Here is a 57671-nt window from a genome sequence, read left to right as displayed (position 1 = left end):
TTTAGTCAGTCCTCACGATAGCTGCCTGTTCCGTCTGAGGGCGAGCAACCCGCCGCCCACGAGCAGGGCCGCCATGCCGATCTGGGCCCACTCGGACAGGGTGGGGATGCCGGCCGCCGCCGTTTGGACCTCATACGCCCCGATGTCGCAGGCGGGACCCTGAGGGCGCGTGATGCCGCGCTGGTCGGTGGCAGGCGGCGGGCAGCCGCTCGTCACGGCGTCGATGGCGGGGCTCCCGGTGAGGAGCGCGTGGGTGTTGGTCGGCCCCCCGTTGTTTTGGAGGGGCCCGAGAAGGGGGTTTACCACCCCCGACTGATCCCCAGTCCCGGACAGGCCGCAAGTGGTGTCGCTGTCAAGATTGAAGCCGTTCGAGGTGCTGGCGTCGCCGTCGCAGTCCGCCCCCGCGAGCTGGAGCGCGACAATCGTGGCCCCGAGGCTCAGGACCGATGTTCCTTCTCCATCGCTGAAAGTGCCGCCGCCGCCGGTGCTGCAGGAGGCGCCCGCGCTGGTGGTGCAGCTCGCCGTGTTCGCGGTCACGGTGCTGTTCGCAAGGGTCGTGGCGCTGTTGAGGTAGAGGCCGCCGCCTTCGGCGCGGCATCCGTTGCCGCTGCCGCTGGCCGAGCAGCTTGCTGTATTCCCGCTCACGGTGCTGTTGGTGAGGGTGAGCGTGCCGGCGTTGTTGTAGATGCCTCCACCTTGGGCGAAGCAGGAGAGTGTCGTTGCCGCGCAGCTTGCCGTATTCCCGCTCACGGTGCTGTTCGTCAGGGTGAGCGTGCCGAAGTTGGAGAGACCACCACCTTGGGCGAAATCGCCGCCCGTGATCGTCACCCCCGAGATGGTCACGGTCGCGAAGTTGTTCTGGACTACCTGGTTCGTCCCTCCGGCATCAATGATCGTACCAGGCGCACCCGCGCCGGTGAGGGTCAGGTTGACGGCGATCACGAGGGGGAAGGTCTCGCCCAGGGCGGGATTGTAGGTCCCGGCCGCGACCGAGATCGTGTCGTTGGCCACGGCCTGGGTGATGAGGGCGTAGGTGATCGTTTTGCAGGGTGACCCGGATGCGAGGCAAGTATTTGGCCCGGCGTTACTACCTGTGGTGGCGACGAAGCGAGTGGCGGCTTCAGCGGCAAAGGCCGGGGCGAGCGCGCAGGCAAGGAGCAGGGCGGTGGCACACACGTAAAAGCGGGCGAGACGGGTCACCGTTGGGGTCTCCTTATCTCTACTGTGTACTGCAAATCCCGTAGTATTTCACGGATAGGGACGGCAACTTATCACATGCTCCGAATGTCAAGCATGAAAACAACTCGTGCAAGGATAGCCCCCCCCCAGAGATGTCAAGCGTTTTCTGCGCCATTAGTCGCCGGGTTCCACTAAGGTTCCCTTACATCCTCCTCCTCGGATCGGAGGAGCGTACATTAGATCACTAATCTGCACCAGCATCGGACGGCCTGGGAGATTGCAGTCCAAATGGATCCGGGATTCATTCGACTATTTCCACAGATCAATCCGGATAGCCAAAAAATCAAAAATAGGGACAGACACTATTTTTTGAGATCCTTTCTTGGTCTTCCCCTCTGCACCACGTGTCTTACTCGTCCAGTGTCCTGCGCACCTCCCAGATGAACCCGTCTCTTCGCAGTGGCCGCTCTGTCATCGTGTGCCTCCGATTCGCTGTCGTTTTGAAAGACCGTCTGGTGCTAATTCCCTCGTTGTCTCACATGCTACGGGTGGCTGGCTGCAACGGTTCGAGTAATCCGTGGCATGCCGATCATGACCGCGAACACCACGAATCGTCACGATAATAGTGTCTGTCCCTATTTTCCCTATTTAGCCAGGCACGAATACCGCTGGGCTGGTGTTGAAGAACTTGGCCAGCTTCCCCGCCAGGGTTGCGCTGATCTTTCGCTTGCCGGAAAGAATCGCTGAAAGGTTGCTCTGTGGGACGATCTCCGCCAGATCACCTTGCTTCAGACCGCGTAATTCGATCAGGTAGCGCAAAACCTCATTGGGTTCGGAAGCTTCGATGGCGAAGTGGTTGGTGTCATAGTCCGCCACCAGTTCGCTGACGAGATCAAGAAGCCCTGACAAGGCGTGATTCTCCCGGTCGCCGACCATGTCCAACAGATAGTTCATAAGCGAAACAGTACGGTCATACTCTTCCTCGGTACGGATCGGACGCAAATGGGCGACGCGATCAAACGCGGCCCAAGTCTTTTGCAGCGCCTTGATGTCCAGAGTCGCAGTAGCGGTTGTCATGTTTACACCTTGCCTTTCCTGTAAAGCTTGCACCAGTTGTCGTATTCCCGGTGAGTCATTACCCAACGCACGAATATCTTGCCATCGCGGTAGCGAACGATGACAACAACCCGATAGTTGTTGCCGCCGACATCGAACACGGTATAAGGCGGAACATAATCGGCACCACAAAAGCTCTGCCGTAGATCAGCAAAGTCAGCAAAGCGAGAATTCTCGGCGACGGTGTGCCAGTTGCGCAAAGACTGCTCGGCTTCAGGATGCCTGTGCCAGAAGTCACGCAGCATCTTCAGTGAAATGATGTGCATAGCACGACTATATCAAAAAGATATACTCGCTGCAAGGGCTACACCTGAACAGATTTAGGATTTAGCTCCAATCGGCCATTACCTGCCGGTGGTGATCTTTTTCAAAAGCCGACGTTAGAAGATATTGGATATAGGGACAGACACTATTTATTGAGATCCTTTCTTGGTCTTCCCCTCTGCACCACGTGTCTTACTCGTCCAGTGTCCTGCGCACCTCCCAGATGAACCCGTCTCTTTGCAGTGGCCGCTCTGTCATCGTGTGCCTTCGCATCGCTGTCGTTTTGAAAGACCGTCTGGTGCTAATTCCCTCGTTGTCTCACATGCTACGGGTGGCTGGCTGCAACGGTTCGAGTAATCCGTGGCATGCCGATCATGACCGCGAACACCACGAATCGTCACGATAATAGTGTCTGTCCCTATTTTCTATTTTACACGCAGCGGATTTCACAGATCAATCCGGATAGCCAAAAGATGGCGGGGCTCATTTTTATCATATCTGTCAGGCGCGTTCGCTTGATTCCATATGACACCACCGTGGCCGTCGGCAATCATCCGACCCCTCCACTGCGGAAGTCTTACACCAGTTGCACTATATTCGTCTGGTTATCACTCGCGGGAGTATAGAAAGCTACCCTACCCCTATCAAGGAAAAGGCGGTGGAATCAGGCGGCCCGGCAAACTGCCGGTGACTCTGGCAGACACCGACCCTAGTGTCAACACGCCTTCTAGCGTACATGGCGCAGCCGATGGGGCGAGGGGGAAGGAGGGGGTGTTGTGTTATTGACAAGTGTCGCCTAACAGGCTACATTGATAGAGTGAAGATCCGGAGCTTCACCCACAAGCCCTTAAGACGGCTTTACGCAGAAGACGTGACGAAAGGTCTTCCGTCCGAGGCCGTGGACAAGCTCCGTAAGATGCTGGCGTTCCTGCAGGACGTACAGGATGTGGAAACGCTTCGCGCGTTCCCGGCGTGGAAGGCGCATGTATTAACCGGCAGCCGCAAAGGCACATGGAGCCTACACGTGACGCGGAACTGGCGGCTCACATTACGCGTCGAGGACGACGAAATCCATGACGTGAATTTCGAGGACTATCACTGACAGGAGACATGACGATGCGTATGTTGAACCCGCCTCATCCGGGCGACTTTATTCGTACCGAAATCATCGACGCGCACGGCTTGACCGTGACTGCTGCCGCACAGACATTGGGTGTGAGCCGGCCAGCGCTGTCCAGCTTGCTCAACGGCAAGGCTTCCCTTTCCGGCGACATGGCACTACGTCTCGAAAAAGCCTTCGGTGTGGACATGGAGACGCTCATGCGCATGCAATCGTCCTACGATATCGCGCAAGCGCGTCAGCGCGAGCGTACGATCCGTGTCCGGCGCTACCAGCCTGCTCCGGTACGTGCATAGCGACTGGTTCGGCACTGTCTGCAGCAGACGGCGTGGTCCCCGCCTCCGCCAGCTTAACCACAGTCTGGGTCAGATCGCGGTCCTGGATGCGCAGACGTAAGAAATCCACGAAGGACGAGGCAAAAGGGGTCGCACTGTCACTTGGACATCTCAACCTCAAAGATAACTACTTAGGTAGATAGACTGTAGTCTTTTAGACTGTGGGAACACGCACAGACGAGCCAAGCGTTTCCGAATACAACGCGACAATGATGGAGACCGAAAAGGTTCTGGGTGCCTTGATTTGGTCCATGCGCAATGACTAACAGCCTTCAGCCTAAACACCTGAATAGTTACCCTTAAAGCATCCGCTTGAGAAACTGGCCGGTGTAGGAGGTCGGATGGGCGGCCACCTCCTCCGGCTGTCCTGCTACGACGACATGCCCTCCCTCATCCCCGCCCTCCGGGCCCAGGTCGATGATCCAGTCGGCCGTCTTGATCACCTCCAGGTTGTGCTCGATCACTACGACGGTGTTGCCAACATCGGTCAGGCGGTGCAGGACCTCCAGGAGTTGGCGGATATCGTGGAAGTGCAGCCCGGTGGTCGGCTCATCCAGGATATACAGGGTCTGGCCGGTCCCTCGTTTGCTGAGTTCCCGCGACAGCTTGACCCGCTGCGCCTCACCGCCCGAGAGCGTCGTGGCCAACTGGCCCAGTGTGATATATAGCCAAGCCCGACGTCAAACAGGGTCTGGAGTTTCTCCTTGATCTTGGGGACAGGCTGGAAGAAGCGGAGCGCCTCTTCCACGGTCATGTCCAAGACGCCGGCGATGCTCTTACCCTTATAGATAATCTCCAGCGTCATCACCAGCCTCAACCCAACGCAAAAGCGTGCACTCGAACAGATTCAGCAGATCAACGTGTAGACAGAAAATACAACCCCACTCTTGCGCTAATCAACGGAAAAGACAGGGAACGTTCGCTATGCGCTGGCAGGAACTTCAGTTTAGAGGGGGTGCTCAGGCGGGACATGCCGTTGCCAGGTCCTCAGGAAGACGTACCCGACGGGTAAGGTGGCGGTCTTGCCATAGGAGGGCGAGGAGGATCGCGACGAGCCAACGCCTTGTCGCGTTGGAAGAACTCGGGGTAGAGCCTCGCGCCGGTACGGTCACCTAAGGACAACTTCGGGACCCGTGTTCCTCTACTGCGCGAACACGCTCCTCAGGGCCGTGGCCGGGTCACGCTGGGGTTTGTGCGCCCTAAGGGGGTCAGATTGAAGAACTTGACACCGAAATCACGGGGATTAATAGCGGCGGGTCTCCGGGGCAGGGCATCGAGCGCATCCTTCGCCATCTCGGATTGTGGGAGCAGAGGTGTGCGCGTCTCTTCAGCCAACGCATCGCCTGAGATGTCGGGCAGGGTCATCGTGCCCCGTCTTGATGACCCTGTCCCTGATGACGACACTGACCCTGTAAGAATGTACGCAAACGGGTACGACCATCGCGATCGGAGCGGTCTGCCGACGTGCGGCCCGGCTCGCAGCACAACAGGTCCGCGTCGGTGTTCAGATCGGCCTCGGCGCCGCACCGCGCGTGCTCCCACACTACTATTGACTCTCCACCCTGCCCGCGCATACTGTCCACACTATGCCTTCGTTTCTTCATGCGGACTTTATGGGCCCGTGCTGGTACCGCCTGAAAAGCGATCTTGATCAGTCCAGCATCCGTAAGTGAGGAAGCTCTACGCTCCATACTGACGCCAAGGTGGAATCTGCAACCATCGACAGATTCCACCTTGGCGAATGGTCCTAAGTCCCACGCCGTGTAGGTCACTTCCTCCGGACACCGCGAAGAATCAAGTTCGCGCTGACCCTAATTCCGTACTATGATCTGCTTCGGGTTGTTGGAGACCAAACAGTTGTTGCCCTCGTTCGCTTCTGCCACCACAGCGGGATCGTCAGCGCACGCACCGAGATAATACGTTCCCGCCGGAACGCTCGTAGGTACAGTGACGGTCACGCTACCGCTGTGGCTGATCCCTGCTGCTAGGCTTGGAACGCTCCTAGTGCCGGTCAAGAGGATATCGCCGCCGGTGATGGTCGCATCTATGGACAGTCGGTAGCGGGTAGTTGATGCTCCTGCTGCCGTTGATCCAGCGTTCTTGGTGGTGTCGGTCACCGTCAATCTGGCGCCTCTCCGCACAGCGGTTATCTTGAAGCTGAGTTTACTGACCACTAGGTCGGGTCGCGCTGGAACAGCCTGCACTTGGATCGTCGTCTTCGAGGCGAGACAGTTATTCGTCTCGTTGGATTCTATGATAGCACCGAGATCGTCAGCGCAGGCACCGAGGAAGTAGGTTCCCACTGGAACGCTCGTAGGTACTGTGACGGTCACGCTACCGCTGTGGCTGATCCCTGCTGCTAGGCTTGGAACGCTCCTAGTGCCGGTCAAGAGGATATCTCCGCCGGTGATGGTCGCATCTATGGACAGTCGGTAGCGGGTAGTTGATGCTCCTGCTGCTGCCGTTCCCGAGTTATAGATGGAGTCGCCAGTCAAGAAGCTGCCACCCATCGCAACGGTTGCCGGCGGATTGACCACATTAAACATCACCAGATCTGGCGAAGGCGGTCTTGCGTCGCCGAGCATGATTCGCACCACAAACGACGTGGCTGTAGAGGAGAGTACTGAGACGGAAATGCCGTTTGTCGGGTCGACGAAGGTCTCGGACGTCACCCACATTGCTCCCACATCGTTTGGATTACCGTTTCTATCTGGATCGACCACTTGTGCGTCCGAATCCCACCGGGCCGTGTCGACGCGATGAATGACTATGGCCTCACCCGGGAGTTTCGCGTCGTATCCCACAAGGCGTCGAGTCTCAACCGTATAGAACTGGGTCGTCGACCCATTGATCGGAATCTGCGCCATCAGATAGTTGGTCCCTGACGCGAGTTGGCCAATGTGATCCATGGTGATGGTTTGATCTGTGTTGGGACTAGCGGTATACTTCTGAGCGCTTGGGACCCACCCAAGGAAGTCTTTGTGGTAGGAGATCGTGTGGGGACCGACACATCCGTAAATCGGATCACGCGATACCCTACAGTTGTCCCAAATATCGCTCATGACATCCCACCGGGAATCATAGGTCTGGCCATAGTCACCGGAGGAGTGTGGAAGCCCAAATCCATGCCCCATTTCGTGTCCAACCGGTCCCTGGTTCTCATATCCCCATGGGGGAAGCCATGTCATGCGAAAAGACTTAGTAACCCCGTCTAGCGTCATGGTCCAGCTTCCCCCCCAGGCGTAGCCATCAAGCTGACCATTGAACATGAGGTTGATGCCGACAAACGTTGGGAATAACACATCAGGATTCGCGGCGGCCGTACAGTCGGTGGCAGCTTTTTGGTGGTTAAGTTGTTCGGGACTTCCAGAGACGTAATAGGAGCGTGGGTTAGGAAGCGTGTACCACCCGTAGACCGCGCTACCGGCGAGATTGACGTTATTGAAGGAGAGTTCTCTCCAATAGTGTTCCAACCCTGGAGCGGAGGTACCCAACATGAGGGTTTTAAACCATTCGACAGGATGTGGCGTAACCTCTGCAGAATCTTTGAATCGACACAGAAGCGTTGCCCAAGGCTGGGACCCGCTCACGGCCAATGCCGCTGCCACCGCGTTGGCGGCAGGCTTCAACCCCTCGTGTTGAAGCGCCTGGACGGTTACTAGCGGCACAGGCGTGTGACCATTCGCAATCGGAAGGATGGCCGCTCGACCCGTCACGGAGACTCGTTGCTGATTGATCTCCATTGGAGACCCGAGAAGGCCCTGTGCCTGCTCACCAAAAAATAATTCGATGGCCCGAGCATGATCGTCGAGCAACATGTAACCGGAGGTCGGGGGGAGTCCCGATCCAGAAGGAGCATCTCCATAGAGAATATGGAGCCGACCAGAGAAGGTTTCCGTTGGCCCAACATTTAGCAGGGACTTGTTCGCCAGTTGCGCGGTCCTTGATAGCCCCTTCGTCGCAGGGAGAGTATCGCTGTTCGCGTACATAGTGCTTGGAGTTAACGACAGCAAGCTGAAGGTGAAGAGAAGGAGCGCTGCGTGCAGACGTTTATGGCATTGCCTGATTATCTGTTCTCCCTTTAGCATGTTTACTTCCCATCCTTTCCCATTTCGATCGATAGAACTCGGATCGTCTCGATTGGCTCGTCCATGCGCTCTCCTGTAATGATCACGCGCTTCTGATTCAGCTTTCTAGGTCCTCCGAAGGTTTTGGCTACAGTTTCATCGATGACAACATGGGTAGCCGTACCCTGGTCGTCAATAAGGACGAACCGAGGCTCACCGTTCCAGATGATGTGTAGCCACCCAGAAAGATGCACTCGGTGCTCGGCGGATGTAGTTAGTGCAAACCCTGGCGTACTGACTTCGCCTGAGATCGCCGGAACTTCCGAATGAAGTCCGCATCCTGTGATAAATACAAGCTGTGCGACCAAGCAGATCATAATGTTTCTTTTCGACCTGCTTAAATTCGCCAAGCATCTCATTGAACTGTCTCTTCTTCTCGTTGACACCGATACCCACAAAACACATTGCGAGAGGTAAACCACTTAAGCCTATCTGCAAAGATTGGACCACAATTAAACAGCAGTAAAACCGCTACTTACCAATACGTACTAGCTTAGAGTGGGAGAGCTATTGCTAATAAGTAGCACTGCGTATGACATAAAGTGTCATGTGCTAGCGTAAAAGGAGCTGAGATCACACCTATTCCCAATGCGCTGACTGCGATGAACCCGTTCGACAACCTCGCCGCTTTCCTATAAGAAATCGGCGTTATTTCCGTAGACCAAAGGGGCAGTCAGTCCATGGAGCTTCTTCTCCCTGTCGCGGGTGAGGTCCAGCGCTACGATCACCGTCTGACCGACCACGACGACGCCGTCGAATTGATAATTCTGCTTCCGCCTTGATGGACAAGTCTTTCCGTCGAGAGAACAGATCCTGAAGACCCTCCTTCGCTAGCTTCTTCCACTGGCTCATCTGGACTGGATGCGCCTCCAACACTGCCCACGCCTTGACCTCCTCACTGTGTTGCCGTCTGAGACTTCTCGTCATGATCCGCACCTACTCTGGTGATACTCCAGACACGGAAGATTCTCACTCACCCCCCCCCTGTCCGGTTTTCGGGGTACATCATATGTCATGAGGTCGTAAAACGGCGGTGATCGGCGTATAGCAGTGTCTCGGCTATGGCGATCTCTATTTTTGGGTGAGGTCACATGACTTACGCCCAAGCAACGGGGGCCGACACCAAGGGGAAAAGATCACTTGGAGAGGAACGTGTCGGTGATGGAGAGGGATAGGGATAGGGAGAAGGCGCGGCTCAGAGCCAGAGCAGAGCGGGCCGAGGCATTGGTAGAACTCCAAACAAAAGCCTCTGACATCCTGGGGGTAGAGGTGAACCGCCAGACATAGAGAGGTGGAGGGTTTTAGCACCAAAGCGAAACTGACTACCAGAAAAGCGTATGGTTCTCGAACCTATCATGCGACTGAAATCGCCTTGCATCATACGCTTGGCGCTTTACCCGGGCCAGAATCTACCCATAGATTCTCCTGAGGAGTCGACTTTCGCAGTGGGGTGCTGGGGTGAAAGGGTCGGCGGCGGGTTGATGAGTTGCGCCAAAAAGTGGCGGGTACACGCGTGGTCTCTACCCCTCTTAGCCTTTCAGGGTGCGTGCCAGGAATTGGCCGGTGTAGGAGGTCGGATGGGCGGCCACCTCCTCCGGCTGGCCTGCTACGACGACATGCCCTCCCTCATCGCCGCCCTCCGGGCCCAGGTCGATGATCCAGTCAGCCGTTTTGATCACCTCGAGGTTGTGCTCGATCACTACGACGGTGTTGCCAGCATCGGTCAGGCGGTGCAGGACCTCCAGGAGTTGGCGGATATCGTGGAAGTGCAGCCCGGTGGTCGGCTCATCCAGGATATACAGGGTCTGGCCGGTCCCTCGCTTGCTGAGTTCCCGCGACAGCTTGACTCGCTGCGCCTCACCGCCAGAGAGCGTCGTGGCCGACTGGCCCAGTTTAATGTAGCCAAGACCAACATCAAAAAGGGTCTGAAGTTTCTCCTTGATCTTGGGGACAGGCTGAAAGAAGGCCAGCGCCTCTTGTACGGTCATATCCAATACATCGGCAATGCTCTTGCCCTTATAGATAATCTCCAGCGTCTCCCGGTTGTAGCGGGCCCCCTTGCAGATATCACAGGTGACGTGGACATCTGGGAGGAAGTGCATCTCGATCTGGATCAGCCCGTCGCCCTGGCAGGCCTCACATCGGCCGCCCTTGACATTGAAACTGAAGCGGCCAAGCTTGTAGCCCCGGATACGCGATTCCGGAACCAGCGCGTACAGCTCCCTGATGAAATTGAAGACGCCCGTATAGGTCGCCGGGTTGCTGCGGGGGGTGCGGCCGATGGGCGACTGATCGATATCGATCACCTTGTCGATATGCTCGGCGCCAAGAATCTTGTCGTGCGCTCCCGGTCGCTCCCGAGAGCCGTAGAGCTTGCGATCGAGCGCCCGCCGCAGGATCTCGTTCACCAGGGTGCTCTTCCCGGAACCGGACACGCCCGTCACGCAGGTCAACACACCCAGGGGGATCTCCACCTCGATGTTCTTGAGGTTATGTTCTCGCGCTCCGATGATGGTGAGGACGCGCCCGTTCCCTCGCCGTCGAAGGGCAGGAACAGGAATCGTCATGCGTCCCGACAGGTACTGACCGGTCAGCGAACTCTTATGTCTGATGATGTCCCGAGGGCTCCCGCACGCCACGACTCGCCCACCAGAAACCCCTGCCCCTGGGCCCATATCGATGACATAGTCGGCAAGACGGATCGTCTCTTCGTCGTGCTCCACAACCAGGACCGTGTTCCCCAAATCGCGGAGCCGCTTCAGGGTATCCAGGAGGCGGACATTATCCCGTTGATGCAAGCCAATGCTGGGCTCGTCCAGGATGTACAGGACGCCGACCAGTGAGCTACCGATCTGCGTCGCCAAGCGGATTCGTTGCGCCTCTCCGCCGGCCAGGGTGGCCGCAGTCCGGTCCAGGGTCAGGTAGTCGAGGCCGACGTTCACGAGGAACGTCAGACGCTCCCGTAGCTCCTTCAGGATGCGGCGGGCGATCTCATGGTCTTTCTCGCTGAACTGTAGGTCCTGGAAGAACCGCAGCCCCGCCTTGACCGAGTAATGCGTCACGTCCGCGATCGACTTGCCATCTACCTTGATAGCCAGTGACTCCCGCCGCAGGCGCGTCCCCTGACAATCCGGGCAGGGGCGGACGTTGGCCAAGTGCTTGACGTAGTCTTCAATCTCTTCCCGCACCTTGGATGAAGAGGTCTCCTTATAGCGGCGGTCCAGATAGTGGATGTTCGCTTTACCGTGCCACGGCTCCAGGATACCCGGGAGATCGTCCATCCGTCCGTCCAGCTTCGTGCCCAAGCCGTCGCACGTGGGGCAGGCGCCGTGCGGGCTATTGAAGGAGAAGATGCGAGGGCTGATTTCCGGATAGCTGACGCCACAGTCGATGCAGGCCAGGCGCTCGGAGAAGGTCAGATCCTTCGACGGATCGAGGAGGTTGACTACCACAATCCCCTCGCTGAGCTTGAGCGCGGTCTCGAGCGAATCAGCCAGCCGTTTTTGAATATCCGCCTTCAGAACGAGCCGATCCACCACCACCTCGATCGTGTGCTTCTTATTTTTGTCCAGCTCGATCGACTCTTCCAATTCCCGAGGCTTACCGTCGACACGAACGCGGACGAATCCCTGCCGGCGCAGGTCAGCGAAGACCTGGCGGTACTCCCCCTTCCGCCCTCGCACGACCGGGGCCAGGACCTGGAACTTACTTCCATCCGGCAGTGCCATCACCTGGTCCACGATCTGCTGCACCGTCTGGGACGCGATCGGCTTACCGCAGGCGTAACAGTGCGGCTTACCCACCCTGGCAAACAGGAGGCGGAGGTAATCGTAGATCTCCGTCACTGTCGCCACGGTCGAACGGGGGTTTTTGCTGGTGGTCTTCTGCTCGATGGAGATCGCCGGCGAGAGCCCCTCGATCAGGTCTACGTCCGGTTTATCCATCTGCTCCAGGAACTGACGGGCGTACGTAGAAAGCGACTCGACGTAGCGACGCTGACCCTCGGCATAGATGGTGTCGAACGCCAGCGACGACTTCCCGGAGCCGGAGACGCCGGTGATGACCACAAGCTTGTCCCGAGGGATCTCCAGGTCAATCGACTGAAGGTTGTGCTCTCGCGCACCCCGAATAAGAATCTTGTTGTTTGCCATACGTGACCAACCCCTACAGATTAGGTGTTTAGACTGAAAGCTGAAGGCTATACCTTTGCGTTACTTCGTGGGGACAGGCGGCAGCACGCCTCGGATAGGCTGGAACGTATACGAACCCCCGATCACAGGCCCGGCAAAACGGTAGCTGATCCCCTTACCGTAATACCACCAAGTCTCGGCGGGCTGGTTGCCGGCTCCACGGTCGATTCGCTCCGGAAGACCCAACTGACGCAGGACCTTTCCCCTTGCTGAATCCGCCCCGAACTCCGCGATCTGTCGCTGTACCTCCTTCCATTGCGGATGGTCGAGAAGCAGTTGATCTAATCTCAGCTCTCTGCCCTCCTTTAGCCGCTTGGTGATGTCGATCCCTTCCGGCTTTTGAAACCGGACACCATCGAACCCCTCTTCGGCATGGAAGAATAGGTAGAGGTTATTTCCGAGTTCGCTGGGGATGAACTCGGCCCTGTACCAGCCGTCGTCGGCAGTCAGGACTTTCAGCCCCCGCCGGTCAAGTTCCGCGTAGTCAAACTTCGTGGTGAAATCAAGCCGCCGTCCCACCACCAGCACGGGCGTTCCCGGCACGGGCCGGCCCTGTTGATCGGTAATCCGGCCGCTGACGACCCGTTGCTCCGCAATCTGGGCCGTTGCGCATCCGACCGCAACGAACACCAGGCACAGGAGCCCTGCCCATCCGACACTCATCCACCAGCGTTCCCCCATTCCGCCTCCGTTTCGTCCCCATGGCTCATCCCCACGCCCAGACCAAAGCTCGGCATCCCTTCCCGAACTGTTCTCAGGCCTCTTACGCGGTTCATTGGACACCGATGACTATACCGAGAGAGGCGGGAGGATTCAAGGCAAAGTTCCAGGTCTTGAATCCCGCCCCCGCACTCGGACCCTGACTCCTTCCGCGTAACCATTCAGTGAGAGGGCGCAAATCATTAAATAAAATGTGGTATTTTTATAAAATCCCCCTTAATCCCCCTTTTCAAAGGGGGAAACGGTTAGTCCCCCTCTTTGGAAAAGAGGGGTTAGGGGAGATTTTCCACCCCTAACTGAATGGTTACCCTTCCGCTTACATTTTCATTGACAGATAACGGCCGCAGTTGCCATTATACACCGGGCCGAAGTGGTGGAACTGGTAGACACGCCGTCTTGAGGGGGCGGTGGGGTTATACCCGTGGGGGTTCGAGTCCCCCCTTCGGCACCATTTATGTACTCACTATTTCGCGGTTGACCTCCCTTGACATCTTTGCACACCGAAATCGATCGCTCAGATTGCGCAATGGCACCGAAGGCGGCTCCCAGAGCATCATCCCGAGCTGGACTATAGCGCGCCAAGGAGCGAGCTTTGGAACCAAGGACCGTTGTGCTGACAGGTTGTGCGGGCTTCATCGGCTGCAAGGTCGCCGAGTTGCTCCTCCATGCCGGCCACCTCGTCGTCGGGATCGACAACCTCAACGACGCCTATGACGTCCGGCTCAAGCAGCGGCGCCTCGATCAGATCCTCCACCATCCCAGCTTTCAGTTCCACCAGCTCGACATCAGCGACCGGGCGGCTCTGAGCGCGCCCTTTGAGGCAGCATGTGGACCCCATGGTCGCGGTCCAGTCGCCGTTATCAACCTGGCTGCTCGCGCCGGCGTACGCCAATCCGTTGAAGACCCCTGGGTGTACTACGACACCAACGTCACCGGGACGCTCAATCTGTTGGACCTCTGCCGGACACTCGGCATCAACAAATTTATCCTCTCCTCCACCTCCAGCCTGTACGGCCAAAACAACCAATTGCCCTACCGGGAAGACGCAAATACCGACGCCCCCCTTTCGCCCTACGCCGCCTCCAAAAAGGCCGCCGAAACACTCTGCTATACCTATCATTACTTGTACGGGATCGACGTGACGGTTTTTCGGTACTTTACCGTCTACGGTCCCTCCGGGCGACCTGATATGAGCCTCTTTCGCTTCGTGCAGTGGATCAGCGAAGAGCACCAGGTACTGGTGTATGGCGACGGCCAACAATCCCGCGACTTCACCTTCGTGGACGATATCGCCAGAGGTACGATCGCCGGCCTCAAGCCGCTGGGATATGAGGTCATCAACCTGGGTTCCGACGCGCCCGTTGTCCTGATGGATGCGATTCGGCTCATTGAAGCATTAATTGGGAAGAAGGCGGTCATCGTCAACACCGCCCGTCATCCAGCCGACGTATCGGCGACTTGGGCTGACATCAGCAAAGCCAGGCGATTACTGGATTGGCAACCGCACTCGACATTCCAGGATGGCGTCGGCGCGCTGGTGCGATGGTATCAAGCCAACCGCGAATGGGCGATGCATGTATCAACAGGGTGATACCCACCCGGTGATGTGGTCCGACCGCCTTCTCCTGTGGGCGCTGACGATTCTCCTCCTGTTCACACCGCTTGCCTTTGGCACCGTTGAGGTCTGGTCGATCGCGCTTGCTGAACTGCTGGTGCTCGTTATGGGGACCGTCTGGGTCGCTCAAATGATCCGTGATGGACAGATACAATTCGAGCGGACACCGTTCACCCTCCTGATCCTCTCCTTCCTGGCGCTGATACTCTTCCAGATGCTTCCGTTGCCCCTGAACACGATCAAAATGCTCTCGCCTGCAGCGTACTCGGTCTACAGTGATGCCGCATCTGCCCTCAACATCCAGGTGGGGTGGCGGACGATCTCGCTTAATCCGGGCGCCACTCGTGAAGAGCTTCTGAGGCTACTGACTTACGCCATACTGTTCTGGATCTTGCTCAACTACTTGCGAGAGCGAAAGCAGATCGAGAGGGTTGTCGTGACCATCATCGGTGTTGGGTTTTTCCTGGCGGTGTTCGCGATCATTCAAAAGTATTCGTCGAATGGCAAGATCTATTGGATCCGCGAGACCGCGCAAGGCGGCGAGCCCTTCGGTCCCTATGTCAACCGCAATCACTTCGCCGGCTACATGGAGATCGCCATCCCCCTGACCATCGGCTATATCCTGGCTCAGTCGCCCTTGCGTACCGATCGACTGTCTATCAGGGAACGGCTCCTCCTGTGGACGTCCCAACACACCAGCAAGTCGATACTCCTACTTTTCGCTGCGATCTTTATGGGCGCAGCACTCCTGCTGACCGGCTCGCGCGGCGGCCTCATAAGTTTCTCGGGCTCCATGGTCTTTTTCATCATCATGGCGGTCATGAAGCGAACTGCGCGTTCACGGGTGGTACGATTGGCCCTGGCCTGCTGTGGCCTCGTCCTGATCGCCGCGGTCTGGATTGGTGGGAATAGTGCATTCCTGTCACTGGAACGGCTCGAGAAGACATTTCAGGAGCCATCCACAGAAGAACGAGCGATCCTGTGGCGGGATACCTTGCGGATGTCGAACGATTACGTGCGCTTTGGCTCGGGCTTCAACACCTTTGAGGAGGTGTTCCCGGCGTACAAGACCTCCACTGCCCAGATGATCTTCCAGTACGCCCACAATGACTACCTGCAACTGCTGGCTGAGGGGGGCGTCGTGGCCTTTGGTCTTGCTGTGTGGTTCATAGTCGTGTGGTATCGAGAGGTGACCGCCAGGTGGTTGAGGCGACACGATCCTCTTGCAGAGTACATGGCGTTAGCCGGTATGACCGCCGTGTTTGCGATGCTTATTCACAGCCTAACCGATTTCAACCTACACATCCCAGCGAATGCCATCGTCACGGTCACAGTGCTTTCCGTCACCCTCAACGCGGCCCGCGTCACGGCCTCAGGACGAGGCTCCAATGGTCAGTCAGAGCATTTGTAAGCAGCGTGAGCGGTATAACTGAGATCAGGGTTAAGGAAATCATCACCAGGCTGGCCCAGCCGAAGCCCCTTCCCGACCTTTCCGCCTTGTGTCCTGATCGGCGAGAGCTGACCAGCATCCTCCTGGACATTCGGAAGGGCCTAAGATCCCCCTGCTACGCCGAACTCCGCGATGCGGCAGAACTCCAGCATCTCGATGTCCGCCACCTGGTCCAGAAGGCCGAAGCACTGCTCGCATCGATGCACCTCGCTTCCAGTGCGGATTACTACGCGATCCTCGATGTGGACCGGGACGCCTCCGCCGATACAATTCATGAGAAATGGATCGAAAAGATGCGCATCTATCACCCTGACAAGTACGAGGACCCAACGGGGTGGATCACCGAGCAGAGCTGGAGTCTCAACGAGGCGTACGCAGTCCTCAAGGATCCGGAGAAGCGACGAGAGTATAATGCCAGACGAAAAGTACGGATGAGAAGCGGGCCCAGGACAGCGGGGGCCACGGATTTTCTTACACTAGATCGCACTACCCGTTCTGCCTCGGAGAGTAGCGCTCAATCGAGATTGACAAGAGTCGCGCCCATCGTCGCGATCGTAATTGCGAGTCTCATCGTCGCACTGCTGCTCTGGTCGTTATGATTCGTTGTGCTGCCTGCGGAAAACAACTCGTGAAACCTCACCACAGCCGGTTGGCCTCTATGGCGCCACCGAGGGCCCTCGCCTTATGAGAAGAAAGGACACACGATGACATCGCTCATCCCGCATCTGAAAGAACGTATCGGACGCCGAGACTATACGGTCGGCGTCATTGGCTTGGGGTATGTCGGGCTGCCGGCAGTGTTGCGCTTCGGGGAGGTGGGTTTTCGCGTCCTGGGCTTTGACGTCGACCCTGACAAAGTGAAGCATATCAACGCCGGAGAGAGCTACATCCAGCATCTCCCGGCAGATCGGGTAGCCTCCCTGGTTAGGTCAGGCCGGTTCGAAGCTACCACCGACTTCGCCCGCCTCAGAGAGGCCGATGCCATTCTCATCTGTGTTCCCACACCACTGACGCGCCATCGAAACCCCGACCTCCAGTACGTCGTACAGACCGCCGACGCCATTGCCGGCACCCTGCGAGCCGGCCAGCTCATCTGCCTGGAGAGTACCACCTACCCCGGCACCACTGAGGAAATCCTTCAGCCCCGCTTTGAGGCAACGGGCCTTCAGGTAGGGCGAGACTTCTTTCTCGTCTTCTCACCAGAGCGGGAAGATCCAGGGAATACACACTTCGGCTTGGCTACTATCCCCAAGGTCCTCGGAGGGGTGTCGGATGCCTGTGGGGAATTAGGCGAAACGCTCTACGGAACGATTGTGGCCACCGTAGTGCGGGTCACCTCTCCCAGGGAGGCCGAAATGACCAAGCTCCTGGAGAATATCTACCGAGCGGTGAACATCGCGCTGGTGAATGAGCTCAAGATACTCTCGGACCGCATGGGAATTAACATCTGGGAGGTCATCGACGCTGCTGCCACCAAGCCCTTTGGCTTTCAGGCTTTCTATCCGGGACCAGGGTTAGGGGGCCACTGCATTCCTATCGACCCCTTCTATCTCACATGGAAAGCCCGCGAGTACGGCCTGTCCACTCACTTCATTGAGGTCGCCGGCGAAATCAACCATGCCATGCCGGCCTGGGTGGTGGGAAAAGTCGTCGAGGCGCTGAACAGAAGAGGCAAGTCGCTGCACGGCTCCAGCCTCCTGGTTCTGGGTGTAGCGTACAAGAAGGACATCGACGATCAGCGGGAAAGCCCGGCACTCGAGATCCTGACGCTGCTACGGCAACAGGGAGCCCGGGTGAATTACTCGGATCCTCACGTCCCCCGATGCCATGGCCACCGTCACTATCCCGACCTTGACCTGACCGCTCTACCACTAACAGCAGAGACCCTTCAGGCGCAGGATGCGGTAATCCTTGTGACGAATCACTCGGCGTTTGACCTCGACCTGATCCGTCAGCACGCCCCTTTGATCGTAGATACGCGGAACGCCTTCAAGGGCATCCCCCTGGACAAGGTCGTAAAGGCATAAGCGGGAGGTTGGGTCTATCTGGTCATTTCGTCTTTCTGGTCACAGACCAAATAGATCAGATAGATCAGATGGAAAAACAGGAAGAGCCAATTCTATGTTGATGAGAGAGTTTTGCAGAGATGCTGACTAACAGGCCCCTGCCTGCTCTGTGAGCAGGGCCGCATATCCCTCGCGGAAGGTCGGATAGCGGAACGCGTAGCCGGAGGCGGTGAGTCTAACGTTGCGGCAACGCTTGTTGCTTCCGTGGCGAGGCATCCGCAGGGGGGAAGATTCGGCCTGCCAGGGCGGCGGCACGCCAAGCGCCCCTGCCAACCAGCGAAGGACAACGATCAGTTCGGTTGGCTCGTCATCGACTCCAAGGTAGAGGGAGTCCGGCTGCTGCAACATCATCAGATGGCGCAGGGCCCCGGCAGCGTCATCCCTGTGGATACGGTTGAAATAGACGGGCGACTCGCCACCCCCAACGACCTCGCCTCGACGCACCTTCTCGATCAGGCCCGCGCGATCTGGACCGTAGAGGCCGCCCAGTCGTAGGACGGTGGCCGGGAAAGGACCATCAAGTAGGAGGCGTTCACCTTCGCGGAGGAGAATCCCGGCAAACTCAGTTGGCTCGGCTGGTGCGGTCTCATCTACCCACTCTCCAGATGTTTGCGCGTAGACTCCGGTACTCGAGGTGAGAAAGAGACGCCGGGGATGCTGCCGTTGCCGAATAAGAGCATCGAGTAGGTTGTTGAGCCCTTCCACATAGACTGCCCGGTAGGCCACATCGTCATGCGTATCTGGCGCAGCGGTGTAGAAGATATAATCAAGGGCCGGCGGCAGCGCGCAAAGCGTGCCAGGCGAGGTCAGGTCGGCCGCACATTGGCGAATGTCCGGCGGAAGTATGGCGGGTCGGCGACGCAGTCCCCAGACGGTATGCCCTTCCGCCGCGAGCAGAGAGCCTAACGCTGTTCCGATATAACCACAGCCGGCTATGAGAATGTTTGCCATGTTCCAGCTCAAGAAGCTGTCAGCACTCAGCTTCTGATGATGATCGCACTGAACCTGGATTCCCCCGTATCAAGTACGGGGCAGGCTTGTCAAGCCCGGAATGACAATCAAAGGAAAGAGACCTCTGGGATGCTGCGCTACTCCCCAAGCGAGTGCCGAAGTGCGCCTTCGAGATCAGGGTAGCAGAAGCGATACCCTGTTGCCAGGAGCCGGGTGGGCTGGACGCGCTGACTGGCCAACAGTACTTCGTCAGCTATTTCGCCAAAGGCGAGACGCGCTGCGACGGCGGGCATCGAAAACAGGGTAACTCGGCTGAGAAGCCGCCCCAACGTCTGCGTAAATTCCTGATTGGTCACCGGATTAGGCGTCACCGCATTGACCGGACCCTGGAGCGCCTCAGTCGCAAGCGCGTGTGCAATCACACCCAGGAGGTCATCCAAGGCGATCCAGCTTATATATTGGCGCCCCGTCCCCAGCACCCCTCCAAGACCCATTCTGAACGGCGGGAGCAGCTTCGCCAGCGCCCCACCTGCTCCACTCAGTACCATTCCGAAGCGGGGATGAACGACGCGGATCCCCTTTTGGACGGCCGGCTTGGCCTCGGCCTCCCATTCGCAGCAGACCCCGGCGAGAAAGCCCGTTCCCGGGGCACTCTCCTCAGTGAGGAGTTCATCGCCGCGATCGCCGTAGTAGCCAATAGCAGACGCGCACACCATCACCTTGGGCGGCTGCTTCAGCCCGGCGAGCGAATCGCAGAGTAACCTGGTGCCGCCCACCCGGCTGTCGCGGATCTTCGCCTTCTTCTCGGCCGTCCACCTTCCAGTCGCAATGTTTTCTCCCGCGAGGTGGACCACCGCATCCAGCCCTTCGAGGCGGGCGATATCCATCACTCCCGCCTCTGGGTCCCACTGAACCTCTGCAATCCCGTGCTCAGGGGTGGCGCGAACCAGGCGCGTGACACGATGTCCACCGGCCGCGAGAAACGGAACCAGCGCCGAGCCCACGAACCCGGTTGATCCTGTGACGAGGATGTGTAGCTGTGCCATGAGATAAGCTTTCCGTTTTCAGCGATAAGCTATCAGCTTCTGATACCCACCGTCGCCCTGGCCGAGTTGTCGGGTTACGCTGCGCTAACCCGACCTACGGTTGAAGGCTGATCGCGTGTGTTCAGGCCCCTGGAGTCGAATCTCTCAGATTCTCTAAGATGCCCATAAAAAGGTACTGCGCGACCCATCCAATCACGCACGCTCCCGCCGCCCTCGAAGTTGTCGTGTAGTTGAGGGTCTTTCTCACCGCAATGACCGTGGCTCCCAGCATCCATACCGATGCCAGTCCAGAGACGAAGCCGCCCAGGTAAGGGATGCCGCCCAACAGCCTCACTACTCCCGGAGCGCTGGCAAAACTGATGATCCGTATCATCGCACCACAGTCCATTTTGGTCTGTGGCTCCTGGAGCAATCGCGTGCCAACCAGGTAGGTGAAGAACGCCCAGGCATACCACTGCACCATCGCCTGCATAGTCACAAAAAAGAAGCCGCCTAGCCCGCTATGAACGCCCACACCGATCCCGGCGGCTGCGGATGATAGGATCACTACCATCGCGGCCTGTAGCGGGGCGTGCCGATCAGTCTTTATTTCATCATAGAGACTTCCATCCAGCTTGGCGGCTCGGAGCATCCGCTCGCCCATCCTCTTAATCACCTCTTCCCCTCCACGCCGCTACACTTCTTGAGAAAGCGTCTGTTGCGTCTATCGAGTCGAATGCCGAATGGATCGTTCCTTGATCGCTGATTGAAGTCTTCGCGCAAAAAATGCTCTTACGATGCAAACCTATGGTATCCGGGTTAGCGTGTCAACTATTTTCGAAATGGAGGCAGGCGCACCATGGCGATCTGCAGTGAGGAACAAATGGGGTATGCTTTTGGACCTACGGCCCCTCAGGAGAGACCTGGCACTTCAGCAGAGAGACCTTCCCACAGCTGTCATCTACTGGAGCATTTAATAAATACGGTTACATGGGCCATTAACCATGAGCTTGTAGAAGGGCGAGCTTTTTCAACGTGTTACGTTCAGGGTTCGACAGGCTCACCACGAACGGAACGTTGATGAATTTACGAAACACGATACCAGGGGTTGGGTAGAGCAGTGGCAGAGGGGAGAATAGGGCTACCGCAAGCGCCACCGAGGCCACACTGAAGTCCAGTGCCAACGATGGCTTCAAGGTGGCCGTCTCTATCGGTCGTCTCAACCATTACGGGTTAGCCCGCGCCCCGCGATATGAGAGCCAGGCGTGGTAAAACTTCACACTATGGGCGACGACTGAAGATGATGCAATATACGCCAGAGTTACCAAGCGAATCTTGACATGGAATCACTTCTGTCCTACCCATGATGTCATCACTGCCAAGCTTCACGAATTGTTTTAGAATCGTTGCCTCAAGAAATGCTTTATCATCAAAGTCTCCTTGAGTCACCGCTGTCCTTGAGATCAAGTCCCAAGCAATATCGTGACCTTGAGAGCGCTGGAGGTCAATGATTTGTTCCATCAATCTGTGTTGGTCACCCAGGGGTCGACGAGTAAGGATCAGCACACCCTTCACTTTCCTTCGCGCGGGACCGTCTCCCGTTGCCTCTTCGGCCTCGTCATTATCCTCCAGCGCTGCCATTGGTTTCGAACTGAATATTTTTCGCAGGAAATTCATTGCCGCTTCTCCTTTGAGTGAAATGGTCTCGAAGTCACTGATCGCCGTGTCCAGTACTTGGCGGTCTGCGTCTCCGATGTTCTCGGTTTCCAGTTCAGAGTTTCTTTTGCCGTAATACTTCTCCGAGGTTAACGTCGCGCCGGTTTCAAGCAAGATGACTGTGGACATGATCCGCTTCATGACGACGCCCCCTGTTCGCTTGCGTGAATCTGTACGTCATAACCGCCGCCAGCGCCATGGGAGCGGCGCCTAGCGCTATGAACACCGCATCCCCCGGAAGGCGCAGCCATTCGAGGCGGCGCACGAACGGTTGGTTCATAAACTCCGCGCCGCGTGCGTGCCAGTAGCCGTTGGTCAATACGTCCCACAGTTGCCAGATACCCCCGGGCAAGAGACTCAGCACCACCATCAGCGCCAGGCCGATATTCAGTCCCCAGAACGACACGCGCACGAGCTTCTCCACGCGCTGCCACTGCTGGTTGTCCAGCACCTGCCGGAACGCACTCACCATAAGCGCGAACGCCAGCATCCCGAATACCCCCATCATCGCCGTATGCCCGTGGTTCGTTGTCAGAATCGTGCCAACCTCGTAGAAACTGATGACCGGCAGGTTGATGAGGAAACCAAACACACCTGCGCCGACAAAATTCCAGAAGCCAACCGCCATTAAGAAGTGGACCGTCCACTTATGCGGCAACGACACCGGCAGTTCACACGCACCACACTCACTCTCGGTCAGCTTGATGAAGTCCCACGCGTCCAGTGTCAGTAACGTCAGCGGCACAACCTCCATGGCCGAGAAGACGGCCGACAGAGCCATGGTCATGGTCGTCTGACCCGTCCAGTACCAATGGTGTCCGGTGCCGATGATGCCGCTCCCGAGGTACAGAATCGCATCGAGATAGATAACTCGCTCTACGTTCGTGTGCGACATGACGCCCAACTGGAAGAAGATGAGCGCCACCATCACTGTCACGAATAACTCTAGAAATCCTTCTACCCAGAGGTGGACGATCCAGAACCGCCAGCTGTCCACGACCGCCAAATTGGTTGTACTGCCAAAAAACATCGACGGCAGGTAGAAGAGTGGGATAGCGGCGGCGGCATAGAGAAAGAGCAATGCGATTTGGCGCTGTTTCGGGTTCTGCCGCGCCGGCGCCATGGCGCGCACCAACAGCACCAGCCACAGCACCAGCCCGACAACCAGCATAATCTGCCACGCCCGCCCCAAATCCAAATACTCCCAGCCTTGATGCCCTAGCCAGAACCATAGCGGGCCGAGTAGTTGTTTCACCCCCATCCACTCGCCCACCAAACTACCAATCACGACCAGCAGCAGAGCGACAAACAACAGATTAATGCCCCGAACCTGCCAGCGCGGCTCGCTGCCGCCCAGCCCCGAGGCCAGGAATAGCCCACCCGCAATGTACGCTGTTACAATCCAGAAGATCGCCAACTGCAAATGCCAGGTCCGCATGATGTGGCTCGGCGCGACTTGTGACAGGTCTATGCCGTAGAACTTGCCGGGATCAGCCCGGTAATGCGCGACCACGGCGCCGACCATCACCTGCGCGAAAAACAACACCGCCACTACCGCAAAGAACTTGATCGTCGCCCGCTGGCTTTCCGTGGCTACGCCCGGCAACATCATGGGATGTACGTGCCCACTCCGGCCCTTCCAACCGAGAAAATCAAACTTGCCGAATGCGACCAGCGCCCCCGCAATCCCCCCCAACAGTGCGATTAAACTAAGCGCGCTCCACAGAACCGCATCAGCGGTAAGCGTATTCCCGGCCAGCGGTTCGTACGGAAAGTTGTTCGTGTACGAGTAGAGCTTGCCGGGCCGATTGGCGACGGACGCCCATGCCGTCCACGCGAAGAAGGCGGTAAGGTGCCGTAACTCCACCGGGTCAGTGATGTACTTGGCCGGTAACCCGGCATTGCCCGTCGGCTCAGCGAAGTACGCCGTCCACCTTTCCACCTGCTTCTCGAACGTGGCCGCCTCGACTTCCGTGAACGTCAATATCCCGGTCTGTTGGTCGTAGTGATTCTGCTTCAACGCCGGTCCCGCTGCCACCGCCAACGCGTGCAAATACTCCGCCGAAAAATCCGGCCCCAGATACGCCCCGTGTCCCCAGACGGAACCGTTTTGCATCAGGCCATACCTCAAGAACACTTCCTGTCCGTCTCTGATGTCTTTAGCTGTCATGACGGTCACGCCGCCCGGGCCAGTAACCTTGTCTGGAATGGGCGGCGCAAAATGATAGGTACGCACCGTCAGCCAAACTAAGACAGTCAATCCAAAGATTATCGTAATAACGAGCGAGTACCGCCACCAAGGGGAAAGTTCCCCGGGGGTTGCCTTCATGAATTACTCCTTTGGCCTATATTGCTCCGAGGCACCGTGGGCTGCCGTGAAATAGCACGGCCCCTCAGGATCCACCTCGCCCTGAAGGGCCGGACGCACTCCCCCAGCGTGCCATTGAACTGCTTGGATGGCGCCTCGCCGCCCCTCAGCCTAAATCTCACTCCGCGCAAGAGGACCCCACGACGTCTGCCCTATGCTAAGTTGACCCCATGGGGATGTCAAGGGGAAATGAAAATTTCGCTTCCTTTTTCTAGAGCTGGAGATCACAATTGGCCTCAACGGCCACGGGCATCATAAATGTTACAATCTCAGCCGGTCACTCATCACGGAGCGCTGATAGCTGGCTACTGAATGATGCCTTCAACGACCAGCGCTAAGTGATGAGCTTTCCGGTGAAGGAGCAGGCGATGAACCCCTTGCGAGCGTTGCGTGAGTGCGGACAATCGGTTTGGTTGGACTATATCCGGCGAGGCCTCATCACCGGTGGCGAACTGCAACGATTCGTAGATGAGGATGGGGTGACGGGCGTCACCTCAAACCCCGCCATCTTCGAGAAGGCGATCACCGGGAGCACCGACTACGCCGAGGCCCTTACGCGCCTCGATCAGCAAAGGGATCTGGACGCCAAGTCGCGCTACGAGCAGTTGGCGATCAGGGACATTCAGGACGCCGCCGATGTGCTGCTCCCTGTCTATGAGCAGACGATGCGGCGGGATGGCTTCGTGAGCCTGGAGGTCTCGCCCTACCTTGCCCACGATACGCAGGCCACGATGGATGAGGCACGAAGACTGTGGCGGATGGTTGGACGCCCAAACGTGATGATCAAGGTCCCTGGCACACCTGAAGGTATCCCTGCCATCACGGCGCTCATCAGCGAAGGGATCAACGTCAACGTCACCCTGCTCTTCTCCCAACAGGTCTACGAGCAGGTCGCCCTTGCCTACATTGCGGGGCTCGAAGCGCTCGTAGTCAGGGGCGGAGACGCGAGCCGAGTCTCGAGCGTTGCCAGCTTCTTCATCAGCCGGATCGACTCGGCCATCGACGCAGCCCTTACGGCCAAGCTGAAGGCGGCCGCAGATGCACGAGAGCAGACAATGTTCCAAGGCCTGCTGGGCAAGGTAGCCATCGCGAACGGCAAATTGACCTATCAGCGGTACAAGGAGATCTTCGATAGTCAGCGCTGGAAGGCGCTCGCCAAGACAGGCGCGCACACCCAGCGCGTGTTGTGGGCCAGCACCAGCACGAAGAACCCGAACTTCCGCGACGTGATCTACGTGGAGGAACTGATCGGCCATGACACGGTAAATACAATACCGGCATCGACCGTAGAGGCATTCCGGGATCACGGACGCCCACGTTTTAGTCTTGAAGAGGATGTCGATGGAGCGCACAACACCATGCAGATCCTAGAGCAGGTGGGCATCTCGATGTCGGAGGTCACCGACAGGCTGCTGGACGACGGCGTACAGTTGTTCGCCGAGGCATTCGACAAGCTGCTGCGGGCGGTGGCAAGCGGTGGCAAGCAGTCGTGAGCGTCATGGTCAACCGCCAGACCTACGCGCTACCCGCCGATCTCGCCGCCGCTGTCGAGGCATCGCTTCACGAGTGGCAGGTCACGGGCAAGGTCCGCAGATTATGGGCGCGCGATGCGACCCTCTGGACGGGAACGGACGAAGGGGGGTGGCTGGGCTGGTTGGGGATCACCGAGGACCAGCAGGCGAGCGGGATCCACCTTCGGGCCATCGCTGAAGAGGTGAGGTCAGCGGGGTTCTCGCATGCGCTGCTACTGGGGATGGGGGGTTCCAGCCTCTGCCCCGAGGTAGTAGCCAGGACGTTCGGTAGGCAGGACGGCTACCCTACACTTCACGTACTGGACTCGACCGACCCTGCTCAGGTCAGGGCCTTTGAAGCGCGAGTGGACTTGGCCAACACGATCTTTATCGTGTCGAGCAAGTCGGGCACCACCCTGGAGCCGAACATCTTCACACAGTATTTTTTTGAGCGCGTGGGGCAGGTCGTCGGTGCCGAGGAAGCCGGGAGCCGCTTCATCGCTATTACTGATCCGGGCTCGACGTTGCAGCAGATCGCTGAGCGCCTTCGCTTTCGTCACATCTTCTACGGTCTCTCAAGTATCGGTGGTAGATACTCAGCCCTATCGGATTTCGGCATGGTGCCGTCGGCAATTATGGGAGTAGACGCACCGAAGCTGCTGGACCGCGCCGAGGAGATGGCGCGCGCCTGCGCCTCGTGCGTCCCGATCGAGGCGAACCCCGGCGTCGTTCTGGGCGCCATCCTGGGCGTCCTCGCCCGTGCCGGCCGAGACAAAGTCACCATCATCGCCTCGCCCGGTATGTGGCATTTCGGCGCATGGCTGGAGCAACTGCTCGCCGAATCGACCGGAAAGGCGGGGAGGGGGCTGATCCCCGTCGATCGTGAGTCGCTGGGTCCTCCAAAGGCCTACGGTACCGATCGCGCATTTATCTACCTTAGAATGGTTTCTGCCCCGGTTCCGTGCCAGGATGCGGCGATGGACGCCCTCGAACGGGCCGGTCAGCCTGTGATCCGGATTGCCGTGTCCGATCCCTACGACCTGGGCGCCGAGTTCTTCCGGTGGGAGATCGCGACCGCGGTGGCCGGGTCGATCATCGGCATCAATCCCTTCAATCAGCCTGACGTGGAAGCAAGCAAGGTGGCGACACAACAATTGACGGCGGCCTACGAGCGGACAGGTTCACCCCCGTCGGAAACCCAGATCCTGCAGGAGCGCAGCATTACACTGTTCAGTGACGAGGCGAACGCCGCGGCACTGGAGGAGGCTACAGGAGCCGATCGGTCACTCGTCGGGTATCTCAGGGCGCACATGGACCGACTCGGGCCGGGCGATTACTTCGCCCTCCTGGCCTATATCGAGATGAACGAAGCTCATGAAAGCGCGCTTCAAATGCTGCGTCACGCAGTCCGCGACAAGAAGCGGGTAGCGACGTGCCTGGGTTTTGGCCCGCGCTTCCTACACTCGACCGGCCAGGCCTACAAGGGTGGACCAAACACCGGCGTCTTTCTACAGATCACCTGCGACGACCCGCTCGATCTGCCTGTGCCGGGCCACACATACACCTTTGGCGTGGTCAAGGCCGCCCAGGCGCGCGGCGACTTCCAGGTCTTAGCGGAGCGCAGTCGCCGAGTGTTACGGGTTCATCTGGGTCCAGATGTGGCGGCCGGCTTGGCAACACTGCACGCTGCAATCCAACAGGCTTTGCAGTGCTGATTGCTGATTGCTGATTGCTGATTGCTGACCGCTTCTTTTCATGAGAGGAGCACACACGATGCAACTCGGAATGATCGGTCTGGGCAGGATGGGCGCAAACATAGTCCGCCGCCTGCTGCGCGGTGGGCATGAGTGCGTCGTGTTCGACGTGAATCCCGACCACGTGGGGGCATTAGCACAGGAAGGCGCAACGGCTGCCATGTCGCTGGACGAGTTCGTGCGCGCCCTCACCAGGCCGCGGGTGGCGTGGGTGATGGTGCCGGCGGGAGACCCAACGGAGCAGACCATCATGGCGCTCTCACAGCGGATGGACGCGGACGACATCATCATCGACGGCGGCAATTCCTATTACAAAGATGATGTGCGCCGCGCGAGAGCATTAAAAGAGCGGGATATCCAGTACGTGGATGTGGGCACCAGCGGCGGGGTCTGGGGGTTGGAACGCGGCTACTGCCTGATGATCGGCGGGGAAGCGCACGCGGTCGCACATCTGGAGCCGATCTTCAAGACGCTCGCACCGGGATTGGGCGACATCCCGCGTACCCCAGGCCGCGAGAAGTTAGGCGGCACGGCGGAGGATGGCTACCTGCACTGCGGCCCGGCGGGCGCTGGCCATTTCGTCAAGATGGTTCACAACGGCATTGAGTACGGCCTGATGCAAGCCTATGCGGAAGGCTTCGACATCCTACGCAATGCGATCTCACAGGACCTCCCTGAGGAGTACCGTTACAACTTCAACGTGGCTGATGTTGCGGAAGTGTGGCGGCGCGGCAGCGTCGTTTCATCGTGGTTACTCGACCTGACGGCGATGGCGCTCGCTGAAGACCCCACGTTATCGAACTATACCGGGTTCGTCCAGGATTCCGGTGAGGGACGCTGGACGATCATGGCGGCTATTGAAGAGGCAGTGCCGGCCGATGTGCTCTCGGCGTCGCTGTACGCGCGCTTCCGGTCCAGACGGGCGCATACATTCGCCGAGAAGCTGCTGTCGGCGATGCGGCAGCAGTTCGGCGGACATACCGAACGTCCTACCGGAGGATAACTCAATGGCTCTCACGCAGATCCTGACCGAGGCGATCGCTCAACCCTCCCGCTACCAGGTGCCGGACGGGTGTGCGTTGGTCATCTTCGGCGCATCCGGCGACCTGACCAGGCGCAAGCTCTTGCCCGCCCTGTACGCGCTGGCGCACGACGGCCTGCTCCCTGACCGGTTTGCGGTGATCGGGTTCGCGAGACGAGAGAAGGACCACGAAGCGTTCCGCGATGAGATGCGCGGGGCGGTGGAGCAGTTTTCTCGTCTTCACCCGCTCAATGCGGAGGTGTGGGACCGCCTGGCGCGGAGCCTCTACTATGTCGCGGCCTCATTCGATGACTCTGCCGGGTACGAGCGGCTCCGGCTCCTCCTCGCTGACGTGGATCGCCAGCACGGAACCGGCGGCAATCGGCTCTATTACCTGGCCACACCCCCCGCGGCCTACGCTGCAGTTGTGACTCGTCTGGGGGCCTCCGGACTGGTGAGCAAGGTCTGGGACGGTCCGCACGACACTGATCCTGCGCCAGAGGCTCACGGCTGTTGCCGGATCATCGTCGAAAAACCATTCGGACGGGATCTAGCCACGGCTCTGGTCCTGAATGCCGAGATCCATCGGGTCTTCCGCGAGCAGCAGGTGTACCGCATCGACCACTACCTCGGAAAGGAAACCGTCCAGAACATCCTCACCTTCCGCTTCGGCAACAGCATCTTCGAACCGTTGTGGAACCGTCGGTATGTCGACCACGTCCAGCTCCTCGTTGCGGAGGACCTGGGCGTGGAGGGTAGAGGCAGCTACTACGATACCGCGGGCGCCATGCGGGACATGGTGCAAAACCACATGCTGCAGCTCCTGTCGCTGGTGGCCATGGAGCCGCCCGCCACTTTCGAGCCTGACGCGGTCCGCGACGAGAAGGTCAAGGTCTTGCGGGCGATCCGTCCCGTCCCGGCAGAGCGCGCCAACGACACAACTGTCCGGGCACAGTATATCAGCGGCCAGCTTCGCGGGAAGAAGATCGCGGCCTATGCCGACGAGCCCGAGGTTGCGGCAGAGACGGCGATGGAGACCTTCGTGGCACTGCGCCTGGAGATCGACAACTGGCGCTGGGCGGGGGTGCCGTTCTATCTGCGGACCGGTAAGGCGCTCCCGAAGCGGGTCACCGAGGTCACCATCCAATACCGACAGCCACCTCTCCTCTTGTTTCAACAGGCGGCCCATGCGGGCCATAAGAACCAGGACATCGTGAAGCCAAACCGACTCACCCTTCGAATCCAGCCCGACGAGGGAATCTCGTTGCGGGTGGGGCTCAAGCCACCTGGACCGCGAATCAGCCTGGTGCCGGCCCGATTGGGCTTCTCCTACCGGGAGGCCTTCGGGGTCGATCCCGAGGAGGCCTACGAGCGGCTACTGCTGGACTGTATGCTCGGGGATTCGACGCTGTTCATTCGGCGTGATGAGGTTGAGGCTGCATGGGCGATGGTGACGCCAGTGGTCGAAGCCTGGGCCGCCGACGGCCGCACCGGCCTGGCATACTACCCCGCCGGCAACTGGGGCCCAAAAGAGGCCGACCGCTTCATCGAGGCCGACGGCCGGGAGTGGGTCAACCCATAACGGGCCCCAGGTGTCAACCACCTCATCGCAGCGCGGGGTCTTTCTGCTCCCTCATGGATGTATCTTTCATCCCCTCCCTGATCCAGCGCATGCGACACGCTCAATTCAGTATCGTAAGCCCCATGAGTTCTCGCCCGAGGAGCGGCTTGTGCATGCGCGGAAAGCGGTTCACGTAGCCGTACAGCGCCACAGCAAAATCGTAGGCCCGCTGCACGATCGGGATGACCGCGTCGGCCATCTCTGCCCCCACCGGGCGGGCGTCCTCACCGGCGAGCGGCCTACCCCGGCGGCCCTGGCACAGGCAAGCTGCTCCGGCGGCTCCTGAGGCAGCGGGAGCCAGACCAAGCGAGGGCAGGCTAGTGCCGTTCTCACCTGCCGCCATGCCTTTGCGACCCACTGGGGGAGGATGGAGACGACATCCGCACGGTGCAGACACGGTGCCGGTCCTAGCGACGTGAGCACGACGATGATCTCTACCCATATCCTGAATCGAGGGGGTAGAGGAGTTCGTCGTCCTGTAGATTCATGGGCGGTGGAAGGGGGTATCGCCTCGCAGCCATATGGGCAATATGCTTTGGCCGTCCTCCGACCCTCGTTCGCCCCGCTCAGGGCTTGGCCATGACCTCGATCGGGGTCGATCGTCTCCCCGTATCCGTCATCGACCTGTCAGGCGAAGACGTTCGGTGGATCCGGGCTAAGGGTTGGTCGTCACTCAGTCGCGCTGGCGACGACGACCAGTTCGAGCATCTCTGTCGAAGAGGAGGACGGGCGACTGTATTCGGTGTTGGTGCCTGAGTGCTCGATCCTGATCGGCCAGGAAAGGGCTCCTCCGACCATGGACGGGGCCCCGATCCAGGCGAGCAACAGCCGCCGGTAGTCGAACTCGGTCGTGCTGGCTGACAACTGCAGGATCACGTTGCGGGATGCGACGGTCGTGAGGGTGGCGTCCTTGCCGATCATCGCCGTGAGCTCGGGCAGGTCGGCCAGGGTGATCGACTCGAGAGGAGCTACCTGCGGCACCGCAAATCGAGCGAGATCGCGCACCATCTGGCTGCCCGAGCCGGCCGGACCCGGCGGGCCCTCAGGTCCAGCCGGCCCTGCTGGTCCCGCTGCGCCTACTGGTCCTGCCGCACCTGTCGCACCTGCCGGCCCTGTGCTATTCCAAGTCATGGCCGTTTCGACAGGCTTGCACACGGTACCCGGCGCAACGATCCGGACCAACCCATTCACCTCGTTGACGCACGCATTGATATCCGCCGCTTCGATGTTGCTCGCCAGCCCCGTCAGGCCCATTGCGAGCACCGCGCCTCCCAACAGACACTGCACCGCTCCGCTCACGGCCCTCCTCCGTCCTCGTCTCATCGCTGCCTCCTCCTAGTAAAGGTTACTCCCAGCCCCGGCCTGGTAGCCGAGACACACACAGAGAGTGCAGCTTAGAACGCACCCCCCCCCGGTCAATAGAAAAGTGCGAGGGCTCAAGAACAGCAAGAGAACGTTGCCATTGCGAACGAAATGAAGTAATCGCTCATAATTGCACTGAGCGTACCACGCGCCCTCCGGGAGCCCGCATTGACGGGAAGCATCGAGTGATGGCGAAATCTCTCGCTGTGCTTGGGTGGGGGCCGCCTGCTACGCCCATCCGGGGCACGATAATCTGATTGACACGCCAAAACGGCAGGCGTAGGTTCTCCCTAGTCGCGCGTGGTGCGACTTTTTCAGGAGTGCACAAGTCAGGCGACACCATATCATTCCCGCGCTTGTCCTCGCATGCCTTAAGCTGGGAGCGGGAATCCTAGCCGGAAACACTGAATACCCCCGTTTCAAGTACGGGGCAGGCTTGTCAAGCGACCTTAGGAGTACGCGGGTTCATGCGATGACCACGTCACACGACATACGGACACTCATCCAGATCATTGTGAACAAGCTTGTCGCTGAGTACGCTCCCAAGCAGGTGATTCTGTTTGGCTCGTATGCCTATGGCGCCCCAGGACCGGACAGCGACATCGATCTGCTCATCATCAAAGAGACGCCGGAGCGCTTCATCGATCGCTGGATGGCGGTAAAACGCATTCTCACAGGGACTCATCCGTCAGTGCCGCTGGAGGCTATCGTGCTCACGCCAGACGAGATCGAAAAGCGGCTGGCTGTTGGCGACCAATTCATCAAGGAAATCTTCAATAAAGGAGAGGTCCTCTATGCCGCGTGAGGAATCTCCCTACGCCGTCGATTGGCTGCGTATCGCGGAGAAAGACCTGGGACGGGTGGAGCGGATGCTTAAAACGACGATCCCGAGATGGCGGGATTTTGCCTTCAGCAAGGGGGTGGAAAAGTTTCTCAAGGCATTTCTGCTGTCCAAGGGTTGGCAACTTCGGCGTATCCACGACTTGGAGGCCCTCTTAGATGACGCGATGGCCTTCGATCCCGGTCTTGCAGGCTTCCGCGAATTATGTCAAAAGATTTCTGCATTCTATCTGGTGGAGCGCTATCCATTGATCGCGACTACCAGGATAACGGAACAGGACGTTCGCACATCGCTGGAACAGGCCGAGGGGCTTGTCAATACGCTCCGCGCCGGCATGCATAGAGAATGAAGAGTGCTCGCTGGAAGCAGGAGAACAGTGGCTTGGCCGCTCGATGATACCGGACAGTTTAGCGCGGATGACCTCAGCGGAGGCGCCGGTGATCTGGATGGTCTTGCAGCGAGCGCGCTGACCGGCGGCGATTCGAAACAGGACATCGGGAGATCGAGGGCCTTGGCAGACAGACGGAGGCAGGCCCCGTTGGCGCCCGCCCATCTGCCGACGCCTCCTCAGCCTATCGTCGGGAGTCCTTGGCGGACCCTCGGTCGTCTCTGCGCCCGCTGCGGCGCTGTGCTTGAGCCAGCCCCCGAGCATGCGGCCGATCTCGTCCAGGTCTCGCGACAGCGCCTCGTATCCTTTGTGACTGAGCAGACCCAGGCGCATGCTCAACCGAAGCGTGATGCGCAGCGCATCGACCACGCCGCTGGCCTCTTCCAACTCCGGGACTTTGTCGCGTCGGCGGTTGGCCGTCACCAGCGTGACGAGGAGCCGGAGCGCCAGCCCCATGAGTTCTCGCCCGAGGAGCAGCTTGTGCATGCGCGGAAAGCGGTTCACGTAGCCGTACAGCGCCACGGCGAAATCGTAGGGCCGCTGCACGATCGGGATGACGTCGTCGGCCATCGGTCCCCTCACCCAGCGTTCCTCCCCCCTTGCGGGGGAGGATTAAGGTGGGGGGCCGTCGCTGAATTCACCCCCCATCCTCACCTTCCCCCACACGGGGGGGAAGGGAGAAGGAGGCATAGCGAGACGCCGGCCCTGGTCCTCACCGGCGAGCGGCCAACCCCGGCCGCCCGCCGACGAGGACGTCAATGTGCAAAGTATCAAAGTATCAAAAACAGACGACTAGCGGGCGGCACGAAACCCGACGCGGCCGAACGCGCCCGACGGGGCGTTGTCGCCAGCCACCGCGAAGACGCCGGCAACCGAGCCGAAGAAGTCGCCGCCGCGGATCAGCGCGCCCGGGCCGTTCAAGGTGCTCGCTCCGGCCAGGCAGTTCGCATCACCCGTTCCGAACAAACCGGTGACGCAGATCGTGCTGAGCGGCACCCAGTCGGCCACCCACTCCCAGAGGTTCCCCACCATGTCGAAGGCCCCCACATCGGAGACGCACGCCGACCGGGAGCCGGTGGGCGTCACACCGGGAGCCAGATTGTCGGTGTTGCACGTGGTCGTGCCGTTGTCGGCTCCACCCGTATCCGGGGTCCCCAGCGCGGCGGCCTGCCACTCGGCATTGGTCGGCAGGCGTTTCCCAGCGTTGCGGGCTGCGGCGGCCGCCTGGAACCAGGTGAGGTCATGGGCTGGCTCCACCCCGGGGATCGAGACGGCGTAGACGTTTGTGCAGCCGTTACCGGTGGTCGGGCAGCCGGCGGCGACCAGGTCCCCAGCGGCGAGCCCGAGCGGGGTCGCGCCGGCTGCAGTGAGCCGCGCCAGGGTCACGCGGCCCAACTTGATCAGGCGAATGAGGCCCGGGTTGGTGGTCTGCCAGACGCTGGCTTCGTACCGGTCGATGCAACTGTTGCCAGACGGCACCGTGTCGGGGGCGCATTGGGCGGCCTCTGACGGTGGCGGGGTCGCCACCACGACCGTCACTCCGAGCACTCCGATCAGCAGTCCCCAGCGTAGTCGTCGCATTGTTACCTCCTTATGGTAAAGGTTGCTGCCCTGTCCTGGCCTGGTCACCGGGACACACAAAGACAGCGCAGCTTAGAACGCACCCCCCCCGGTCAAGGGGAAAGTGCGGGGCCGCCTGCGCCTCCCGATGTGTGTCCGCACGCGGACAGGTCGTGGCCGGAAGCACCTGTGCAGCCCGGCGCACCGGGCATACGACCGCTGCACGAGAGAACGACGTGCGTATCAAGCAGTTGTTTGTAGCAATAGCCGGGATTGACAGAGAAGTAGGCCTGACGGCGGTCTTTCTTCTACGCACCGTAACTACTCAGGTAGATAGGCTGAAGGCTTTTAGGGGTAAGTCATGCGTGATCATACAAAACTCCGAAAAGGTCTTGAATGGCTCGATTCGTGCCTTGCGAGATAATTTAGAACCTTCAGTCTAAACACCTGGGTAGTTACTACGCACCCATGATCGCCGAACGCACCCTGACATCAGGGCTTCCCAAGATATATCTTTTGTGGTATATTCTGGTATGCGCTGGACGGTCGAAACCCTCAATGAAACCGTTGACGCGGAGGTTGAGGCCTTGCCTGAAGACATGCGGGCGAGGCTAGCGCGTATCGCGAAGCTCATCGAGGACAAGGGTCTGGAGCGTGTAGGCGAGCCGCACGTCAAGCATGTGGAAGGTCGGCTGTGGGAGGTGCGGCTGAAAGGCCGCAGCGGAATTTCGCGGGCGCTGTATGTGACGGCCGTGGGCCGGCGCGTGGTAATCGTGCGGGTCTTCGTGAAGAGCACAGAGAAAACGCCGCGCCGCGAGATAGATCTGGCCTTGTCCCGCGCGAAATCGGTTCACTGATGGAGGTGTAGCAATGGCACGCATATCTGACATACACAAGAAGTGGATGAAAGAGCCGAAATACCGGAAGGCTTACGAGGCGCTTGAGAAAGAGTTTGTCCTGGCCTCGGCCGTGATGGATGTGAGGAACCGCGCCGGTCTAACGCAAGAGGAGCTGGCCCGGAAGATGGGGACGACGCAGCCCGTCGTCGCCCGTCTTGAAAGCGGACGCACGCACCCATCGATGCGGACGCTGGAGCGTCTGGCGGAGGCGACCGGATCGCGCTTGCTTATCAGCTTCGAACCGCGCGACGCGAAGAGGCCCGCAGGGTGAAACAGCGAAACGCGCATGGCCACGCAGCTCACCGAGCCGCGCCTCCCAACAGACACTGCACCGCCCTGCTCACAGCCCTCCTCCGTTCTCGTCGCATCTACTCCCTCCTAGGAAAGTTGCTCCATGCCCCGGCCTAGTAACCGGGGCACACACAGACAGCGCAGATTAGAACGTCCCCCCCTCCCTCCCGGTCAAGGAAAAGTGGGGGGCCGCCTGCTGCGCCCATCCGGGGCACGATCATCTGCTTGACACGCCAATACGGCAGGCGTAGGTTCTCCATAGTCCTGCGTGAAGCAACATTGTCAGGCGTGTACAAGCCAGGCGACACCGTGCCATTCCCGCACAAGCAGGGATCCAGGCTGAATACACCGGATTCCCCAGTATCAAGTACTGGGCAGGCTTGTCAAGCCCGGAATGACAAAACAGTTGTGATACGTTTTGTTACTTATGAACCCAGTAACTACTCAGGTAGATAGACTGTAGTCTTTTAGACTGTAGGAACGCGCACGGATGAGCCAGGCGTTTTCAGAATGCGACGCGAACATGATGGAGACCGAAAAGGTTCTGGGCTTCTTGATTCGGTCCATGCGCAATGGCTAACAGCCTTCAGCCTACAGCCTAAACACCTGAGTAGTTACTGAACCCATTGGTAAAGGCGGAGGTCGGGAGATCCCAGAACCGATGAAAACCGGGCAGATACTGAGGCACGAGGTCGACCTACTGGTAGTGTCCGATTTCGCTGCTGTCGCCCAGGAGGCCGCGAAGCAAGTCGTCGCGATCGCCGATAAGGCGGTGGCCCGCTGTGGACGCTTCACCGTTGCCCTGGCAGGCGGCTCGACCCCGAAGCGCCTCTACTCGCTCCTGACGGCTGAGCCGTACTGCACTCGCCTGCCGTGGCGAGGGACTCACATCTTCTGGGGCGACGAGCGGGCGGCGCCGCCGGAGCACCCGGACTCGAACTTCGGCATGGCAAGGGCTACTCTGCTCAGTCGCGTTCCGATACCCGCGAACCAAGTGCATCGGATGCAGGCCGAGCGGACAGACCTGGATGCGGCGGCCAGCGAGTACGAGTCCGAAATCGCCAAGGTTTTCGAGATACGACCAACAGATGAGCCGCCGATGTTCGACCTTATTCTTCTGGGGTTGGGGCCTGACGGTCACACCGCTTCGCTGTTTCCGTACTCCCACGCGCTTCAAGAGGCCACGCGGTGGGTGGCGCCCAACTACATCCCTGAGCTGAAGACGAATCGCCTGACACTGACGCCACCCATCCTCAATCGAGCGTCAGCAATCCTGTTCCTCGTATCAGGAGGGGAGAAGGCCGCTGTTCTCCAGGCAGTTCTGGAAGGGCCGCCGGACCCAGAGCGGCTCCCGGCCCAACTCATCCGGCCGGTAGCTGGTCGATTGCTGTGGCTTGTTGACCAGGCCGCCGCCAGCCGACTCGGCGAGAAGGTCCCATGATCCTGGCTGGCGACATCGGTGGGACGAAGACCATTATCGGCCTCTTCGAGGAGACGCCAACTTGCCTGCAAGCCATCCGTGAAGAAACGTTCCCCAGCCAGAGTTACGGGTCGCTGGAGGCGGTCCTGGATCAATTCATGGGACCTGGATCTCGCCCGCCACTACACGCGGCCTGCTTCGGGGTGGCCGGACCGGTGATCGAAGGACAGAGTAAAGCCACAAACCTCCCCTGGGAGTTGGATGAGCGCAGACTGGCGGAAGTCCTTCGCGTTCCGCGAGTGAAGCTCCTGAACGATCTGGAAGCAGCAGCCTACGGGATGCTCCACCTCGAGCCGACCGACCTGTGTGTGCTTCAACCTGGTCTTCAGCGAAAGGGGAACATCGCCGTCATCGCAGCCGGGACAGGTCTGGGGGAGGCAATCCTGTACTGGGACGGGGCGCGGTATCACCCCATGGCCACTGAGGGCGGCCACGCCGACTTTGCCCCACGCAGCGACATGGAGATCGACCTGCTCCGCTATCTGCAACGGGAGCGTGGCCGCGTCAGCTACGAGCGCGTGCTGTCCGGTCCAGGGCTCTTCAACATCTATCGGTTCCTCCGGGACAGCGGCATAGCCCCCGAGCCAGAGTGGCTGCGAACTCGGATCGCGGAGAATGACCCTGGCGCCATGATTTCGGAGATCGGGCTGACAGGGGACGACCTGCTCTGCACGAAAGCGCTCGATCTTTTCTGCTCTATTTACGGAGCAGAGGCGGGAAATCTGGTCCTGAAGGCCCTCGCGATTGGTGGGGTGTATGTCGGTGGCGGGATCGCGCCGAAGCTTTTATCCAAACTTCAAGACGGCACGTTCACCAATGCCTTCTCCGACAAGGGGCGCTTCGCTGAACTGCTTCAGTCAATCGAAGTGAAGGTCTCATTGAACCTACGCACGCCGCTGATCGGCGCCGCCCACTATGGTCTCACACTGTTAGGCAGGCGCTCGTAGGCGCTTAGACAGGCCGGGCAACGCTTTCTAAACACGGCGAGGTTAATCACCGCAAAGTCCGTCATTCCCGCAAAGCCTGTCCCGGCACGTTATAAGCCGGGAGCGGGAAACCAGAGAGAAACTGGATTCCCCCGTATCAAGTACGGGGCAGGCTTGTCGAGCCCGGAATGATAAACGGGACATGACCTACATTGTTATTACGGGGAGCATAAAATAGATTGCACTCTCGCACAACATCTCCAGCAACTTCCCCCTTTACGAAAGGGGGATTGAGGGGGTTTGTACCGATAGTTCAAAACCCCCCTTACCCCCCTTTGCTAAAGGGGGGTAAGCTATTTTATGCTCTGAGTAATATGTATAACAGGGGCAGAGAGCCTAGACTGGCCCAGCAGCGACGTGCTGTCCCGGAAGAGCTCCATCGCGATGGAGACCCGATTCTGTCTGACGGCGCGGAGCGAGCCATGTCGATCGCGACGCCGATGCTCTTCACCTCCGACCAGGGATCGCAGTTCACCAGCACCGCCTTTGCCGGGCGGCTCACTGACGCCGGCGTGTTGCTCAATGCTCGATAATATCCTTCTCGCAAATCAAGGAGATGAAACATGCAAATGAGAATATTTTGGCTACGGATGTTATTGGCTTTAGTGCTTTTGCCGTTGCTCGGCGCCTGCAAAAGCAACCTTTCCGGGCCGACAAAAGTTGGAAGTTCCAATCATGTTGAATTCCAGGGTGAGGGCAAGGTCGGATTGGCGGGAGACGCGACTATTGCGCTTTATAAACAAGGAACAGTTGGCGTTGTAGTGGGTTGGGAACACTTTTTTCGAACGGTTGACGATTTTAGTATGCGAATACAGAATCACATCTACCGAGGCGCCGTGAAATTCAATGTGGATCCGCTGAACGAGTCTCCGGCAAAGACTGTCACCAAGGCTACCCTGAACTACACGATTAAGAGCGGTGTGAGGCCACTGAACAAAAGATTCCCAGAATTATGTGCGTTAAGGCTCTTGCTCGCGAAAGATGAATGGCATGGCATGCCCGAGGTGGAGATCGCGAAGGCGCCAGACACCATTTCTGGAGACCCTTACAAGAACGATCTCCCCGAGAAGCCTATGGGCTCCGTAATCAGCATCGATGTGACCGATGTGGTCAAAGCGTGGGCAACTGGGACGAAGACTAATTTTGGCTTCGTATTCGTAAGCTCTACGGAAGAAAAAGGTCTGATCAAGAATAACGATAAGTGTTGGACTCTACTGAGCGAGTTTACGCTAAGGGTGCACTATTCCAATTCGTAATTGAGTTGACAATTATTCCAATGGAGGGAGTCGCAACAGGCGGCGGGCGTTGTCGGTGGTGAGGCGGCCGAGCTCAGTCGGCGGCATATTCAAGAGCTTAGCAACCTCTTGGGCGGTGTGCAGGAGATGGGCCGGCTCGTTACGCTGGCCTCGGAAGGCTTGGGGGGGGAGATAGGGCGCGACCAGGCGAGGCGAGACATTCTCATCGGTCAAGAACCTGAGCGTACCAGGCCTCACCCAACCTTCTCCAGATCCACGTATATCTCGTTCTGCGAAGACCGGGCGGCATACTGCAGGCATGCCATGATGTCGTTCGACTTCAGGTGGGGGTAGTCTTGTAAGATTTCGGGTTCGGTGGCCCCTGATGCAAGCAATTCCAAAATAAATTCTACCGAAATCCGCGTTCCGCGAATGATCGGTTTCCCTCCCAAAATCCTCGGATTGGCCGTAATGCGCTTCATTAGATCTACTTGCCTCATGTGCCTCTCTCCAGTGCTCGTACTCAGAGCAAGTACCCTTCTCGTACAGTCAACCCTGTTTCGATGAGCGCCGACCGGATGCGACTAGTCTCTTCAGGACTGTCGTCTGGCGGCGGACAGGGCTCTCCGCCTATCCATAGCCGCCGCGCTGCACTCTCCTATCCTGATACACCAGGCATTATGTCATAAGTACAAAGGGTGGGCAATGGAAGCACGAGCGATACTCATTCCAATGGAGGGAGTCGGAACAGGCGGCGGGCATTCTCGCTGGTGAGGCAACCTAGCTCGATGAGCGGCATATTCAGGAGCCTGGCGACCTCTTGGGCGGTGTGAAGGAGATGGGCTGGCTCGTTCCGCTGGCCTCGGAACGCTTGGGGTGGGAGATAGGGGCAGTCGGTCTCCAAGAGGAGGCGATCCGTATTGGCCTTCCGTACGACCTCGCGGAGGGCCTCGTTCTTGGGATAGGTGACCGGACCGGCGATTGAGACGTAGTAGCCTCTCCGCCAGGCCTCTTCAGCCATCGCGAGATCGCCGGAGAAGCAGTGCAGGACCACACGCTCTACCCCTTCTGCCTCCAGGATCTGCATCGTGTCGCGATCGGCTTCACGATCGTGGACGATGAGCGGCAGATCCAGCTCCCTGGCCAGGCGAATCTGACGGCGAAACGCCTCAGCCTGAACAGAGTGCGGCGAGCGGTTGCGAAAGAAGTCGAGGCCCGCTTCGCCGATGGCCACAACCTTGGGCTGCGTGGCGAGGGCCCGAAGGGTCTCTTCCGCCGCATCATCGTAACCGTTAGCGTCGTGGGGATGGATGCCGACGCTTGCGTAGACCTGCGGGTAACGGCCCGCCGCCTCCACTGCTTGCCGGCTCGACTCAAGGTGATACCCGACCGCGAGCATCAGGCCGATCCCGGCAGCCTCGGCCCGCGTGAGCGCTTCGACTCGGTCGGCATCGAACTCCCGCATCTGGATATGGGCGTGAGTGTCAATAAACATACATATCCTGTTGCGTTTGCCTTTACAGTCGTGAGGAGGACCGCCCTTGCTCACCCTCACCCTTGCCCTCTCCCTTCAGGGAGAGGGAATTTCTTAATGGCCCCCCAAATCGGGCCAAAGATGGGTGATAGTATGCTAGCGGACCTTGGAACCAGAGGAGATTGGCTGTTCCGGAGTGAGTAGCACGATCCGGCCTGACTCGTCTTCGGCGGCCAGCACCATCCCTTGAGAGGCGATCCCCATCAGTTTGGTTGGCCTGAGGTTGGCCACCAGGATGACTCGCTTCCCCGCCCAGCTTTCCGGCGGATACGGCTCCTTCAGGCCAGCCACCACGATCCGCTCCTCGTCCTGAAGCCTCACCCGCAGCTTGACCAGCTTCTTCGAGCCGGGGATCGCGACCGCCTCGATCACTTCCGCGACGCGCAGGTCGATGCGCCGAAACTCCTCGATGGTGATCTGTTCGATGCACCCCTCCCCCAACTCTCCCCCCTCGGAGGGGGAGGGGACGAGTGGGGGGGACTTTTGAGGTAACGGCTTGGCGCCTGTCCCCGCAGGTTTTAAGCGGGGAACAGTCACCTCGATACGGGGAAAGAGAGGCTCCACCTCTTGGACTCGTCGCTCCTGTGACCCGAGATGCCACGATGATGACAGCAGTTCATCGAAGTGAATCGATGTGAGCGGCTCTGAGACGCCCAGACCCTGGAGCATACGTTCTGCGGTCTGAGGAAGAAACGGCCACAGAAGAATAGCGATCGCCCGGAGGGTCTCGGCTGCGCTAAACAGGACCGCTTTTGTTTGAGCATCCTCTGGGTCCGCCTTCCACGGTTCGTTGGTCACCAGGTATTTGTTCGTGGCCGAGACCAGATTCCAGATGGCCGCCAGCGCCTCACTGAATGCAAAGCGTTCCGTCGCGGCTGTCACGCCCATGACGGCGACGCGCGTGGCATCAGCAAGCCCACGCTCACCAGGCAATTCGGAAATCCTGCCGTCATAGTATCGCTGGATCAGCTTCAGGACACGGCTGTAGAGATTCCCCAGGTCGTTGGCCAGGTCCGCATTCAGTCGGGCCACAAGTGCCTCCTCGCTGAAGCTGGCATCCAAGCCGAACGTCATCTCCCGCAACACGAAATAGCGAAAGGCATCGACGCCGTACTTGTCAGCCAGATCAAGAGGGCGGACGACCGAGCCCCTACTCTTGGACATCTTGGCCTCTTCGATCTTCCAGTAGCCGTGGACGTTCAAGTGGCGATACAGCGGGAGTCCGGCCGCCTTCAGCATGATCGGCCAGTAGATAGCATGCGGTTTCAGAATATCCTTGGCGATCAGATGCTGGGCGCTTGGCCAGAAACGCTGGAACACCTCGCCATCGGGCCAGCCTGGGGCCGAGATGTAGTTGACGAGGGCATCGAACCAGACATAGGTGACATACTGGGCGTCAAAGGGGAGCGGGATCCCCCACTCCAGGCGAGTCCGAGGCCGCGAGATACAGAGGTCTTCCAGCGGGTCTTTCAGAAAGGATAGGACCTCGTTTCTAAAGCGCTCCGGCCGAATGAAGTCGGGGTGGTGGCGAATGTGATCGATCAGCCAATCCTGGTACTTCCCCATCCGAAAGAAGTAGTTCTGCTCCTTGATAAAGGTCGGGGTTGTCTGATGATCGGGGCATCGGCCATCCTGAAGTTCCTTCTCGGTGTAGAATCGTTCGCAGCCAAAGCAGTACTGGCCGCCGTACTCCCCAAAATAGATGTCCCCGGAATCATAGATCTGCTGTAGCAGCCGCTGTACGGCACGCTTATGAGGTTCGCTGGTTGTGCGAATGAACTGGTTCGGCGCAAGTCCCAGTCGCCTCCACGTCTCCTGAAAGATGCCGCTGATCCGGTCGGCATAGGCCTGTGGGCTCTCGCCGGTCTGTGTGGCCGCCTGGGCGATCTTGTCGCCGTGCTCGTCGGTACCAGTCAGGAAATAGACCCGCTCAGGCCCCAGTCGGAGCTTCTGGAAGCGGGCCATCGTATCGGCCAGGATGGTGGTGTAGGCGTGTCCCAGATGCGGGGTGGCGTTGACATAGTAGATTGGTGTGGTCAGGTAGAAGGTCTCGTTACTCATATATTGTTGCGGTCCGGCGCAGAGCTCACCCCGCAGCCGCCACTGCTGCAGCCACCGCCTCCCCCACCGCCACCGCCACTGCTGCAGCCACCACCCCCGCCTCCGCCACCGCAACCGCCCCGGGGCGATGTAGTATCGTCCAGGGGGGGACCGATGTGGATCAGGTCAGCCGCCTTCACGGTGATCTGCGTCTTGTCTTCCAGTTCGACCACCACCGATTCAGCCAGGATGTTCCTCGCCCTCACAATCCCTAATCCCGCAGGCGCCTCAACGGGGGAACCAACCTTGGGCAGACGCCGCTTCATCTCCTCATACATTGAGTGCTCATAGCGAAGACAGCACTTGAGCCGCCCGCACATCCCCGCCAGCTTACTCGGATTCAGGGGGAGGCCCTGGTCTTTGGCCATCCGGACTGAGACCGGTTCATACTCTTTCAGAAAGGTCTTGCAGCAGAGCTGTCGGCCGCACGGACCAACGCAGCCCAGCTTGCTGGCCACGTCCCTGGCACGGATCTGTCGCATCTCGATACGGGTGTGAAACTGCTGGGCCAACTCCTTCACCAGGTCGCGGAAATCAACCCGCGCGTCGGCGTAGAAGTAAAAGGTCACCCTGCTCCGGTCGAAGCTCGCCTTGACATCAACCAGCTTCATCGGCAGTTTCCGTTCTGTGATCTTCCGCAAGCAGGAGGCTTTCCCTTCCAATTCCAGGCGCTTGATCCGTTCCTCGTTGGCGCGATCCCGAGTGGTTGCCAATCGGAGGACGGCCGGGAGTGGTTCCGTGATTTTTTGATGGGGAAACATCGAGAAAGTGGCGAATACTCGACCCAGCCCCTGTCCCCACTTGGTCTCGACCACCACCTGGTCACCAGGCTGCACGTTCACCCCTCGCGGATCGTAGTGTTGCTCCTGGTGTTCGGTCTCTCCCAGGTTAATGCGTACCGTTTTCATGCTGTCACCGGCAAAAGGCCAGACGGGAACCCCTCGCGTAGTCGGAGCAATAGATCCTCCATCGACAGGCGCGGGTTCGCGTTGCGTGGGGGGGGGAGGTTATCCATGACGGCGTGGATCGCGCGAAGTCCGTCCAGGATGACGTCTAAGGGCAAGCCCTCCACATGGCGGGCGATCTCCTCGCCACGATCGTCGTTCACGAGCCAATCCTTCCGTCCGGATGCCTTCGCGACCATGAGATCACGAAACCAGGCCGACAGGATTTCCAACTGCTGCTGGAGCTTCTCCCGATCCTTCACCAGCTTCTCGGCCAGTTCAACGAGGGCGGCGGGTCCATCGTGAAGCCCTCGCCCAAGCTCTTCGAGTAGTAGATCCCTCGTCGCGGACAGGGACGCCACCTCGGGACTGAGAGCACGCTCGATACTGCCCTGGCTCAAAGAGGCGATCAGTCGGGCCCGGGACGGATCTATCCCCTTCTCTATCAGCAAGGCCTCGATCTGCCCGTTCGGGAGGGGGGAGAAGGTCACTGTCTGGCATCTAGAGACGATCGTGGGAAGCATGGCGGATACGGTACTCGTCAGAAGGATGAACACTGTTCCCCTGGCCGGTTCCTCCAGAGTCTTCAGGAGGGCATTGGCGGCTTGCTCCGTCATTCTCTCCGCCCTATCGAGGATAAATACCTTCCACCGAGCCTCGTATGATGCTAAAGCCGCGTCGGCCTCAAGAGTCCGGATCTGTTCAATCTTCACTGTCGCACCGTCCGGCTCGATCACCTGTACGTCCGGATGCCGTCCGTTAGCGATGTTGCGACAGACACGGCAGCCCCCACACCCATCATAAGGATGTTCAGGGTTTCGAGTTTCGAGTGTCGAGTGTCGGGTTTCGCTTCGCTGTTGCAGGTTCCGGGTTCCAGATTTTGAACTCGAAACTTGAAACTCGAAACTCGAAACTTGTTCACAGTTGAGCGCCTGGGCAAAAGCGAGAGCTGCGGCCCGCTTACCCACCCCAGCCGGCCCAGTGAAGAGATAGGCGTGGGCGATCCGACCGGTCATGAGCGCCCGGTGAAGGAACCGAATGGCTCGCGCCTGCCCAATCAGATCACGAAACGGCATGACCGCACCGATCTTGAAGATGAAGGAACTGATTCCACGCGATCGTCTCGATCTCGGTCACACTCAGACCGGCATCGATCACGGTAATTCGATCCGGCTCTTCACGCGCCATGGCAAGGTACCCCCCTCTGATCCGCTGATGAAAGTCAAGTGGCTCGGCCTCAATCCTATCCCAAGCCGACAGTCCTGTGCTAAGTCCCGTCGAAGCATCGCCGTCAACGCCTCCTCTGCACCGCGCCAGTCCGATCCTCGGGTCGAGATCCAGCAGGATGGTCAGATCCGGGATAAGCCCATCGGTGCTGAATCGGCTCAACCGCTGTATCAGGTTGCAATCGATGCCTCTCCCAACTCCTTGGTACGCCAGCGTGGAATCGGTGAAACGGTCGCACAGCACCACTGTCCCTCGCGCGAGGGCAGGAGCGATCACCTCCCGGACAAGCTGCGCACGGCTGGCCTCATACAGCAGTAGTTCTGTGGCAGCAGCGATGGGGGCCGATCCAGGCCTGTCCACGCATGCATCGAGCGGGGAGTAGAGCAGGAGCGTCCGGATCCCCTCCCCGATGCCGGTCCCGCCTGGATCTCGTGTCTCGTTGACCTCTTTTCCGGAAGCACGAATTCGATTGGCCAACAGCTTGAGTTGGGTCGTCTTCCCGGACCCCTCACCCCCCTCAAAGGTCACGAATAGCCCACTCATCTACCGCCACACCTCACGATCGTTCCTTGCATCCCCACCCTTCCCTTCCCCCTCGTAGGGGCAGGCCTTGTGCCTGCCCAGATCTGGCGATCACCAGGATCGCCCCTATGTCGGCGAGGGAGGGAATCGCACTTCGCGCTAGGGCAGCCACAAGGGCTGCCCCTACCTCGCACCTCTACGGCACTGCAACCGAGGCCACCAGGTTGGCCAGCGTTTCCAGCTCATCTTCCAAGACGGTACGAGGGTCCAAGACGATCTGATCATCCTTGATCCGAACCATCGCCGGCGGGTCGGTCCGTCGCAGGCGTCCCTCCAAAACCGGTGCACTCAGGTGAGCGGACCGTACCGCCACTAGTCGCGTCGAGATCGACTCGAGGGGTAGCGCGCCACCACCGACCTCTGAGGTCCCATCGATGACAGAGACCTCCAGATGGCCCGAGGCGAGTGCGACGATCCGGTCTCGCAGACGTCCGGCTCGCCTCTCAATCTCCTGAAGTGACATAGCGAGCGCTCGGAGTACCGGAACGTGAGCAAAGGCTCGCCCTTCATCAAGATAGAGGCGTAGCGTCGCCTCAAGAGCAGCTAACGTGAACTTGTCGATCCGCACGGCACGCGCGAGTGGATTGCGGCGAAGCTTCTCGACTAGCAGTCGCTTCCCTACGATCAGGCCTGCCTGGGGTCCTCCCAGCAGCTTGTCACCGCTGAAGGTCACCAGGTCTGCTCCGGCGCGGATGCTCTCCGATGGCATAGGCTCCTTGGAGAGCCCGATCTGTGACAGATCGACGAGGGCGCCGCTGCCCACATCCTCCACCACTGGAAGGCCGGTCTTCTCGCCCAGGCTCGCTAATTCGGCTACGGGAACTTGGCTGGCAAAGCCCTGGATTCGGAAGTTGCTGGTGTGAACCTTCAGGAGCATCGCGCTCGCCGCCCCGATAGCTTCCTCGTAATCTCTCAGGTAGGTTCGGTTGGTGGTCCCCACTTCCCGCAGGATCCCGCCTGCACGGCGCATGATATCGGGGATCCGAAACGAGTCGCCGATCTCCACCAGCTCCCCACGTGAGACGACGACTTCCTTCCCCTCGGCCAGCGTATTAATAGCGAGCAGTACCGCCGCCGCATTATTGTTTACCGCGAGCGCGGCCTCGGCCCCCGTGAGACGGCATAAAAGCCACTCCACATGGCCCTGCCTCGATCCCCGTTCCCCCTGTTCGAGATCATACTCCAGGTTCGAGTAGCCCCGCGCCACTTCGACAATCCGCTCGATCCCAACCTCGGCGAGCGGGGCGCGACCGAGGTTCGTATGGATGACCACACCTGTTGCGTTAATGAGACGCCGCAGGGCCGGCCGATTCAGCCGCAGCGCGATCTGCTTTACCTCGGCAATCAGAGCGTCCCTGGACGGCAGATCCGCCGACGCCGATTCGGACTGTCCGGTGGCCAACATCCGTCGCCAACGCTCCAACACCTCTCGGATCGCCTCAACGACCGCCCAGCGCGGCAACGCCTGAACCATCTCTCGGATCGACGGCTCCTGCAACAACTCATCTACTGAAGGGAGTTGCCTGAGGAGTAACCGCGTTCGACTATCCACGAAAGCCGCCTCCTCCAATAGCTGATCGCTGAAAGCTGTGATCTGATAGCTGCTTTATCGCCACGTTATCACACTTGCCCACCCGATTCAACTCCGAGATCGCCTCCGCGATCCCATCCAGACGGCGAAGGGCCGGGCGGTCATAGACTCGCCCGGCCCTTCACGCACGCTTACAACGACAGGCTATTCAGAGTTGCACATCTCACTACATCGTCGATCGCTTGGCCACGAAACAGGGCTTGCAGAAGACCGGTTTGTCGAGTGTCGGTTTGAAAGGAACAGAGGTCTGCTGGCCACAGGCCGAACAGACAACCTCGAACTCTTGGCGAGGGCCACCATGGCCGCCCGTCCCTTTGCGCACCGTCTTACAGCCCTTGCACCGCTTTGGCTCGTTCACAAATCCTTTCTGCTCGTAAAACTCCTGCTCCCCTGCGGTAAAGACAAACTGCTGCCCACAATCAACACACGTTAGTGACCTATCCTGGAATGCCATTGGCTGCCTCCTACCAAACCGAAATCTGTTTTTGCCCTGCTCCAGCACCTCAACGCCCTGTCCTATCATCAATCCTGTCTAGCCTGTCTCATAGCCTTATCATAGGCCCTCCCCACCAATAAAAGCGGTCCGACATCAGATGCCGTGCCGCGGAAACACTAACCTCTTGAGAAGCCCTACCTCCTCCAGAACCTCCTCCCAGGCATACGCCCTGGTCGTCCCATTTCGGAAGTTCCGGGTTCCGTATCCCAAGTTTAGAGGACCATGAACCCGCAACTTCAAACCCGAAACACGAAACATCCGACACATATCACCGAAAGATTCCCGGTAGGATTGGATTGTCTGAGGCGCCAAGACCGTACCGGAATGCTCCCGGAGGAGCGTCACCAGTATCGGCCGCCCTGAGAACCTTCAGATAGTCTGCCTTCATAAAGACCGGGAGTTCGTCGTCAGTGGCGGGCTCAGGCTCGACATAGCGGATAGAAGGAAGGGCCGGCAACCCACAGGCGCTGATCGAATCATAGGTCAGCTCCAGCCGCTCAGTGCGAAGGGGATGACCCGGTCCATAGTCGAATTCCAGGAACCGCGGGGTGTAAATGAATGCTGTCGTCAGTCCTGAAGGCATCCTAATCGCCGAGCTGTGTGCCGGGGCACTTAATCCCTTACAGGGGCCTTTCAGCCCTCGGCTCCGTTCTCGCCAAGCCGACGATACACCCCACTCTTCCCCCCTGTTTTAGCGACCAGACGGATTGAGCCGATCACCATCTCCTTGTCCACCGCCTTACACATGTCATAGACGGTCAGGGCTGCCATAGCCACAGCAGCGAGGGCCTCCATTTCTGCCCCGGTTCGTCCCGTGACCTTGACCCGTGATTCGATGTCGAGGCGCCCGGCTTCCTCGACCGGCGTGAACTCGACCTCGGCGCTGGAGAGCAGGAGAGAATGGCAGAGCGGAATGAGGTCAGGCACCCTTTTTGCCGCCATGACCCCGGCGATTCTGGCAGCGGCCAGGACATCGCCCTTCGGGACTCTCCCTTTCTGGATCATGCGAAGGGTCACGGGCTGCATGGTGACTGTGCCCCTGGCTACGGCCTCCCGCCTAGTTTCATCCTTCTCGCTGATATCGACCATGCGGGCCTGGCCATGTCGGTCGACGTGGGTCAGCCGCTTCATTTTTTGGACGTGGCCGGTGTATGGTTGCTCCGGAATTGATGCATAATCACGTGCATCCGGTCTTTGATTGTCAGCTTCTGCTTTTGTAGCTCCTTCCGCTTTCGCTCCTGTTCACTCGTCAGGTAATAGATCCGGTCGTACTCGCCGATCTTCAGATCGAATTCTCGGTGCTTCTCGGCCAGCCGCTGAAACTCCGAATTCTCCTCCCTGAGACGAGCAAAGAGTTGTGCTTCCGTCTCTTCCATTCTTACCTCCTCTCGGGTGGATTTTGACCGCGATGACGATACCTCGCAACTGAATGAAACTTAACGCCAAAAGACTCGCGGCGATGAGCGCCTCTCAGCGTTGGCAGGCTGGACTGCTCATACGTAAAGGCAGGCATGTGTTCTGAGGACCATCCCATTTTGTTTCTAACCTACCCAACTATGAGACGAAAGTCAAGGACAATACCGTCAGGCGCAGTGGATGACATGGGGAGCGGTTGCCTTGAAGGCGGCAACAACGTCGGCTCCGTCGTGCAGGCCGAGTTGCTCCCACGACTGCCGGGTAACTGCCGCCACGATCAGGACACCGCAGTCGATCGTCACCCGGTAGGTGGGGCCGGCCGACAGATGACGGACCACCCGTCCATAGAGCTGATTCCGCGCGCTGGAGGTGGTCAGGATCGCCCCGCGAGGGAAGAGCGTGATCTCCTCCGGCCTGAGGCAGACCAGCACGCGCTCCCCCGGTGTCAATGGCGCTGCCACTTCCAGGGCCCACCCCGGGATCTCGACGGTGGCAAGCCCCTGGCTCACGGACTGCACGTGGCCCCTCAGGATCGTTTCAATGCCGACGAAACGGGCCACATCCTCGTTGAGGGGCTCGGCAAAGACTCGCTCCGGCATGTCCATCTGCAGCACCCGACCACCAATCATGACGGCGACCTGATCGCTCAGCGCCAACGCCTCATTCCGATCGTGCGTCACGAAGATCGTGGTGATCCGTCTCTTGTCGAGAATCGCCTTGAGATCAACCAGTAGCCCCTCGCGGGTCGGAGGATCCAGGGCTGCGAACGGCTCGTCAAGCAGGAAGACCTCCGGGTCTAGGACCAGGGCCCGCGCCAGGCTCACCCTTTGAGCCTCGCCGCCCGAAAGAGTTCGGGTCCGCCGTTTGGCCAGATGCCCAATGCCAAGGGTGGCCATACTCTCCTGAACGCGCCTGCTCACCTCGGTAGAATCGACGCGTCGAAGCCTGAGCCCGAGCGCCACGTTTCCCTCAACGGTTCCATCAGTCAGCAATGGCTCCTGAAAGACACTGGCCATGCGGCGGCGGACCATCAGCAGATTGCCATACGGCTGAACGGGCTGACCTCTGAAAAGGACGCGCCCTTCAGTGGGGTGTTCCAAAAATCCGAGGAGCCGAAGCAGCGTCGATTTGCCGGCCCCGTTTGGGCCGATGACGGCCAGAGTCTGTCCCTCCTGGACCTCAAATGACGGCGCGTCAAGGATGAGCCTGCCGTCGTATGTGACCTTGACCCTCTCGATGCAGAGTATCGGCCCGCTCACGGTGTCCGCCCACGTTGCTGGATCCAGGTAAGAGTCACGTTCACGCTAAAGGTCAGGAGCATCAGCAGGAGAGAAAGCGCGATCGCCATGTCGAAATTTCCCCTGCTGGTTTCTAAGACAGTGGCAGTGGTGAGCACCCGCGTCTGCCGGTAGATGTTGCCGCCCACCATCATGGAGGCGCCGATCTCGGAGATGACCGCACCGAAGCCGGCCATCAGCGCAGCTAAGAGCGGCAGGCGCGCCTCTTTGAGGAGGAGGTACACGACCTGAAGTCTCGATGCACCGAGTCCCACAAGCTGCATGCGCAGTCGCGGGTTCAACTGCTGAACTGCGGCGACCGTGAGACCAGTGACGACCGGGGCGGCGAGGGCGAGTTGAGCTAGGACCATGGCAGTTGGCGTGTAGAGCAACTCCAGAAAGCCAAGCGGGCCGCTCCGCCAGAGGAAGATGCTCACGAATAAGCCGACCACTACCGGCGGCAAGCCCATCCCGGTGTTGACCAGACTGATGGCGATGCCCCGTCCAGGAAAGCGGCCTAGGGCCAAGACGGTGCCAAGCGGGACGCCTATCAGCAGGCTGAGCAGGGTCGCGGTCCCCGAGACCTGCAGCGAAAGCAGCATAATCTGCAGGACCTCCGGGTCGCCGTGAACAAGCAGCAGGACGGCCTGCTTGGTGCCTTGCCAGATCAGCTCCATCCTTGCTCCTTTACCATTCCCGCATGCGCCGGAGGCTTGCCCATGAGCATGAAAGTCGGCACCCCATACCCCCTCACCTGTATCCTCTCCCCCACCTGGGGGAGAGGATATTTTTTGAGTTCCCTCGCCCCTTTGGGGGAGAGGGCGTGGGTGAGGGGGAGCTTTCGGACCAATGATTGGCGACCATCACTCGTCAGGCTGGAGCAGGTGTAAGCGGTCTGGTGGCAACGACAGCCACACCTCTTTTCCCACATGCAGCGCCATCAAGTGGTGGAGGCGGCTTCGGACCTGGATTTCCAGGTCATACTTCCCGCGATCGCTCTCATCGGTGAGGCTGACAAAGAGCAGAAAGTCAAGACCGCGCCCAAGTTCGTGGACGATTCGGCCGCGCAGGAGGTTCTCACGCCGCCCCGGCCTTTCCGGCCATACCAGTCTGACATCCTCCGGTCGGATGCAGCATTCCACCTCCCCAGGGGCCGACGGCGCCGGGCCATCGGCCCGCAGATGATGCCCTCGCCAGACGATGTCCAAGGCGCCGTCTGGGTCGCGGCAGGCAACACCTCGCAAGATGTTCTTCGCGCCGGTATGCTCGGCCACGCGCCGGGTCCGTGGTTGATGGAGTACCTCTTCTCGAGTTCCCATCTGGAGAATCTTGCCGCCGTCAATGATGGCGATGGTGGAGGCCATGAGATACGCCTCTTGAAGATTATGGGTCACAAGCAGGATCGTGCCCTTGTAGTCAGCCAGCATCTGGAGCAACTCCTGTCGGAGGGTCTCTCGGATAGCCAGATCAAGGGCGGAGAACGGCTCGTCCAGCAGTAGGATCTCAGGGTGACCGATCAGGGCACGCCCCAAGGCCACGCGTTGCCGCTGTCCGCCTGAGATCTGATGCGGATAATGCTGTGCGAATGACTGGAGCCGCAGCAGTTGAAGCATCTCGTCAACCCTGGAGGCTGCTTCATGTGTGGGAACCCCTCGAGCCAGCCCAAATGAGAGATTCCCTGACACTGTCTTATGCGGGAAGAGAGCATACTCCTGGAACACGAGGCCAACCCGCCGCTGATGCGGCGCAAGATTGATGCCGGCCTTCGCGTCAAAGACAGTCCGACCGTTGATGCGAATCGTTCCGGAAGTCGGTCTGATCAGGCCGGCAATGGCCAGGAGCGTGAGACTCTTGCCCGAACCGGATGGGCCATACAGAGCGGCGATTTCATCGCCGATCTGAAGATGCGTCTGGAGATGGAATCCCTTAAATCGTCTGTCAAGCGCGAGTTCAAGCATCAGTATTTGACCTTCGTCATCCGTCCGACCAGCACGAGGATCAGCAGCACGGTGGCCGTCGCCAGGATCGACATGGCATTCGCCTCCTGCGGCTGATTTGCCTGGACTGAGTCGTAAATCGCGAGGGCAAGCGTCTGGGTCCGCCCCGGGATACTTCCGGCAATCATCAGTGTAATCCCGAACTCTCCCATGGCCCTGGCAAAAGCCAGGATCGCCCCTGCCAAGATGCCCCGCCACGCCAGGGGAAAAGTGATGGTGCACAGCACGACCAAGGCAGGCTTGAATGTTCGACCCGCATCTTCGATTCGGCGGTCGATCCCTTCAAACGCACCCTGAGCGGCTTTAATGAACAGCGGTAACGCCGCGATGGTCGAGGCGAGGACGGCGGCCTTCCACGTAAAGACGAGGCCGATGTTCAGGCCCTCCTCCAGAATACGTCCCAGGAGCCCGCGTCGGCCGATCAGCAGTAGCAAGTAGTAGCCGGTCACGGTAGGCGGCAAGATCAGCGGAACCACCACGATCGCTTCCAGGACTGCCCTGCCTGGAAAACGGCCTCGCGCCAGTATCCACGCAATCGGGGTGCCAAGGAGCAGCGCGGCCACTGTCGCGAGGCTCGCGATCTTCAACGACAGGAGCAGGGGAGACAGTGGGATAAGAGTCATGGCTGTCCTCTTACGATGATAGGCGGTCTCGCATCCTGACCGTCCGCTTCAGCGGGCCAGAGCCTTGGGTGGTGGCAGGAACGCATGGGCCCTCAGGATCTGCTGGCCCGCCTCGCTCAGCGCCAGATCGACGAAGGCCCGGGCCTCTTGGCTTTGCTTCGAGGTCTTGACCACGGCGATCGGATACAGCGCAGGCGGATGACTCCCCTCGGGCGCGGCGGAGATCACCTGGACCGCTCGATCAGCGCTCTGCGCGTCGGTGGCATAGACCACGGCGGCATCCACCTCGCCTCTCACGACGTAGGCCAGGGCCTGGCGAACACTCCCGGTGAGGATTAGCTTCGGCTGCAGCGAATCCCACAACCCAAGACTCATCAGGATCCTCTGCGCGTACTCTCCAGCGGGAACGGTCCGCGGATTGCCGATAGCGATCAGCTTGACTTCAGGTTTGGTCAAATCTTTGAAGGAGGTAAGATCGGATCGAAGAGCAGAAGATCTGATCAGGACTACCAGGTTGGCAGCAAGTGTACGTCGGGTTTCATTGAGGAGAAGGCCCTTGGCCTCGAGTTCGTCCATCTGTTTCGCCGCGGCGGAGGCATAGACGTCGACTGGCGCGCCATACTCGATCTGCTGCTGCAACGCGCCGGACGCGCCCCAGTTGAAAACCACCTTCACCTCTGGGTGGCGTTGTTCAAACAGTACGCCAATTTCTTGCAGCGGCTCCTTCAGGCTGATCGCGGCGGACACCAACAACTCACGCTTCGACGCCGCAGATGCGATGGTGAACCACGCACCGAGCACCAGGAGACCTAACAGCCAACCCTTCGTGGCATAATCACGCAAGCGCCACCCCAGTCGGATTGTCTCTCGATCCCCCCGCAGCATTCTGGTTCAGTATATGCTGATTACGCCTCAAAACGCAATCCAGACCTAGGTCGACGCTTGCCTTAGAATGCCGAAGCCCACCAGATGTATGGTTCGCATGAGAAGCGACAGACCCCGCTACTGCACCATGGTGAGCTTAGGTTGAAGCCTGCCATTAATTTGCATATTAGAATTGGATCAGCAGCTCGGCGATCCCTTGATGCGCGAGTTCGCCGTGTGTGCTGTTGCTCATGCCGACGGCATTACGGCCTGGCCTGAGGTCGGTCATGATGTAGTTCCCCCGCAGCTTGACGCTGGGGTTGACGTACCAGGTCAGACCAAGGGTTCCAGAGCGCAGCTCCATCGGCCTCTCGTTTGTGGCCGAGTCAGGCGCAGTAAATGCGCCCTCGTTATCATCGACGCGCAGGTGCTCGTAGCGGCCGTTGGCTAACAGGCCATTGCGCTTATTGCCGAAGATCCAGTAGCCGATCGACCCATACCCACCATGCATGATGAGGTTATCGAGATTCGTGCCGCCAACATCCAATTCGTCACGCTCCTGGGAGGCGTAGGCGTACTCCCCCTTGATTACAAACGGATAGAAGTCGAACACGATATCGCCGCCGCCAGTGACTCGGTTGCCGTTGATCCGGAAGCCGTTCTGGGTCCCGCCGACGCCGTTGCCGGCCAGCCTGACCCCGGTCGGACCAACCGGGTTGAAGTTCTCAAAGCCGCCAACGACCCTCGTCACCGTGTTGGCATCGGTCGCGCCGTTACCCCTCACGATCCGGAAGGTGCGGTGATCGGCATTCAGCCCGATGGTGAGAGTCCCGAAGGGCATCGGGGGGGACACGGCCACTCGACCGGTGAACTCCTTATTCCCGTCGTTGTCGATGGCGCAACCAATCTGATCGACTCGACCGCAGCCGTTATAGATCCCCACCCCATAGTAGACAGGTAGGGTGGCGAGTTTCAGATTGCCCTCGACGGTGGCGCCAAGTTGCCAGTCCGGGGAGAGCGACCTGGCAACGACTGCCCGCTCGGCGAAGTCCAGGTCGGTAGAGGCGGTGAGCATTTCGAGGCCGAACCTGGCCTTGTACTGCCCAAAGGTAGCCTTTGCCCACGGGGCGTACGTGTAGCTGACCCAGCCAGCTTCGAGGCGTGTGCCGATGGAGCCGCTCGTAAGCTCCGGCTCGATGTAGAAGCTGAAGTCGTTGAAGATCTTGCCGCTCACGATGATCCGGGCGCGACGCATCCGAAATGTACTCGGTTCGTGCCGTGCCAGCCCTGCTGCCGTCACATCCTGACCATCAACGACACCAGGGAAACCTTCTTCCCCTCGCGCCCCTTCAACTTGCATCCAACTCTGGACGTACCCGCGCAGGCTCAGATTGAACTGGCCATCGGCTGACTTCAGGAAGAACCCTTTTCCGGGCTCATACCCGGTGAGCAGTGACGAGGCTGCGGCATCTGCGGCCTTCTTCTCCACCTCCATCACGCGCCTGTCGATCTCTGTCTGTTGCGCGGTCCGGTCTTGCCGCAGGCGGTGCATCTCCTGCTGCAACTGCTGCAGCGACTTCTGCTGCGTCTCAAATACCTGCTCGAGCTCCATGAGCTTGTCGGCCCACGCCCCCACAGGGGCGAGCAGCAAGGCGCTGCCTACGACGATTGTACGAATCCACCAACTTCTTTTTTGAACCATCCTTCTCATCCCTCTGTGTCGTTAGTGTGGCGTCTCTTAAATGTCTTTACAATCCGTTCGTGGTGAGCAGTTAGACAGGTTCAGGATCCAAGTTCTTCCTCGCGTTTGCCGGCATCCGGGAAGAACAGCGGCTCACCAAACTTCTCGATGCCGAACGTCTTGATGACAGCCTGGGTCTCGGCCGAGATCATGAAGTCCGCGAACGCCTTCCCACCCGCAGCATTCACCTTGGGAAACCTGGCAGGATTGACCTCCATGACCGAGTAGATATTCAGGAGAGATTTGTCCCGCTCCACCAGAACCTCAAGCTGGACCCGCTTTTTCAAGGCCACGTAGGTCCCGCGATCGGTGAGGGTATAGGCCCGCTTCTCTGACGCGATTGCGAGGGTCTGTCCCATCCCCTGGCCCGATTGTAGATACCAGTCGCCATTGGGGTCTAACCCCGTCTCCTTCCAGAGGCGTCTTTCGAGTTGATGCGTTCCAGAGTTGTCGCCGCGCGAAACGAACGCCGCCTTTGTCTCGCCGATCCTACGGAGCGCATCACTCGCCTTCTTTAGGCCACCGATCTGGGCAGGATCTTCCTTCGGGCCGACGACGATGAAATCGTTGTGCATGACCAGCCGACGGTTGACGAGCGTCCCCTCGGCTAAGTATTTCTTCTCAGCCTCAGGCGCATGAACCAGGACGACATCGGCTTCACCCCGACCGCCCAAGGCAAGCGCCTGACCGGTTCCGACAGAAATCGTTTTTACCACATAGCCGGTTCGCTTCTCAAACAGTGGGACCACAACGTCAAGCAGGCCCGAATCCTGCGTGCTGGTCGTGGTGGCCAGGATGACAATCTGGCCTGCGGCCTGGACGCTACAGATCAACGCGATCTGCAGAATGCCAAGCGCCGCCAGACCTACGACAAAGCGCTTACGAGCGTTTTTCAGCCATCTCTCACCCATGACTCCCATCATCTCCGGCTACTCCTTGGCGATCATGACTTCGGTGGCTTTGATGACGGCGAAGACCCTATCACCCACTTTCAATTTCATTCGCTTGACCGAGCCGCTGGTGATAGCTGCGGCCAGCTCTTGATCCCCCACTTGCATGATCACCTCAGCCATCACGGCTCCGACTGTGACCTTCTTAATAGTCCCAGGCAATTGATTCCGTGCGCTCATTTCCATCCTCCCCACCTCCTCCCTCTCCGGACATCACCTTGGTGATATCTGTCACTTTTGCGCCTGTAGCTTCCCTGGAAATCCCCCCCACCTGTATCCTCCCCCTCCGAGGGGGGAGGAGTCTACGTGAGGTGTCCCTTCCCCCCATGAGAACCTGCCTCGGACTCGATCCGGGGGGGAAGGTAAGGATGGGGGGTCAAGATGTATTTTTATGGGCCGTGATGCGGCAATGCCGCATAAAGTGTTAGTACGAGAATAGCAACCGCGATTTCTGTTGTATGGTTGCCCGCAACGTCTTCTGTAATCGCTTGTAGTCCCGCAGCAGCTTGCGCCCTTGCGGCGTGAGCTGTGTCCCACCGCCTGACTTCCCTCCTCGGCGGACAAGCAGGATTGGCATGCCGGCGTTCCGCTCCATATTCTTGAGATACCCCCAAGTGTGCCGATAGGCCCACCCGAGCTGTCTCGCCGCCTGCTGGATCGACCCAAGTTCATCGATCGCCTCCAGGAGCGCGATGCCGTGCTCCCCGATGATGAACTTGCCATCAACCTCCAGCCAAGTCTTCGATTTCAGCTCAAGCTGCATCGGTCAGCCTCGATATGCATGTATAAACATATCGGTATATTTACTACGGTTCGTCCATCAGGTCAAGCGCAATCCCTGCCCCAGCCGAACGAAAGCGCTTGCGGCTCCACGGGAAGGTGGCTATCATCTGCCCAAGGTAGACAAGCTAGTGCAGTGTCTCACAAACACCTTTAAATCCGTTCGTGGTGAGCAGTTCGACAGGCTCACCACAGGCTTGTCGAACCCATGGACGGAACCCATTGAACTACTTCACCCTTCGACAAGCTCAGGGCGAACGGAATGTGTAAAGAAGCATTGGATGCACTATACGTAGGATATTGGCCTGCACCGGCCTGACCAGCAGGAGACGCTGTCATGAAAGTCCTGGTCGTGGAC

The 57671-nt window shown here is 59.2% G+C and carries 54 protein-coding genes, 1 tRNA gene and 3 pseudogenes (1 of these 58 only partly in view); 20 read left to right on the top strand and 38 right to left on the bottom strand.

Annotation, left to right across the window (positions count from 1 at the left end):
* Positions 1-12: 12 nt before the first annotated feature.
* The 3 genes from CLG94_RS05065 to CLG94_RS05055 all read right to left on the bottom strand — a co-directional run bounded on the left by CLG94_RS05065 (position 13) and on the right by CLG94_RS05055 (position 2561).
* A complete protein-coding gene (locus tag CLG94_RS05065; protein WP_107561767.1) occupies positions 13-1200 on the bottom strand; it encodes an IPTL-CTERM sorting domain-containing protein in 1188 nt (395 codons plus the stop codon).
* A 627-nt stretch (positions 1201-1827) separates the two neighbouring features.
* On the bottom strand, positions 1828-2256 hold the full coding sequence (locus CLG94_RS05060) for a helix-turn-helix domain-containing protein (RefSeq protein ID WP_107561766.1): 429 nt from the start codon (positions 2254-2256) through the stop codon (positions 1828-1830).
* Between the two features lie 2 nt (positions 2257-2258).
* Positions 2259-2561, bottom strand: coding sequence for a type II toxin-antitoxin system HigB family toxin (locus CLG94_RS05055; protein WP_107561765.1), 303 nt, complete (start codon positions 2559-2561; stop codon positions 2259-2261).
* 869 nt (positions 2562-3430) lie between these two features.
* On the opposite strand from CLG94_RS05055, the gene CLG94_RS05050 reads away from it, so the two are divergent.
* Positions 3431-3661, top strand: a complete 231-nt coding sequence (locus CLG94_RS05050; RefSeq protein WP_320414609.1) for a type II toxin-antitoxin system RelE/ParE family toxin — start codon at positions 3431-3433, stop codon at positions 3659-3661.
* An 8-nt stretch (positions 3662-3669) separates the two neighbouring features.
* Positions 3670-3975: a HigA family addiction module antitoxin gene (locus CLG94_RS05045; RefSeq protein WP_107561764.1), complete on the top strand. Its 306-nt coding sequence runs from the start codon at positions 3670-3672 to the stop codon at positions 3973-3975.
* Positions 3976-4313: 338 nt separating this feature from the next.
* Here the strand turns inward: CLG94_RS05045 and uvrA (CLG94_RS05040) are convergent.
* From uvrA (CLG94_RS05040) to CLG94_RS05020, 3 genes and pseudogenes are all read right to left on the bottom strand, one after another.
* Positions 4314-4816: pseudogene (uvrA, locus tag CLG94_RS05040) on the bottom strand (ABC-ATPase UvrA); the annotation flags it as partial.
* Positions 4817-5825: 1009 nt separating this feature from the next.
* Positions 5826-8102 carry a CARDB domain-containing protein gene (locus CLG94_RS05025; protein WP_107561761.1) on the bottom strand — a complete coding sequence of 759 codons (2277 nt, stop codon included), beginning with the start codon at positions 8100-8102 and terminating at the stop codon, positions 5826-5828.
* A gap of 2 nt (positions 8103-8104) precedes the next feature.
* Entirely contained in the window at positions 8105-8458 is a 354-nt protein-coding gene (locus CLG94_RS05020) for a hypothetical protein (RefSeq protein WP_107561760.1), read from the bottom strand.
* A gap of 835 nt (positions 8459-9293) precedes the next feature.
* On the opposite strand from CLG94_RS05020, the gene CLG94_RS13760 reads away from it, so the two are divergent.
* Positions 9294-9428, top strand: a complete 135-nt coding sequence (locus CLG94_RS13760; RefSeq protein ID WP_275666216.1) for a hypothetical protein — start codon at positions 9294-9296, stop codon at positions 9426-9428.
* 242 nt (positions 9429-9670) lie between these two features.
* On the opposite strand, the gene uvrA (CLG94_RS05015) is transcribed toward CLG94_RS13760, so the two are convergent.
* Together uvrA (CLG94_RS05015) and CLG94_RS05010 are read right to left on the bottom strand one after the other, a co-directional pair.
* On the bottom strand, positions 9671-12292 hold the full coding sequence (gene uvrA / locus CLG94_RS05015; protein WP_107561759.1) for an excinuclease ABC subunit UvrA: 2622 nt from the start codon (positions 12290-12292) through the stop codon (positions 9671-9673).
* 60 nt (positions 12293-12352) lie between these two features.
* On the bottom strand, positions 12353-13012 hold the full coding sequence (locus CLG94_RS05010) for a carboxypeptidase-like regulatory domain-containing protein (RefSeq protein ID WP_107561758.1): 660 nt from the start codon (positions 13010-13012) through the stop codon (positions 12353-12355).
* Positions 13013-13415: 403 nt separating this feature from the next.
* Here CLG94_RS05010 and CLG94_RS05005 point away from each other — a divergent pair.
* The 5 genes from CLG94_RS05005 (at position 13416) to CLG94_RS04985 (ending at position 18143) form a co-directional block, all read left to right on the top strand.
* Positions 13416-13502 (top strand) — tRNA-Leu (locus CLG94_RS05005).
* 141 nt (positions 13503-13643) lie between these two features.
* Positions 13644-14642 carry a GDP-mannose 4,6-dehydratase gene (locus tag CLG94_RS05000; RefSeq protein WP_107561757.1) on the top strand — a complete coding sequence of 333 codons (999 nt, stop codon included), beginning with the start codon at positions 13644-13646 and terminating at the stop codon, positions 14640-14642.
* The gene (locus CLG94_RS04995) at positions 14626-16077 is read left to right on the top strand and encodes an O-antigen ligase family protein (RefSeq protein WP_161954028.1); all 1452 of its coding nucleotides are present in this window, start codon (positions 14626-14628) and stop codon (positions 16075-16077) included. The genes CLG94_RS05000 and CLG94_RS04995 overlap by 17 nt, the downstream gene beginning before the upstream one ends.
* Positions 16078-16082: 5 nt before the next feature.
* Positions 16083-16715 carry a J domain-containing protein gene (locus CLG94_RS04990; RefSeq protein ID WP_107561755.1) on the top strand — a complete coding sequence of 211 codons (633 nt, stop codon included), beginning with the start codon at positions 16083-16085 and terminating at the stop codon, positions 16713-16715.
* A gap of 105 nt (positions 16716-16820) precedes the next feature.
* Positions 16821-18143 (top strand): nucleotide sugar dehydrogenase, encoded by a 1323-nt coding sequence (locus CLG94_RS04985; protein WP_107561754.1) that lies wholly within the window; start codon positions 16821-16823, stop codon positions 18141-18143.
* Between the two features lie 126 nt (positions 18144-18269).
* Here CLG94_RS04985 and CLG94_RS04980 read toward each other — a convergent pair whose 3' ends face one another.
* The 5 genes from CLG94_RS04980 to CLG94_RS04960 form a co-directional block, all read right to left on the bottom strand.
* Entirely contained in the window at positions 18270-19133 is an 864-nt protein-coding gene (locus tag CLG94_RS04980; protein WP_107561753.1) for an SDR family oxidoreductase, read from the bottom strand.
* A 137-nt stretch (positions 19134-19270) separates the two neighbouring features.
* Positions 19271-20179: a TIGR01777 family oxidoreductase gene (locus CLG94_RS04975; RefSeq protein WP_107561752.1), complete on the bottom strand. Its 909-nt coding sequence runs from the start codon at positions 20177-20179 to the stop codon at positions 19271-19273.
* 121 nt (positions 20180-20300) lie between these two features.
* Complete coding sequence (locus tag CLG94_RS04970) at positions 20301-20834, bottom strand: hypothetical protein (protein WP_239993129.1); 534 nt, start codon at positions 20832-20834, stop codon at positions 20301-20303.
* 605 nt (positions 20835-21439) lie between these two features.
* On the bottom strand, positions 21440-22015 hold the full coding sequence (locus tag CLG94_RS04965; RefSeq protein WP_107561751.1) for a hypothetical protein: 576 nt from the start codon (positions 22013-22015) through the stop codon (positions 21440-21442).
* A complete protein-coding gene (locus tag CLG94_RS04960) occupies positions 21981-24203 on the bottom strand; it encodes a nitric-oxide reductase large subunit (protein ID WP_107561750.1) in 2223 nt (740 codons plus the stop codon). Before CLG94_RS04960 ends, CLG94_RS04965 begins: the two co-directional genes overlap by 35 nt.
* 407 nt (positions 24204-24610) lie before the next feature.
* On the opposite strand from CLG94_RS04960, the pseudogene CLG94_RS04955 reads away from it, so the two are divergent.
* The 3 genes and pseudogenes from CLG94_RS04955 (at position 24611) to zwf (ending at position 30110) form a co-directional block, all read left to right on the top strand.
* Positions 24611-27468, top strand: a pseudogene (locus CLG94_RS04955) (bifunctional transaldolase/phosoglucose isomerase).
* 58 nt (positions 27469-27526) lie between these two features.
* Complete coding sequence (gene gnd / locus CLG94_RS04950) at positions 27527-28510, top strand: phosphogluconate dehydrogenase (NAD(+)-dependent, decarboxylating) (protein WP_107561749.1); 984 nt, start codon at positions 27527-27529, stop codon at positions 28508-28510.
* A gap of 4 nt (positions 28511-28514) precedes the next feature.
* Positions 28515-30110 carry a glucose-6-phosphate dehydrogenase gene (gene zwf, locus CLG94_RS04945; RefSeq protein ID WP_107561748.1) on the top strand — a complete coding sequence of 532 codons (1596 nt, stop codon included), beginning with the start codon at positions 28515-28517 and terminating at the stop codon, positions 30108-30110.
* Between the two features lie 100 nt (positions 30111-30210).
* Here zwf and CLG94_RS12990 read toward each other — a convergent pair whose 3' ends face one another.
* Together CLG94_RS12990 and CLG94_RS13410 are read right to left on the bottom strand one after the other, a co-directional pair.
* Entirely contained in the window at positions 30211-30492 is a 282-nt protein-coding gene (locus CLG94_RS12990; RefSeq protein ID WP_133174643.1) for a four helix bundle protein, read from the bottom strand.
* 326 nt (positions 30493-30818) lie between these two features.
* Entirely contained in the window at positions 30819-31472 is a 654-nt protein-coding gene (locus tag CLG94_RS13410) for a hypothetical protein (protein WP_193450633.1), read from the bottom strand.
* Positions 31473-31983: 511 nt separating this feature from the next.
* On the opposite strand from CLG94_RS13410, the gene CLG94_RS04930 reads away from it, so the two are divergent.
* The gene (locus CLG94_RS04930; RefSeq protein ID WP_107561746.1) at positions 31984-32316 is read left to right on the top strand and encodes a nucleotidyltransferase domain-containing protein; all 333 of its coding nucleotides are present in this window, start codon (positions 31984-31986) and stop codon (positions 32314-32316) included.
* Positions 32306-32617, top strand: a pseudogene (locus tag CLG94_RS13975) (HEPN domain-containing protein); the annotation flags it as partial. The gene CLG94_RS04930 and the pseudogene CLG94_RS13975, both read left to right, overlap by 11 nt.
* Here CLG94_RS13975 and avd read toward each other — a convergent pair.
* Both avd and CLG94_RS04915 read right to left on the bottom strand, forming a co-directional pair.
* Entirely contained in the window at positions 32555-33310 is a 756-nt protein-coding gene (gene avd, locus CLG94_RS04920; RefSeq protein WP_107561744.1) for a diversity-generating retroelement protein Avd, read from the bottom strand. The pseudogene CLG94_RS13975 and the gene avd overlap by 63 nt on opposite strands.
* Before the next feature lie 222 nt (positions 33311-33532).
* On the bottom strand, positions 33533-34321 hold the full coding sequence (locus CLG94_RS04915; RefSeq protein ID WP_107561743.1) for an SUMF1/EgtB/PvdO family nonheme iron enzyme: 789 nt from the start codon (positions 34319-34321) through the stop codon (positions 33533-33535).
* Positions 34322-34833: 512 nt separating this feature from the next.
* Between CLG94_RS04915 and CLG94_RS04910 the strand changes: the two genes are divergently transcribed.
* The 6 genes from CLG94_RS04910 to CLG94_RS04885 all read left to right on the top strand — a co-directional run bounded on the left by CLG94_RS04910 (position 34834) and on the right by CLG94_RS04885 (position 39212).
* A complete protein-coding gene (locus CLG94_RS04910; protein ID WP_107561742.1) occupies positions 34834-35157 on the top strand; it encodes a type II toxin-antitoxin system RelE/ParE family toxin in 324 nt (107 codons plus the stop codon).
* 13 nt (positions 35158-35170) lie between these two features.
* Positions 35171-35470: a helix-turn-helix domain-containing protein gene (locus CLG94_RS04905; RefSeq protein WP_107561741.1), complete on the top strand. Its 300-nt coding sequence runs from the start codon at positions 35171-35173 to the stop codon at positions 35468-35470.
* 681 nt (positions 35471-36151) lie between these two features.
* A complete protein-coding gene (gene pgl, locus CLG94_RS04900; RefSeq protein WP_107561740.1) occupies positions 36152-36931 on the top strand; it encodes a 6-phosphogluconolactonase in 780 nt (259 codons plus the stop codon).
* Positions 36928-37917 carry a glucokinase gene (glk, locus tag CLG94_RS04895; protein WP_107561739.1) on the top strand — a complete coding sequence of 330 codons (990 nt, stop codon included), beginning with the start codon at positions 36928-36930 and terminating at the stop codon, positions 37915-37917. Before pgl ends, glk begins: the two co-directional genes overlap by 4 nt.
* Before the next feature lie 353 nt (positions 37918-38270).
* On the top strand, positions 38271-38489 hold the full coding sequence (locus tag CLG94_RS04890; protein ID WP_107561738.1) for a hypothetical protein: 219 nt from the start codon (positions 38271-38273) through the stop codon (positions 38487-38489).
* 30 nt (positions 38490-38519) lie between these two features.
* On the top strand, positions 38520-39212 hold the full coding sequence (locus CLG94_RS04885; RefSeq protein WP_107561737.1) for a DNRLRE domain-containing protein: 693 nt from the start codon (positions 38520-38522) through the stop codon (positions 39210-39212).
* A gap of 12 nt (positions 39213-39224) precedes the next feature.
* On the opposite strand, the gene CLG94_RS04880 is transcribed toward CLG94_RS04885, so the two are convergent.
* From CLG94_RS04880 to CLG94_RS04780, 21 genes are all read right to left on the bottom strand, one after another.
* Positions 39225-39449, bottom strand: coding sequence for a TatD family hydrolase (locus tag CLG94_RS04880; RefSeq protein ID WP_161954027.1), 225 nt, complete (start codon positions 39447-39449; stop codon positions 39225-39227).
* Positions 39446-39691: a DUF433 domain-containing protein gene (locus tag CLG94_RS04875; RefSeq protein WP_107561735.1), complete on the bottom strand. Its 246-nt coding sequence runs from the start codon at positions 39689-39691 to the stop codon at positions 39446-39448. The genes CLG94_RS04880 and CLG94_RS04875 overlap by 4 nt, the downstream gene beginning before the upstream one ends.
* 224 nt (positions 39692-39915) lie before the next feature.
* Entirely contained in the window at positions 39916-40686 is a 771-nt protein-coding gene (locus CLG94_RS04870) for a TatD family hydrolase (RefSeq protein ID WP_107561734.1), read from the bottom strand.
* A gap of 135 nt (positions 40687-40821) precedes the next feature.
* On the bottom strand, positions 40822-42786 hold the full coding sequence (gene metG / locus CLG94_RS04865) for a methionine--tRNA ligase (RefSeq protein ID WP_239993128.1): 1965 nt from the start codon (positions 42784-42786) through the stop codon (positions 40822-40824).
* Entirely contained in the window at positions 42783-43733 is a 951-nt protein-coding gene (locus tag CLG94_RS04860) for a PSP1 domain-containing protein (protein WP_107561733.1), read from the bottom strand. Before CLG94_RS04860 ends, metG begins: the two co-directional genes overlap by 4 nt.
* Positions 43730-44845 (bottom strand): DNA polymerase III subunit delta', encoded by a 1116-nt coding sequence (gene holB, locus CLG94_RS04855; protein WP_107561732.1) that lies wholly within the window; start codon positions 44843-44845, stop codon positions 43730-43732. The genes CLG94_RS04860 and holB overlap by 4 nt, the downstream gene beginning before the upstream one ends.
* A complete protein-coding gene (gene tmk, locus CLG94_RS04850; protein WP_107561731.1) occupies positions 44832-45539 on the bottom strand; it encodes a dTMP kinase in 708 nt (235 codons plus the stop codon). The genes holB and tmk overlap by 14 nt, the downstream gene beginning before the upstream one ends.
* 175 nt (positions 45540-45714) lie before the next feature.
* Positions 45715-47130: an L-seryl-tRNA(Sec) selenium transferase gene (gene selA, locus CLG94_RS04845; protein WP_107561730.1), complete on the bottom strand. Its 1416-nt coding sequence runs from the start codon at positions 47128-47130 to the stop codon at positions 45715-45717.
* 205 nt (positions 47131-47335) lie between these two features.
* Positions 47336-47623, bottom strand: a complete 288-nt coding sequence (locus CLG94_RS04840; protein ID WP_107561820.1) for a zinc-ribbon domain containing protein — start codon at positions 47621-47623, stop codon at positions 47336-47338.
* A gap of 310 nt (positions 47624-47933) precedes the next feature.
* Positions 47934-48248 carry an arginase family protein gene (locus CLG94_RS04835; RefSeq protein ID WP_107561729.1) on the bottom strand — a complete coding sequence of 105 codons (315 nt, stop codon included), beginning with the start codon at positions 48246-48248 and terminating at the stop codon, positions 47934-47936.
* Positions 48249-48298: 50 nt separating this feature from the next.
* Positions 48299-48796 (bottom strand): cyclic pyranopterin monophosphate synthase MoaC, encoded by a 498-nt coding sequence (moaC, locus tag CLG94_RS04830; RefSeq protein WP_107561728.1) that lies wholly within the window; start codon positions 48794-48796, stop codon positions 48299-48301.
* Positions 48793-49041 (bottom strand): hypothetical protein, encoded by a 249-nt coding sequence (locus CLG94_RS04825; RefSeq protein WP_107561727.1) that lies wholly within the window; start codon positions 49039-49041, stop codon positions 48793-48795. The genes moaC and CLG94_RS04825 overlap by 4 nt, the downstream gene beginning before the upstream one ends.
* 207 nt (positions 49042-49248) lie before the next feature.
* Positions 49249-50340: an ABC transporter ATP-binding protein gene (locus CLG94_RS04820; protein ID WP_107561726.1), complete on the bottom strand. Its 1092-nt coding sequence runs from the start codon at positions 50338-50340 to the stop codon at positions 49249-49251.
* Positions 50337-51035 (bottom strand): ABC transporter permease, encoded by a 699-nt coding sequence (locus CLG94_RS04815; protein ID WP_107561725.1) that lies wholly within the window; start codon positions 51033-51035, stop codon positions 50337-50339. The genes CLG94_RS04820 and CLG94_RS04815 overlap by 4 nt, the downstream gene beginning before the upstream one ends.
* A 186-nt stretch (positions 51036-51221) precedes the next feature.
* Positions 51222-52316 (bottom strand): ABC transporter ATP-binding protein, encoded by a 1095-nt coding sequence (locus CLG94_RS04810; RefSeq protein ID WP_107561724.1) that lies wholly within the window; start codon positions 52314-52316, stop codon positions 51222-51224.
* The gene (gene modB, locus CLG94_RS04805) at positions 52316-52978 is read right to left on the bottom strand and encodes a molybdate ABC transporter permease subunit (RefSeq protein WP_107561723.1); all 663 of its coding nucleotides are present in this window, start codon (positions 52976-52978) and stop codon (positions 52316-52318) included. Before modB ends, CLG94_RS04810 begins: the two co-directional genes overlap by 1 nt.
* Before the next feature lie 48 nt (positions 52979-53026).
* Entirely contained in the window at positions 53027-53863 is an 837-nt protein-coding gene (gene modA, locus CLG94_RS04800) for a molybdate ABC transporter substrate-binding protein (protein WP_107561722.1), read from the bottom strand.
* A gap of 166 nt (positions 53864-54029) precedes the next feature.
* The gene (locus CLG94_RS04795; RefSeq protein ID WP_107561721.1) at positions 54030-55544 is read right to left on the bottom strand and encodes a porin; all 1515 of its coding nucleotides are present in this window, start codon (positions 55542-55544) and stop codon (positions 54030-54032) included.
* An 80-nt stretch (positions 55545-55624) separates the two neighbouring features.
* On the bottom strand, positions 55625-56503 hold the full coding sequence (locus tag CLG94_RS04790) for an ABC transporter substrate-binding protein (protein ID WP_107561819.1): 879 nt from the start codon (positions 56501-56503) through the stop codon (positions 55625-55627).
* Between the two features lie 9 nt (positions 56504-56512).
* Entirely contained in the window at positions 56513-56719 is a 207-nt protein-coding gene (locus CLG94_RS04785) for a TOBE domain-containing protein (RefSeq protein WP_107561720.1), read from the bottom strand.
* A 238-nt stretch (positions 56720-56957) separates the two neighbouring features.
* Positions 56958-57296, bottom strand: a complete 339-nt coding sequence (locus CLG94_RS04780; RefSeq protein WP_107561719.1) for a winged helix-turn-helix domain-containing protein — start codon at positions 57294-57296, stop codon at positions 56958-56960.
* A 354-nt stretch (positions 57297-57650) separates the two neighbouring features.
* Between CLG94_RS04780 and CLG94_RS04775 the strand changes: the two genes are divergently transcribed.
* Positions 57651-57671: the start of a response regulator gene (locus CLG94_RS04775; RefSeq protein WP_107561718.1), read on the top strand. It continues 663 nt past the right edge of the window; only the first 21 of its 684 coding nucleotides appear in the window; the start codon lies at positions 57651-57653; its stop codon lies off the right edge, out of view.

Origin of the sequence: Candidatus Methylomirabilis limnetica (assembly GCF_003044035.1) — a bacterium.
GTDB classification, from domain to species: Bacteria; Methylomirabilota; Methylomirabilia; order Methylomirabilales; family Methylomirabilaceae; genus Methylomirabilis; species Methylomirabilis limnetica.
Note: the sequence above shows the minus strand (reverse complement) of the source record. Positions and strands in the feature narration are given on the sequence as shown.

Bases quoted from the DNA above. Each gene is read 5' to 3' on its own strand.
- CLG94_RS04780 (WP_107561719.1), bottom strand. From the start codon at position 57,296: ATGCAGCTTGAGCTGAAATCGAAGACTTGGCTGGAGGTTGATGGCAAG.
- CLG94_RS04810 (WP_107561724.1), bottom strand. From the start codon at position 52,316: ATGCTTGAACTCGCGCTTGACAGACGATTTAAGGGATTCCATCTCCAG.
- CLG94_RS04985 (WP_107561754.1), top strand. From the start codon at position 16,821: ATGACATCGCTCATCCCGCATCTGAAAGAACGTATCGGACGCCGAGAC.
- moaC (WP_107561728.1), bottom strand. From the start codon at position 48,796: ATGAAGCGGCTGACCCACGTCGACCGACATGGCCAGGCCCGCATGGTC.
- avd (WP_107561744.1), bottom strand. From the start codon at position 33,310: ATGGCCGACGACGTCATCCCGATCGTGCAGCGGCCCTACGATTTCGCC.
- holB (WP_107561732.1), bottom strand. From the start codon at position 44,845: ATGCCGTTTCGTGATCTGATTGGGCAGGCGCGAGCCATTCGGTTCCTT.
- gnd (WP_107561749.1), top strand. From the start codon at position 27,527: ATGCAACTCGGAATGATCGGTCTGGGCAGGATGGGCGCAAACATAGTC.
- CLG94_RS04910 (WP_107561742.1), top strand. From the start codon at position 34,834: ATGCGCTGGACGGTCGAAACCCTCAATGAAACCGTTGACGCGGAGGTT.
- CLG94_RS05020 (WP_107561760.1), bottom strand. From the start codon at position 8,458: ATGATCTGCTTGGTCGCACAGCTTGTATTTATCACAGGATGCGGACTT.
- CLG94_RS04890 (WP_107561738.1), top strand. From the start codon at position 38,271: ATGTATAACAGGGGCAGAGAGCCTAGACTGGCCCAGCAGCGACGTGCT.
- CLG94_RS05060 (WP_107561766.1), bottom strand. From the start codon at position 2,256: ATGACAACCGCTACTGCGACTCTGGACATCAAGGCGCTGCAAAAGACT.
- uvrA (WP_107561759.1), bottom strand. From the start codon at position 12,292: ATGGCAAACAACAAGATTCTTATTCGGGGTGCGCGAGAGCACAACCTT.
- CLG94_RS04790 (WP_107561819.1), bottom strand. From the start codon at position 56,503: ATGGGAGTCATGGGTGAGAGATGGCTGAAAAACGCTCGTAAGCGCTTT.
- CLG94_RS05055 (WP_107561765.1), bottom strand. From the start codon at position 2,561: ATGCACATCATTTCACTGAAGATGCTGCGTGACTTCTGGCACAGGCAT.
- CLG94_RS04840 (WP_107561820.1), bottom strand. From the start codon at position 47,623: ATGGCATTCCAGGATAGGTCACTAACGTGTGTTGATTGTGGGCAGCAG.
- CLG94_RS04815 (WP_107561725.1), bottom strand. From the start codon at position 51,035: ATGGAGCTGATCTGGCAAGGCACCAAGCAGGCCGTCCTGCTGCTTGTT.
- CLG94_RS04785 (WP_107561720.1), bottom strand. From the start codon at position 56,719: ATGGAAATGAGCGCACGGAATCAATTGCCTGGGACTATTAAGAAGGTC.
- CLG94_RS04915 (WP_107561743.1), bottom strand. From the start codon at position 34,321: ATGCGACGACTACGCTGGGGACTGCTGATCGGAGTGCTCGGAGTGACG.
- CLG94_RS04885 (WP_107561737.1), top strand. From the start codon at position 38,520: ATGCAAATGAGAATATTTTGGCTACGGATGTTATTGGCTTTAGTGCTT.
- pgl (WP_107561740.1), top strand. From the start codon at position 36,152: ATGAAAACCGGGCAGATACTGAGGCACGAGGTCGACCTACTGGTAGTG.
- CLG94_RS12990 (WP_133174643.1), bottom strand. From the start codon at position 30,492: ATGGCGGCAGGTGAGAACGGCACTAGCCTGCCCTCGCTTGGTCTGGCT.
- metG (WP_239993128.1), bottom strand. From the start codon at position 42,786: ATGAGTAACGAGACCTTCTACCTGACCACACCAATCTACTATGTCAAC.
- zwf (WP_107561748.1), top strand. From the start codon at position 28,515: ATGGCTCTCACGCAGATCCTGACCGAGGCGATCGCTCAACCCTCCCGC.
- modB (WP_107561723.1), bottom strand. From the start codon at position 52,978: ATGACTCTTATCCCACTGTCTCCCCTGCTCCTGTCGTTGAAGATCGCG.
- CLG94_RS04835 (WP_107561729.1), bottom strand. From the start codon at position 48,248: ATGCCTTCAGGACTGACGACAGCATTCATTTACACCCCGCGGTTCCTG.
- CLG94_RS04995 (WP_161954028.1), top strand. From the start codon at position 14,626: ATGTATCAACAGGGTGATACCCACCCGGTGATGTGGTCCGACCGCCTT.
- CLG94_RS04975 (WP_107561752.1), bottom strand. From the start codon at position 20,179: ATGGCACAGCTACACATCCTCGTCACAGGATCAACCGGGTTCGTGGGC.
- CLG94_RS04875 (WP_107561735.1), bottom strand. From the start codon at position 39,691: ATGAGGCAAGTAGATCTAATGAAGCGCATTACGGCCAATCCGAGGATT.
- CLG94_RS04825 (WP_107561727.1), bottom strand. From the start codon at position 49,041: ATGGAAGAGACGGAAGCACAACTCTTTGCTCGTCTCAGGGAGGAGAAT.
- CLG94_RS04870 (WP_107561734.1), bottom strand. From the start codon at position 40,686: ATGTTTATTGACACTCACGCCCATATCCAGATGCGGGAGTTCGATGCC.
- tmk (WP_107561731.1), bottom strand. From the start codon at position 45,539: ATGAGTGGGCTATTCGTGACCTTTGAGGGGGGTGAGGGGTCCGGGAAG.
- CLG94_RS05045 (WP_107561764.1), top strand. From the start codon at position 3,670: ATGACGATGCGTATGTTGAACCCGCCTCATCCGGGCGACTTTATTCGT.
- CLG94_RS04795 (WP_107561721.1), bottom strand. From the start codon at position 55,544: ATGGTTCAAAAAAGAAGTTGGTGGATTCGTACAATCGTCGTAGGCAGC.
- CLG94_RS04930 (WP_107561746.1), top strand. From the start codon at position 31,984: ATGACCACGTCACACGACATACGGACACTCATCCAGATCATTGTGAAC.
- CLG94_RS05025 (WP_107561761.1), bottom strand. From the start codon at position 8,102: ATGCTAAAGGGAGAACAGATAATCAGGCAATGCCATAAACGTCTGCAC.
- CLG94_RS13410 (WP_193450633.1), bottom strand. From the start codon at position 31,472: ATGAGACGAGGACGGAGGAGGGCCGTGAGCGGAGCGGTGCAGTGTCTG.
- CLG94_RS04960 (WP_107561750.1), bottom strand. From the start codon at position 24,203: ATGAAGGCAACCCCCGGGGAACTTTCCCCTTGGTGGCGGTACTCGCTC.
- CLG94_RS04860 (WP_107561733.1), bottom strand. From the start codon at position 43,733: ATGAAAACGGTACGCATTAACCTGGGAGAGACCGAACACCAGGAGCAA.
- CLG94_RS04905 (WP_107561741.1), top strand. From the start codon at position 35,171: ATGGCACGCATATCTGACATACACAAGAAGTGGATGAAAGAGCCGAAA.
- CLG94_RS04980 (WP_107561753.1), bottom strand. From the start codon at position 19,133: ATGGCAAACATTCTCATAGCCGGCTGTGGTTATATCGGAACAGCGTTA.
- glk (WP_107561739.1), top strand. From the start codon at position 36,928: ATGATCCTGGCTGGCGACATCGGTGGGACGAAGACCATTATCGGCCTC.
- modA (WP_107561722.1), bottom strand. From the start codon at position 53,863: ATGCTGCGGGGGGATCGAGAGACAATCCGACTGGGGTGGCGCTTGCGT.
- CLG94_RS05010 (WP_107561758.1), bottom strand. From the start codon at position 13,012: ATGGGGGAACGCTGGTGGATGAGTGTCGGATGGGCAGGGCTCCTGTGC.
- CLG94_RS04965 (WP_107561751.1), bottom strand. From the start codon at position 22,015: ATGAAGCGGATCATGTCCACAGTCATCTTGCTTGAAACCGGCGCGACG.